Origin of the sequence: Alteromonas oceanisediminis (genome assembly GCF_018474025.1) — a bacterium.
In the GTDB taxonomy this organism is placed as follows: Bacteria; Pseudomonadota; Gammaproteobacteria; order Enterobacterales; family Alteromonadaceae; genus Alteromonas_E; species Alteromonas_E oceanisediminis.
The window spans coordinates 403,700-461,370 of record NZ_JAHCTA010000001.1 but is presented as its reverse complement, the minus strand read 5'-3'; the positions used below and the strand labels follow the sequence as shown (position 1 = coordinate 461,370).

Sequence of the window (57,671 nt, the reverse complement as noted above, 5' to 3'; positions counted from 1 at the left end):
AAAAGAGTTTGATAAAGACATCTTGGGTAATGTCTTCGGCTAGATGGGTATCACCAAGTAACCGATAAGCACTATGGAATACCTGTTTCCCATAGCGCTCAGCGAGTTTGGCGATCTCTGCCTGTTGATGTAATTGCGACAATGTAGCTCTCCCGTTTTGCGTTCATAAGACTAACGCTGTGAGTGAGCTTTTTATTACAAAAATTTTTCGAAGGTCAACGCGCTCTGGTTTATTGCGGGTTGCTGAGTTCGCCCACAACCACTTGCAATGTCATGCGTTGATTATCACCGCGCATCACTTCTAGGGTCATGATTGTACCCGGTGGTGTTTCGGCGATGAGATCGAGCGCTTTCGGCGCGCTTTCAACGGGTTCGCCATCAATCGCCACCAGTAAGTCATTGACCTGCAAGCCACCGGTATCGGCAGGGCTACCAGGTTGCACGCCAGTCACAACAATACCGCTGCGATTGTAGAACTCGCTGCCATTAAAGCCCAATTGGCCGCGAGTGACTTTGCCGGTGGCAATAATCTGGTTCATAACGCGAATAGCCAGTTCATAAGGTATGGCAAAGTTTACGCCGTCGACAGCTCGCACTCGCCGGCGGTTGTCGCGAACTAAAAAACTCGCGTTGGTGATACCAATTAAATAGCCATCGCTGTCGACCAAAGCGCCGCCAGAATTGCCTTGGTTGAGTACGGCATCCGTTTGCACAAAGTCAACAAAGTTGGCTAAACCATTACGTCCGGTCTTACTGACAATACCGTGAGTAATGGTCTGACCCAAATCGTAGGGATTACCGATGGCCATCACTAAATCGCCCACGCGTGTTTGTGTATCTTCCAGTTGCGGCATAACGTGCAAATTATCCGCATTGACCTTAAGTACTGCCAAATCGGTGAACACATCAAAACCGACCATTTGAGCTTCTAAAAAGCGGCCATCCTGCAACTGTACATTGATACTATCGGCGTCGTTAACCACGTGATAACAGGTTAAAATGTACCCTGTTTCCGTCATGACCACACCCGAGCCCAAACTGGTTCGTTCACGCGACCGGGCGGGATTAAACAGGCTGCTCGTATTTTCAATACTGACGCTGTAGATATTCACTACAGCAGGCGCCGACACACTCAGAGCATCGTAGTAACTCAGGCGGTTAATAGCACTGCGTGGAGAATTGTCGAAGAAATGTTTGCCAAATCCATTGCCTACGCGCAAGTCGGGAACGAACAACAAAATCAGTGCTGCCACGATGCAGCCAAGCAGCACGGAGCGAAACACAAAAGATACAATCTGTTTGATTGACATGAAGGCAGTTAAACTCTCTTATCGTTATTAACCTTTGCTGCCGTACCGTGAAGAATACGCATTTTCCCATTCGGACCTGTTGCTCGTTGCCATGGTCCCGCGCCAAGTGTGCGCAGCCAAACGCGTGCTGCCAAGCGTAAAGCGAGGTCTAACGGGCTGTCGGTAGAATAGCAATTAACCGCTGCTAATTATAGTCAGTTCAGGGGCATCTGCCTGATAATTCACTAAATTTAACGAGAATAGCGCCGTCATAAAAAAAGGCAGCCGAAGCTGCCTTAGTGCATTGAGGTGGGAACCCTGTTAACGGATCACGAGATAAAGGGTCGAATTACCGCGCTTAACATTGAGTGCAATCACTCCTTTGGCGTCTGAAATCACGTTACCAAATTCTGTGACGGTGGTTACACGCTGTCGGTTAACACCCACGATAACGTCATCTTTTTGCAAACCAATCCGAGCAGCCGGGCTGCGTGGGGCCAATTCTGTCACCTCAATCCCACGGTTACCTGCATTATCCTGACCATTGGACAGAGTTGCACCTTCCAAGGCAGGATGGATATCTTTCGCACTTGCCACGCTGGCTTCAGCATCACCCAGTGTGACCATTTTCTTAATCTCTTCGCCTTTGCGAATAATCGTCAATTCAATTTCAGTGCCTGCGCCCAAGCTTGCCACTTTGGCTCGCAGCTCCTCAAAGCTGTTCAACGAACGACCATTTAACGCCACGATAATGTCGCCAGGTTGCAAATCGGCCTTTTCGGCAGCTGAGTCGGGAGTGACTTCGTTGATAAATGCACCCTTATTGACGTTAGACTCCATGGCTTCAGCCAGTCCTGCGTCAATATTGCTGCCAAGGATACCCAACAGACCGCGACGGACTTCGCCGAATTCAACGATCTGATCCACTAAACTTTTCATCATATTACTCGGAATAGCAAAGCCGATACCTACATTGCCACCGCCTGGTCCGAAAATCGCGGTATTGATACCAATGAGCTCACCGTGGAGATTGACCAAAGCGCCACCCGAATTACCACGGTTGATCGCAGCATCGGTTTGAATAAAGTCTTCATAGCCACCAATGTTAAGGCCGGACCGACCTAATGCGCTAACAATCCCCGATGTAACGGTTTGGCTCAGGCCAAATGGATTACCAATGGCAACAGTGAAGTCACCAACTCGCAGTTCATCTGAATTAGCTAGAGGCAAGGCCGATAAGTTCTCACCGTCGATTTGCAGCAAGGCAATATCGCTTTGCGGATCAGAGCCGAGTTTCTTCGCTTCGAATTCTCGACCATCGGTTAACTTCACCATCACCTTATCGGCGTTATCTACCACATGGTTGTTAGTCACAACATAGCCTTTGTCAGCGTCAATGATGACACCAGAGCCTAAACCGCGGAACGGGCGCTCTTGCACCTGCTCATTCGGGGCACCAAAGAAGTAACGAAACATTTCAGGAATTTCCTGACGCGAAGTTTGTGTGCCCTCAACGGCGATACTCACCACCGCAGGCGTCGCTTTCTCCAGCATAGGTGCCAGCGAAGGTACTTCACTTTTTTTATCACTATTGAAAAAAGGTAGCGCTGAGAACGCGGGCGAACTCACTGCCACCGCAGCCATGGATACACTCAAAACTGCAAGTAGATACCGTAATTGTTTACTCATTTAGGTGTAGACTCCTATTCATTCACTACGCAAAAACTGACTGTTTTACAGGGAAATAGTTCAGCTTAGGATTTCGTTCGTTCGGCAGAACGGTCTTTCGTGTCGACGAACAACCCAGAGCCTGAATTTGCAAAATCTCGTGGCTGTTGTTCTGAGCTTTCCTGCTTTTGCTGCTTGGTTTTATACGCGTTACGCAGCATCGCCGTGGTTTGCTCACCAAAGAAAGACAGTTTTTCCTCGTCTTCCTGCGGCTCTTTTGTTTGCAGATGTGATTCGTAATCCTCAATTTGGTTACGTAATGCGCTTAATTGGTGCTCCAAGCCTTCAATAGTTTGCTTGGTTTGAAACACATGATGTTCGGCCTGCTGCGTCATCACAGCTTTGACATTCTGTGCGGCGGTTTTCTGTGCTGCATTTTGGCCGTCACGGCGGGCATGCATAAATTGCGCGCTGAAAAAGCCAATAATCAGGCCTACCACTACAAGCCCAATGGCGATGAGTATGTCCATAAAGTCTCCACGACGGTTTTTATCTAATTAAAGTTTATATCAAATGCGCAGGGTCTGTTGATTTTTGTTCTGCGGCACAAACCATCATCGCATTTGCGCGTATTCCTGAGTATCATAACGAATCACTTCGCCCCCTGATGTGGGGCGATTACGCGTATTTTCAAGTTCGCATTTTGAAAACTGAGGAATTCTTACAGCGTATGACGCCTCTCGAAAAATATCAGCAAGACTTAACTCAACCCGACTTTCAGTATGACGCTGCACAGGAAAAGGCGGTGCTGGAGCTTCAGCGTTTATACGATGAATTAACTCAGCCAAATAGAAAAATCACGTGGCGCATTAAGCTGAAATCGAAATTTGGTTTGGGCATGACAAAGCCCTCCATTCAAGGCTTGTATTTCTGGGGAGGCGTGGGGCGCGGAAAAACGTATTTGGTTGATACGTTTTACGAGTGCTTACCTTTTGATGATAAATTGCGTGTCCACTTTCACCGATTTATGCACCGTGTACATCAAGAACTCAAGCAGCTTTCGGGTCAATCAGATCCGCTGAAAACCATTGCTGAAAAGTTGGCCAAAGAAACGCGGGTTATCTGTTTCGACGAGTTTTTCGTTTCTGATATTACCGATGCCATGATTTTGGGTACGTTGTTTGAGAACTTGTTTGCGCACGGCATTGTGCTGGTAGCAACGTCCAATATCATACCTGATGAGCTGTATCGAAACGGTCTACAACGGGCACGCTTTCTGCCCGCTATCGAACTGATCAACCAAAACACACGCGTTGTGAACGTCGACAGCGGTGTTGACTATCGTTTGCGCACGTTGGAGCAGGCCGAAATTTATCATCATCCGTTGGATGCCGAGGCAAACGAAAATTTACACAAGTATTTCAGTCAGCTAGCGCCAGAGGCAGGCCGAAACGACTGTAATATCATGATTGCAGGCCGAAAAATCCCCGTGATCCACGAAGCTGATGGTGTGGTTATGTTAGAATTCAAGGCGCTGTGCGACGGGCCACGTAGCCAATCAGACTACATTGAAATAAGCCGTATTTATCATTCTGTGCTAGTCGCTAATGTCAAACAGATGGGCCAGGAGAACGATGATATTGCTCGGCGATTTATCGCTATGGTTGATGAATTTTACGAACGTCATGTGAAATTAATCATCTCTGCTGAGGTTGCCATGGAGGCACTGTATACTCAAGGTCGCTTAGCCTTTGAGTTTAAACGTTGCTTAAGCCGGTTACAGGAAATGCAGTCACGCGAATACCTGGCTAAGCAGCATTTAGCATAGCGGCTATTCAGCGCCTGTTAAACTGGGTAGAATTAACTTATTAAATAGTAGGGATTGCAGTCCCTGCTGGTTTCGATGCGTATTGCGTTGTGGCCGTTTCACAATAACCATAAGAGATTACGATGGGAAGAGCATTTGAAGTAAGAAAAAACGCCATGGCCAAAACGGCTGGCGTAAAGACAAAAGTGTATTCAAAGTACGGTAAAGAGATTTACGTCTGTGCTAAAAATGGTGGCCCGGATCCGGATGCCAATCTGTCGCTTCGCCGCTTGATGGACAAAGCTAAAAAAGATCAGGTGCCCGGCCATGTGATTGAAAAAGCGATCGACAAAGCGGTCGGTGGTGCTGGCGAAGATTTCGTGCCGATGCGCTATGAAGGGTTTGGCCCGGGTAACTGCATGGTGATCGTAGATTGCTTGTCAGACAATGCTAACCGCACCATCACTGACGTAAGAAACTGTTTTACCAAAACAAAATCGAATTTAGGCGCGCAGGGCGCAGTATCACATATGTTCGATCACCAAGCGATTTTTCAGTTTGCCGGTGATGATGAAGATGCGATCCTTGAAGTGTTGATGGAGGCTGATGTTGATGTGACTGATGTGGAATGCGAAGACGGCATGATCAGTGTGTTCGCCCCACACACTGAATTTTATCAGGTGAAAACCGCCTTAACGGAAGCTTACCCAGATATAAATTTCGACACTGAAGAAATGTCATTTGTACCGCAGACTCACGTTGAGATCAGCGAAGACGACAAGCCGATGTTTGAGAAATTTATGACTATGCTCGAAGATTGCGACGACGTACAAGACGTTTATCACAACGCGATTGTGCCTGAATAGACATTCACACGCTCCACAATGCCCTCGGTTCTTGAGGGCATTTTTGTCTTTAGAATCGGTACATCGGCGTATAGTCGCCTAGACATGAGGATGTGTGCGTTCACTCTCAACGAACGCCTCAAGCGCTGCGCCCGGATCTTCCTCACCGGCAACTGAAAAGTCGGCCGCATCAGCGGATTGACTGTCGGTGCCATAATCTCGCATGATTTTGCTATTCTGCCACCGTTTATCGGCATCCTTCGTCAGTTTTACGGCTGTCATTAAAAAGCCATCGTCGGGTAAGGTTGGCATCGCTGTCAGGTCAATCGACACGTGGCTGTTAACAGCCCTGTAAGTCATTGATGACGTCAAGAAACGCACAGCGCTTTCCATCAGTGCGAGCGTTATCCACTCTCCAGCACAGCGGTGATGTTTGTCGTAGAAGCCTCCGCCTTGTGGGATCAATGCAAAAGCATCATTTTCTCTTTTCGCAAAGCGCTCTGGATTAAATTCATCGGCTTGACGCCACATACCGGGAGCCCGGTTAGTGCCATAAAGATCCAATAACACTCGGGTGCCTTGCTCAAATCGGTATCCTTGCCAAGTGAAGTCTCGTGCAACCTTGGCCGCCGCAAACGGAAAATAAGGATAGTAACGTCTTACTTCCTGCACAAAATGATGAATGTCGTCATCACTACCGTTGGCCAACGTGCTGTGATATTCCGGGTGCTTGTGCAGGGCAAAGGCACAAAAACACACGTAACGACCAATGGCTACGATAGGCCGGATGATATTTAACAGGTCAACCGCCGCCGCTTTGGCATCAATAAGGCTGCCGTTCGGTGATCGATAATGCGCAAACACATGCAGAGCGCAGTGTTTATCGCTATTCGTAGCATTGTCTCTGGAGTCTTGTATTAATTTCTGCGCCCAACGCTCGGCACGCTGTCTGGCAATGATCCCTTTTACATGCGAGGGGCCGATGGAGGCTGGCGATTCGATCATCGCCACCATGTTCTCCGTTTGTTTGTGCGCGTTCACTGTGGACAGGTCAATCCCGCTCCATTGAGCGGCAGCTAAAAAGCAAATGTGATTGACTTCATTGTATAGGCTCACCGATTCTTGCTGTGGCCATTGTTTGGCATTTTCAATCCAGTGGGCTTGAAAAATATCAGTTAAATCAGCAATGCGCTCAGAGGACATCAACGACATAAACATGGCTTTGCGATGCTGATGCGCCTGGCCGTCTAAACCTTGTACGCCTTCTTTCCCGGTTAACGTGCGTTGCAACCGACTGGGCGCAGCGCCGTGCCGAATAAATTTGTCGTTATCATAAAATATCTCAGCGGCCTCTCGCCCGCGAAGGCATATTGTCTTTTTAAGCAATAGCCTGGTCTGAAAAACATCTGAGCCTAACCGCTTACATTGATGACTGATAAATTCATTGCCTTCACGCAGCAGCGATAACGTTTGGTCAAACCAATGGGCTTTGGGGATTGCAGTCATAGTGTAGATTCCTATCCGATTCATTGCCCACGAAGCAGCGTAAAGCATGGGCATTGCTGATAGAAAACTCACATGCATAAAGCTCACCGAAACCGATAAGCTGTTGATTACGCGCAGTTGGTTGGGAGATTTGTTGCTTTGAGCTGTAAAAATGCGTGCCAGTTTTCTCATTTTTACACCCTTCAATGCGCACTGGTCTATAGTGAATAACGAACCTCGAACGCTGCAATTGATGCAGCATAAATACTAAATTTCAATTCAAAGGAATAAAGCAAATGTCTTATGTCGATGGGTTTGTTGCTGCGGTGCCAAAAGCGAATAAGCAGCAGTATTTACAGCATGCGAAAGTCGCTGCTGTCGTTTTTCGTGAGCATGGGGCTTCCCGTGTCGTTGAGTGTTGGGAAGATGATGTGCCGGAAGGTGAAGTCACGTCATTTCCAAAAGCGGTTTTGAAACAGGATGATGAGTCCATTGTGTTTTCATGGGTAGAATGGCCGTCAAAAGCGATCCGTGATGTTGGCATGCAGAAAGTGTTTGAAGATGAACGAATGACGTCAGGCCACAATCCGATGCCTTTCGATGGCAAGCGTCTCATTTACGGTGGGTTTAACCTTATTCAGGAGGCATAGCGACGATGTCACTGATCTCGCGACTATTGATTGTCAGACGCGGATGATGCGCGTAAACTCGCTACCGAGCCAGCCAGACAATCGCCGTCTTATTTCGGTAAGAGGGAGGAAAGTCCGGGCTCCACAGGGCAGGGTGCCAGATAACGTCTGGGCGGCGTGAGCCGACGACAAGTGCAGCAGAGAGAAGACCGCCTAAGTGCAATGTATTGCACCGGTAAGGGTGAAAGGGTGCGGTAAGAGCGCACCGCGCCGCTGGTAACAGTGTGTGGCAAGGTAAACTCCACCCGGAGCAAGACCAAATAGGATCCCATTTTGCGGCCCGCATCGGGATCGGGTAGGTTGCTTGAGCCAATGAGTGATTATTGGCCTAGAGGAATGATTGTCGCGCTAGCAATAGCGAACAGAACCCGGCTTATCGGCTGGCTCGTCAATTTTAGGTTAACCCATTAAATTCAGTGGGTTAGCTTTTCTTCGCGCCAAAGTTGTTAGTTGTGTGTAGCAAATGGCACACAAAATTGCACACAAAAACAAAGTTCCCTATACAATCCTTCGAGGAAGCGTCTACTATTTTAATGCTCGCACAAATGCAGGCTTCATAAGAGTCACTTTGGAAACGAGTAGATTCGAAGATGCATTAGCAGTAATTTCAGAAGTTATTAGGGAAAGCTCAAGGATTGGAGGAATTAGATTAATGAGTAAGTCAGAGCTAACTGAACTAGTAGATAAAACCAAAGAACGTATTCTTAATATTGCAAAAGCAGTCTTGGATTTAGATAGCAAAGAACACGAAAAGTCTGTAAGCGATTATAGGAAGTATCATAACGCCCAAGTGTCAAAGCACCATAGTTACTCGCATGTGCCTCCTGAGTATTATTCCAGCGAAAAAGTTCACCAACCTGTGAGTGTTCAAAGTTATGAAGATTTTATGTTTAATAAAATGTTTGCAAATGAATACCGTGGCGCTCGCAAAAGTCTTTGATAGTCAGTCCACTTTTTTGTTGCTTGTCAAAAATGCGGAGCCATTCGGCTTTGGTTCGGCGTTTCTTTTTCATAAGGACCTCGTGTTAATAATTGAGGCATTATATTGGCGGTTTGGACTTAGCTTGGGAATATGTGGTTTACTAGACGCTTACGCTTCAACTTTAAACTCTTGGGTATGTCGTTCGCCTTTGCTCATAAACACCTATTTCTTGAAGTTACATTGTAACTGCATTAGTGTCTAGTAAAGTCTGGGAAGTCCAGAGTGAGCCTTTTGCGGTAGTGCCCTTTATCACTCCAATAGTGCCAATTTCAAACGTTGCAGTTTCTATCAACTGACGTTTTACGGCTTCGGTTGCATATACTGGCGATGATGAACACCCGCACTCGCTATTTTTCACAGTAAGGTAAAATTCATCCGAAAAGGCCAAATGGATATTATTTTATCCATCATTGAGTGAAGTGTTGAAAAAATTACTCTATATAACCTTTCTAAACTGTTATTTTTGAGTCTAAACACCAATATAAAAACGGCACTGTTTTTCCGTAGACATGACCAAGAAGCACCACAAAGATTTAGTAAAAGCCATAGGCGAGTGTTGAGCAAACAGGCATTAGCGTTACAAAAAAATTAAACCAAGGCGTTATCGCGATTGTGCATAAGATAAAGCCTGGCCATGGAGTTAAAAGAAGTGACGGTAGTAATTTATACCGCACTCTTTTCTACTTTAATGAAGTAATAAGTTCAAACAAATGCAAATTTTAGTGGTCTGTTTGAACGCCTTTTGTTTCTCTGATTCGTTTTCCAAATAAAGAGATAGTTTCTAGTGTTGCTTTTCTTGCGCTGTCTACCGCAAATGAATGTTGTTGGAAGCTATGCACAAGATCTGGATACAACATATAGTCTACGTCTACTCCGGCCTCTCTCAATTGTTTAGCATAAAGAGAAGCCTGGTCACGCAAAATATCAAAACCACCAACGCTGATTATCGCGGGCGGCATTTTCGCCTTGTCTTTAAACAGTATTGGAGAGGCTAAAACATCTTTTCTCAGCGTCTTGTCTGGGTAGTATTCAGCAAGTACTACATCTGCAAACGGCCTGTCCAACCCAAATCCGGTTGCAAAAAGATCGCCCGATTCATAAAAATCTTCACTCCTATGTATATCCACAGAAGGGTAGTATAACAGCATAAAATCAGGTCGTTTAAGTCCGTTTTGAATCGAGTAAACGGCAATTGACGCTGCAAGATTTCCACCAGCACTGTCACCACCAACGGCAATTTTATTAGGATATACGCCAATTTTATTCGCATGTTCCACTACAAACTCGTACGCTAAATATGCGTCTTTATGTGCTGCTGGATAACTAAATTGAGGCGCCAATCGATAGCTTGCTGCCGCTACCACCACGTTTGCATTATTGGCTAGCAGTTTGTAAAAAGGGTGATGAGAATCGAGGCTCCCAAACAACCACCCTCCGCCGTGGAAGTAAAGAATTATAGGAATCGGGGAATCTTTAGAATAAGAATCCGGGTAGTAAAAACGTATCGTTGTAATAGCTCCGTCTTTTTCTACGGTTTGCTCAGTGATCTTTTTCATTGGCTTACTTTCAAGTGTTCTTCCTGCCCAATTTGCGTCGACGCCGGCTCGAAGGGCGTTAGCTGACTCGGGATTTGAAAGCAAAGATCCGTAATCTGTTACTTCATCACCTCTTGAGTATTTTTCTAAGTGAAATTGAAGTTTAGGGTGCAGTAATGCCCCATCTACCATATCAGGACTAGCTGACAGCTGCGAAGCAAAATAGCTGTTAGACTGTTCCTTCATTTTTTCATAGTAGTCTAAATCTTCACCTTCAAATTGTTTGGTCTTCACTGTAACAGGCATTGCACTGAATTCTGGCATTGATGACGCGTAGGAGTGCGCTATAAATAAAACGCTTATAAAAGAAGCTAAAAGCCCCCGACAAATTTTTAATAATTTCAATGTTCTAACCTTTGGTTGATGAATCGGTGTTCGTCTATAATAGTATTTTTACTGATAATAATGCAATTTTAAGTTTTGTATCTTAACATATAATTTACTTAAGAGACTTACATTATCTTAATCAATCATTTGCTCTTCGCAAAAGTTTCAGGGTAGCGGTCGCAAGATTGTTCAAATCCCATGTAAATAATAAAATATTTACGAACAAACACCTAAGCTAAATGTCATGTTCACTATTAATTTAAATGTCAAATTATAAATATATGTTACATATTAAAGGTTGACTTAATTTAGTCATAATGTATTTTTAATGTAAATAATACGTTTAATAAACTAACATAATACATTTAGTGGGACTCTGTGATGAAACAAGCAAACACACTCAAGAAATTTACATTTAATCCAATCGCCTACGCATGTCTTTTAACTATTTCTGCGTTTTCCGTTCACGGGCAAGAGCAGGCTGAAGAAAGCGACGACACGAAAGAAGTAGAAGTAATAAAAGTTACAGTAGGGCGGTTACCAACTGAGCTTTCTTCTGTGCCTCATTCAGTTACTATTATTAGCAGTCAAGAACTCTCTGAACAATCTAGAGTAACGACAGATCTCGGTTCAATGTTAGCAAACACGGTTCCGGGCCTTGGTGTTAGCTCAAATTCTAATTCTAATTTTACACAGACGCTTAGAGGAAGGAAGCCTGCTGTTCTAATCGACGGTGTTTTAATTGGTACGCCTCTTCGCGATGGTGGGCGTGAACTTCGAACAATATCTCCATCTGCAATAGGTTCAATCGAAGTCATTAGAGGCTCATCGTCTGTTTATGGAAACGGCGGGGCGGGAGGCATCATTAACTACATAACAAAAGAACCGGTACTCGGCAGTTTTGAAGGTTATGTAAGCATTGGTATCGGTGGATCACTCACAGAGTTTGAAGATTCAGAAAGCTTTTTGAGCGAATTTATGGTCTCAGGTAAGCCCGGTAATTTTGATTATATTGTTTCAGGTACCTATGAAGACATTGGTTTAATGTATGACCCAGACGGTGAACTTATTCCACCCGACCCATTTTTCCAAGGCGGGTTAGCAGACACCACTAATGAAAGCATATTCGCAAAAATTGGGTATGATTTTGATGATAATAACCGTTTAACTGTGAGCGGTTTGAGCTTTGTAAGTGAGCAAGGCCTAAACTATGCCTTAGATTTCTTCAACCCGGGTGATAGAACACAAAATGAGTTTCAAAGCGCAATCAGCATAGATGAGTTTTTTGACCAGCTATCATCCGTAGGTTTAGACAACGGTTTTGGTACTCCCTTTGACAGTAGAAGACTTCCTGTTATCACTGACAATCAAGTCTTTGTAGCAAAATATGTTTCCTCAGAATTGTTTGCAGAGACTGACTTAACCGTTACTGCATTTTATCAAGATGTACAAAATAGATTCAGTTGGTTCGAAGGATTTCCAGCAGCTGATCCTGCTAATCCCGACCCTTTTATCAGTACGCCCGGAGCGAACAGCGAAATTACCTCTTCTAAAAAAGGACTTAGAGTAGATTTTATCACGCCAATCTATGAACTCTTAGATGGTGGCAAGGTTTTATGGGGCCTGGACTATGGCGTAGATGAGTCTGCGCAACCGCTTGCTGATGGACGTGTTTTTGCACCCGATATGGAGCTAACAAGCACTGCTATTTTTGCGCAATTAGAACTTGATGTTGCCGAAAACTTCACACTAAGAACCGGCTTTAGATATGAAGATGTAACGGTGGATGTTGCTGATTTTACTACCTTATTCTTGTCGCAAGATATAACGGGCGGGGAACTGGAATATAGCGAACCTCTATTCAATATAGGGGGTGTTTACAATCTCACGAGTAACCTAGATATATTCGGCGGGTTTTCGCAAGGTTTCATTGTAACCGACATCGGACGACTCATTCGAGTGGCTGATTTTGAAGGGATATTCGACCTTGCAACTTTGAACCCAGAGCCGCAAGTGATCGACAACTATGAATTAGGTATAAGGGGAACTTGGAACGACTTTGCATTTACCTTTGCTGGCTACCAGAGTAACTCTGAAGAGGGAACCACATTAGATTCACTTACCCTTGAGGTAGCAAGAGCACCTGAAGAAGTGTGGGGGTATGAGGCAACTATCGAATATGATCTTAGCAAGACGGCAAGCGTCGGGGCTTCCTATACATTTGTCAACGGTCATGCAGACTTTGATGATAACGGAAGTTTTGAAACGCCGCTTAATTCAGCTCGAATAAATCCTCCAAAAGCGACGGCTTTTATGAAATGGTCAGCACTTGATGATTGGCAGATGCAACTTCAGTTCTTGTACTCTGAAGCTGATGATAGATTTGCTTCAACGCCACTTGACCAGCGAGGTTTTGCTGAGACACCGCTAGATTCATTTCTTTTGGTTGATTTTTCTGTTTCAGTGCCGCTTTACGGCGGTTTTATCAGCCTGGGTATTAATAATCTCCTAAACGAAAAATACGCACCTTTAGATGCTCAATACGTAACTGATTTTAATCCAGAAACCCCCGATAATGAATACGCGGCTGGAACAGGACGCTCGTTCATACTTCGATACAGCTATTACATCGATTAATTCAAATAACACTTAAAAGCCATGTTCATAACATGGCTTTTTTGGAGCATCCTATGTCGAATTCATTGTGGTTCATGCTTATTGTAGTGCTAATCTTTCTGTTAGCTTTTACCGTTTCAAATTCTAACCCTTCTACGACGCTAAAGCATACTGATACTGCAGCAGACCAATACGTTAATACCAAAGATATTAATGGCATAAAAATTTTTTACAGAGAAGCAGGCAGTCGCGAAAACCCTACAATTGTGCTCCTTCATGGCTATCCGACATCTTCAATAATGTATGATAACTTAATACAATTGTTAAGCCCGCACTATCACATTATCGCACCAGATTATCCTGGATTTGGTGAAAGTGATGTCCCCTCTAGAGAAGCCTTTACCTACTCTTTTGACAACTTTGCAACGCTTATTGAAGAGCTGTTACAACAGCTAAAACTGAAAAAATACAGCCTTTATATGCAAGACTATGGCGCACCTATTGGATTTCGCATTGCGTCAAACAATCCGCAAAATATTGACGCATTGATAGTGCAAAATGGCAATATATATGAGCAGGGCTTAGATCCTGAAAAATGGTCAAGAATGCAACGTCTGTGGAAAGAGAGAAACACTGAAACGGAAGGGCTCTTTTTAAATCGCTCATTTACACTTGAGGCAATGAAGTGGCAGTACACTCATGGAACACGATCCCCCGAATTCATAAACTCGAGACGATGGGAACACGATTTTGCAAAAATCTCGAGAGATGGTCAGGCTGATATTCAATTGGATTTATTTTTTGATTATCAACACAATGTAGCCTTGTACCCACGTTGGCAACAATATTTAAAGGAGTATCAACCACCAGTACTCGTGGTGTGGGGCAAAAATGATTTACTATTTGAGGTGTCCGGCGCTTTAGGATTTTTAGACGATGTTCATACCTTGGAAGTACATCTGTTAAACACTGGTCACTTTGCGCTAGAAGAAGATAGCGATGTAATCGCCGATCTCACCCATCGATTTCTATCTCGATATACTTATTGAACTAGGGTGAATATACCAAAGTCTCTTTACATTTCTGCAGTGAGCTTCTTATTGTAACCACGCTTTACATTCTGTAGTGGTCAACAAAATCCGGACACCTTTTTAGCTAATTTCTCAGCCCTAGCAGGCGCTAGCCCATCGTTAAATTGATGTGGTCTTTCCCAGTTGTAATAGTTCATCAGGTAATATCCCACATCTCGTTTTGCTTCGTTGAGTGAACGGTAGCCTTGTGTCGGCATCCATTCAGATTTATAACTTCTAAACACACGCTCCATCGGGCTGTGATCCCAGCAATTTCCTCTTCGGCTCATGCTTTGTGTCATACGATAACGCCATCTTTAACATATTCATTTCGTGATAGAAACGATGACTTGAAATTTATTGATCAACTCAATGCTCAACCAGTGGCGATTCAAGAAGCAATAGCACCGGCAGTGATTGGTTTACAAGCGAGCGCTTTTGCAGAATGGGAAATAATTACAGCTGGTTTGAGATACGATATAAGTTCTCGTGCAGCTTTTAAAGCGGAATGGTCCAAGTTTACTAACGAGTTGGATGCTGAGACAGATGCCAATATATATCGACTGGCAATTCATTATATTTTCTAACCTTTTTAATCTAATCTCAATGATCGATTAAAAAAACTCCATGGGGAAACGCGATAGCTTTCCCACTTTTTATGAATAGCCATATAGCTTGCACTAATGGTTGAGTGCAAAACCAACGATAGATATGTAAAGCCTAATTTGATTTGCTGTGTATTTCTGCAATTTAACCCAGAGAATCATTTTGAATTCGCTTATTGAGGGTGCTTTTTTACGCCCCAAAGCCTAGGTATTCCCAAAGCCCATGGCTCATATCCTTCGACAGTTTTGCCAACAGCATCAATTCTAGGAAAATCAGACAGTCCGACTGTAGGTGTCCAATCGAGCATCTTTTGGTGTAACTGATCGAAGAGCGCTTGTCTCAGCTCACTATCGCGTTCAATTACAGCCCTTGTTACTAAAGACTCAGCCTCCATGTCTTCCCACATATACCAAGCATGATCGCCCTTTTGACCCACCATAGCGCTGTACATTAGCGCAGGGTCCGTCCTCACAGAGAATGAAATTAGTGTTAGCGAATAATCATTTTGTGCATATTTTGCGCGATGTTCGGCCCATGTCTCATATTCAACGGCACTATTGATGCCAACTGCTTGCAGCATTTCTGCAACGAGTTCTGCTGCTCTGCTAAATACTGGATATGGTGCTTTGCTCGCGAGTATTGGGATATATTCACCCGCGTATCCGGCTTTGCTTAATAGGTGCTTTGACTTTTCTACGTCATATTCAGTGCCGCGCTGTTGTACCAAGCTAAAATATGGCGAACTTTTGGCTACTGCTGAATGGTTGACTTTAGCAAAACTACCAACAGATTCTTTGATAATTTTTTGTTTATCGAGTGCATATGCAATGGCTTGACGCATCTCGACTTTATCTAATATCGTGTTGGAACGACTTTGCACAATCAGCTGCAGAAATGAGGGAACGGTAGTTTTACGTAAAACAGTGTTTTGGTGATTGATAACATCCGTTTCTGTCAAAATATCGATATCTGGCACTAAATCCAGCTCGCCTTTACTCAACTTGGCGAGTGCTTCGGTTTTTGATGTTTGTACAAAAAACTCGATTTTTTCTAGCAAAACCTCTTTGTTTCCAACCAATCCATTTCGCATTCCTGCTTGTCCACGATAGTGCTCGTTCTTAGAGAGAACAATAGATTTCCCTTTTGACCAACTTTCAAGTTGAAATGGGCCTGTGGCAATGGGGCTTTTCCATTTACCATCTTTACCCAACGAATCAGGATGTATTATCGGATAAATACAATGTTCGTTAGCTAAGTGATGAAGAAACATTCCAGAGGGGCTTTGCAATCTGACCTCTAATTCAAATGGTGATAATACTGAAATATCCACAATGTAGGCGGGGCGAATATATTCTTCAAAGCCGCCATTTAACTGATCTCTGCAATGGGCTCCCCAATCTCGTTCTACACTCAAAAAACGCTCAAAATTCCATTTTACAATCTCTGCGTTTAAGGATTCGCCGTTGTGGAACATCGCATCTTGGCGTAACGTAAATCGATACGTTTTACCGTCGTCCGAGACATCCCAGTGCTTCGCAAGTAAAGGCGCTAGCTCCATATTCTCATCGTATGCGACAAGCCCTTCGTATATCTGATGCAGTACCATGATGTTAGCGTTATCGTGTTTGTCGGTATATTCAGTGCTTGCAATGTCGCGATCAATACCTACTCTCAGAATATTATCGGACGCTGCAACAAAACAAGAAAATAGCGTACCTGCAACAATTACCCAGCGTAAAAATTTCATTATCTACCATCCCAAAAAAATTGACCTAAACTATGTGCTGATTTCATTGCAGCGTCCTCTGCGTCGTCCATAACACCAGAATATTCAAGGTAATTATGTAGCAAGCTGGGATAGTGGCCGTGAGTAACGCTTATATTATGTTGTTTTAAGTGATTAACTAAGGCAAAACCATGATCTCGCAGAATATCAAAACCTGCAGTCCCAACGTATGTGGGAGGAAAATGCTTGGCTTGAGGATGTACTAAAACATCGATGAAAGGATTGTCTTCTGGTATGCCATCAGGAAACATGTATTCCATAGTTGTATCAACAATCCATGGATCGAGGCCATAGCCATTTTTAAATATTATTTCAGAGTCGTATTTGCCGGTACCGATTACGTCAACATGGGGATAATAAAGTAGCTGATAATCAGGCACTCGTTTATCATTTTCTAAAGCCTTTAAACTAATCGTTAAGCTTAAAAAAGCACCAGCGCTGTCTCCTCCTACTGCAATTCGACCTGCATCACCTCCAAATGAGCTAAGGTTGTCAACAACCCAATCATAAATATATGTCGCATCGTTTACAGGTGCTGGGAAATGATATTCTGGCGCTAATCGATAATTCGCTGAAACAACAATAACATTGGCTTCATTCGCAATTAGACGAACGGCTCGGTCGAGGGCGTCTATTGACCCAAAGATGTATGAACCTCCGTGAAAGTAAACGAGAACAGGTAGCGGCTTATCTTTCTCGGTTAGAGGGGTATATATCCGTATTTGTAGTTTTCCTTCGGGTGTTTCAATCCATTTATCTTGAGTGCTTTTCATTGCTTTAGATATTTTACCCCTCGCAGGCCAGTTGATATCAGTGCGTTGGCGAAACAGCTCTCTACCTTGCTCCGATCTAAGCATTTTTTCATAGCCTTTGTTCTGTTCGGGATTTGTGTATTTTTCTAACAGGTATTGCATCTTAGGGTGCAGTGTTTGCCCGTCTATTACCCGCTGTGGCGAATTTAGGCGTTCGATGAAAAATGCATTTGACTGAGAAAGATATTCAAAACTTGCATGATTATCGCCTTCTGCAAGCGCTTTCGCTGTTTGTTTTACTTCATTTGTTTCAGCCTCAACCGTTTGGTTTTGCCTGAGGTTCGCCAGCGTTTCTGCACTATAAGATTGAAGAGTAATAGAAAAAACGAGAAGAAATAGGTGAATATGATGTGACCTAGCGTTTTGCTGCATAAGAATGTCCTTTATATAGTTGTCTTGTATTTTTTACAAGAATAATACAAACTGTAATTTGGCAAAGTGAAACAGTCAAGGAGTTTCCATGAAGCACTTAATGAGGGTGAAGCATGCGAGTAATAAAAATGAAGCCTTAGACAATGGGCGTAGAGATGCCCTCGGAACGCTTATCAAGGGAAGCATTTTTGCTAGTTTTGTGAGTAGTCCTTTGGCATTTACAGTTGAGCGCCCATACCCTTACCCGCCCGCGGTGAAATTTGAACATGGTGTTGCCAGTGGTGACCCCAGTGAAGATGGAATTGTTATTTGGACACGAGTCAGTCCAATTAATGAAAAAGAAGCAACTTCGAGGAATATCGATGTGAGTTGGCAGCTGTCGATAGACAGACAGTTTGAAAATCCAGTTTCACAGGGGATTTATCGCACATCCAAAGCCAATGACTTTTGTGTCAAAGTATTGGTTGAAAAATTGGAAGCCGGTCAAACGTATTTTTATAAATTTCAGGTCGGTGCGGTTGAATCACCGATTGGCACAACGAAGACGTTGCCCACAGGTAGCCTTGAAAAATTAAGGGTCGCTGTCGTATCGTGTGCCAATTTCCCATTTGGATATTTTAATGTCTATGACCATATTTCTAGGCGCCTAGACATCGATTTTGTTTTGCATTTAGGCGACTACCTGTATGAATACGGCACAGCGGAAGGCGAACTTGGCGCAAAAGAAGGAAATCGCTTAAATCGTCCTCATATACCAGCAAATGAGACGATCACACTATCGGACTACCGGCAGAGGCACTCGCAATATAAAAAGGAATTGGCTTCTCAAGCTGTTCATGCCGCCCATCCATTTATTCTCATTTGGGATGACCATGAATTTGCCAATAATGCATATAAAGATGGCGCACAAAATCACAGTCCAGAAACGGAAGGTGACTGGAAAAAACGAAAAGAATCTGCTCTTAAAGCTTATTTTGAATGGATGCCCCGTAGAGAACCTAAACATAACAACGATAGCGTCAAAGCATGGAAGACATATGAATTTGGCGATTTAGCAAGCTTCATTTGTTTAGAAACGCGACTTGCTGTAAGAGATAATGAGGTCCTTTATCAAGACGGTTTTAGCGATAGAGAATCATTTTTTCAGAACACGCTTGGAGATGAGTCAAGACAGTACATTGGTCCAAAACAGCAAGACTTTGTGGCTGATGCGCTATTGAAATCAAGACAAAGGGATAAACCATGGCAAATCCTCGTCAATCAATGCACCATGGCACGCTTACACATGCCTGATTTGAGCCCTTACCTTTCCGAATCAATAATTGACGAACTTGAAATAGCCTTACATCCAGCACCAAGAGAGCACATTGTTCAATATTTATCAATGACGAAGTTCGATCTTCCGTTTAATCTTGATGCTTGGGATGGATATCCACACGAACGAGAATTACTTTATAATGCCATTCAAAAGACTGACGCAAAGGTTTTAGTCCTCACCGGCGACACGCACGCGTTTATGACAAATACCTTGTATGATAATAAGGGACAAAGGCGAGGCATTGAGCTTGGTACGAGTAGTATCACGTCTGAAAGTTACATTATGGAGATTTTCAAAGCAGTCGGCATCGATTTCCCAACGATGGCGACGGAAATCAACCGAGAAATAGATTATTACAATGCCTTTGCCCGCGGATATATTGACTTGACACTGTCTAAGGAAAAAGCCATAGCGAATTATATTTCGGTCAGCACAATTGAAGATGAGGAATATCAAACGAATTCAGAGAGAAAATTGCGCATTCGCGACTCGCTCGAAGGACTTGTCTATGAGGTAATGTAGATAAATTAACGCTCAAAGTTGGTTAGTTGACAATATAAGCCGTTATTTCCATTCCAATAAAAACAAGACCTCATTAATCAATTCAGGAACTCTAAAAGGTAAGATGAGTATTAGAAGCTATAGGACAAATTTAACCGAAGCCTGTTTTCATAATTAATCAATGGCATACCTGGCATTGCGTCGAGTACTTTAAAGCGATACGCCGTGAAGTCGAATAGCAAGCTTGGTGCAAGAATCCATTGAAATACTAAACTATGGTTCTTGTAGTTCGTCGCGATCGGGATATTATCATTAGAAAATGCTGCTAGCACTGCATCCTGCTCTAATGCTGATACAGAGTAGAGCAGCGACCAAGCCTGAGTGTTATCTATCTGGCCCAAATATAGCTCTACGCGCCAGCCTGAGTCACCTTGAATATTTGCATCAATATTTTTCACCAAATGCAGACGCAGGCCTGCTTGATTGAAGTACTCCATTGATGTGTAAGCTACATCCATGTAAACATCAATGACGTCAAAATTACTTAAATAACTACCATCAGGCTTTAAGGCATTTGTTCTAAAATCACCCTCGTCAGCTGAGTCTAGAAATGTGAGCGCATAGTTATAACGTGATAGATGACTTATCAAGGAAAGGTTTTCGGAGTTATATTCCGCGCCAATTTGAAGCCCATTCATTGAACTATCGCTGCCGCGTGCATTTTCATCAATTAAAAAATGTGTCGCATTAAGATATATATGCCAATCTGTATTTATGGCTTGCCGGTATTGTCCACCAAGCCCCTGCAGAGGAATATCGCCATCCCAAATCATATCTGTACCGCTAAAAATTTGCGGAAACTTACCAAAAAATAAACTAGTCGGCCCTAATGCATATTGACCATAGAGCTGGTCGATGCCCAAATCTAAATCGTCGTCAAACGAACCTAAGGTGATATCACTAGTGTTTGGGTCATCCCGGTCTCCACCCACCAAACGAGCACCAATAGTTAACTGATTAAAAGGGGTGATAGTCGCGCCTAATCGTCCTCTTATTACTCCTCTTTCTCTGGCAGATTCGCCAGGCAATGGCGAGTTATATTCATAGCGAATGCGAGCATCACCAAAAACACTAGGATCTAAGGCTTCTAATTTTGCCACTATTGAAGACTCGCTGTTAGACGGCGCTTCTGTTTCTGATGAGCGTTTATGCTCATTAGAAACAGCGTCATTTTGGTTGCCGATGACAGTAGCTTCAATAGACGTATCACTTTTTTGTATCTTTGCAATCGCTGCTTCTAAAGTCGCTATTTTTTTATTTAACGCCTCTTGTTGTGCTTTAAGTGCTTGAAGCTGCTCTATTATATTGGCTTGCTCATTTGTCTTACCCACATTAAAAACCATAAGCAAGCCCAAACACATCCCTATTCTCGCTCCAATTTTCACAAAGACTATCGCTCCCTATTCAATTTTTAGTGCTTGTGCGAAAAAGATATTATCGTTCACTTAATACTCCAGTAACTCGATATAGTATTTCGTCAGCGGTTTTGACATTGTCCACGTCACTTCAATGCCTTTTTGAATGAAAAACACATCGCCTTTGGAGAAGGTATAAATGTCATCTGTGGAATGTAAGTTAAGCTCACCATCAACGATCCAGCATATCTCGCTCACAGGATATGCATCAAATTTTACTTGGCCCGCTTCTGACCGCCATACGCCGAGGCTCACTGCGCTTGACTCAAGATCCAGTATGCTAAGCGCTGATTCCTGTGGATCGCCGCTAATAACCTGTTCTGGAAAAGACAGTCCTATCGGTTTCATTTTATTTACAAAAAGGTTTGAATAATCTAATTTTTCAATTTTATTGAGCATGCTTATTCCTTAGGTATTTTGTCAATCGTTTGCTGGAAAACCAAATGCAGGCCCAGTCTCTTGAGCATTATCCGACCAGCGCTGAGTGATAGTTTTGCGTCGTGTATAGAATTTAACGCCGTCTGGACCGTAAGCGTGTAAATCACCAAACAGCGAATTTTTCCAGCCTCCAAAACTGTGATAAGCCACTGGTACCGGAATGGGTACATTGACGCCAACCATTCCAACCTCTATATGCTCCTTAAATCGCTGAGCAGCAAAGCCGTTAGTAGTAAATATCGCAACCCCGTTACCGTATTGATTTGCATTTATCAGATCTACAGCCTGCTTCAAATTATCTACTCTCAACACACATAAAACAGGTCCAAAAATTTCTTCTTGGTAGCATTTCATCTCTTTATTTACATGATCAATCAATGTTGCTCCCATAAAAAAGCCCTTTGCTTCTCCGGCAATTTTTGGGTATCGACCGTCAACAACAAGGCTCGCGCCTTGACGCTCTGCCTCTTCGACATGCGCCTGCACTGCTTGCAGATGTTGCTTCGTTATCAATGGACCAAAATCGTTGCTGTTTTCCGATGAAGGCCCTACTTTAAGATGCGCGATTTTTGCTTTACACGCTTTCACAAAGTCATCTGCTGTCTTTTTACCTACACATACTGCAACAGATATTGCCATGCAGCGCTCCCCAGAAGAGCCAAAGGCGGCACCGATTATTTGATCGCTTACAAAGTTTACATTCGCATCAGGCATAATCACCGCATGATTTTTAGCACCGCCAAGCGCTTGACATCGCTTGCCGTTGGCTGTGGCCGTTTTGTAGATTGATTTAGCAACAGGTGTCGAGCCGACGAAACTGACTGCCTTGATTGCCGGATGATGCAGAATTGCATCTACGGTTTCACGTCCTCCGTGAATGACATTGAATACGCCGTCTGGAAGGCCAGCTTGTTTTAGCAATTTTGCTAAAAATATAGCTGCTGACGGGACTTTCTCAGACGGCTTTAAGATAAAACAATTCCCACAAACAATGGCTAATGGAAACATCCACAAAGGCACCATTGCAGGAAAATTAAAAGGCGTAATACCGGCTACAACGCCTAACGGGTGAGGTTCGGTAAATACATCAATGCCACTACCTACCTGTCGATTATGCTCACCTTTCAAAGCCAAAGGCGCACTACAAGCAAACTCAATGTTTTCAATGCCGCGTTTGACCTCACCTAGGGCATCATGCGCAATTTTCCCATGCTCTTGTCCAATCAGTTGGCATAAGTAGTCGATATTCTCTTCAACCAGCGATTTAAATGTAAACATGATGGCCGCTCTTTTACCGAGAGAGACTTTCTTCCATTTTTCAAACGCTTGTTCTGCCATCGACACACATAGGTCTACCTGTGTTGCAGAGGCATGCACAACGCGTGCGGTTGATGCACCAATTGACGGGTTAAAAACGTCGCTGTGATTAAAATTGCTGTTTCTATCTACGTCGCTTGCCATCAATTCGTCGCCGTTAACAAAATGCGGTATAGTGTCCATTTTATTTTACCTATTGTATTTGTTTGATTGTGTCGGACAGAGCATTTGCAAGGGAATCAATTTCTGCTCGTGTCGTGATAAAAGGCAGGCCAATCTGAATGGTGTCGTTGGCGTACCGAACATAAAAACCTTTTTCCAGCATCGACATGCCAATATCAAAGGTTCTCGCCATTGGATGGCTAGCTCTGTGCTCAATTGTCAAACCAGCGGCAAAGCCCAAATTACGGATGTCAGTTACGAAAGGGAGCCCTTTCAGACTATGAATAGCGTTTTCAAAGTAAGCAGCATGATCATTGACGCGTGGAATTAGGTTTTCCTTTTCCAATACCTCAAAATTTGCTAATGCCGCTGCGCAAGCGACAGGATGTGCAGAGAAGGTATAGCCGTGTGGAAGTTCAACGGCAAATTCGGGCCCAGCATTTTCCATGAAAGCTTCATAAATATGCTCTTTTACCACTACCCCACCCATTGGAATGGCACCATTTGTCAATTGTTTGGCAATGGTGATGATATCGGGACAGACATCAAAATATTCTGCACCGGTCTTTTTGCCTAAACGGCCAAATGCACATATCACTTCATCAAAAATCACTAAAATATTGTGTTTTCTCGCAATATCTACAAGTCTCTTCAAATAGCCTACAGGTGGCGGCAACACGCCAGCAGAGCCTGACATAGGCTCTACAATCAATGCTGCTATATTTTCTGCGCCATAAAACAAGAGTTTTTGCTCCAGTTCTTCTGCGATGTGCGCCCCCTGTTCAGGGAGGCCTTTAGAAAACTCATTCCCAGAAATCTGTGTCTGCGACAAGTGAATTGCGCTAACTCCCTCGCCAAACATGGAGCGATTTGCCGGAATACCGCCAACGCCTATGCCCCCAAAATTGACGCCGTGATAGCCTTTTACTCTGCCAATAAAACCAGTTTTTGAAGACATGCCTTTTTTGCGCCAATATGCGCGCGCAATTTTCATCGCGGTATCGGCAGATTCGGAGCCGGAACCTGTGAAAAAAACACGCGTAAATCCCTCAGGCATATAGGCCAGCACTTTCTCAGCTAGTTGAAATGACTTTTCGTGACCGAATTGAAAAGCTGGACTGTAGTCAAGCGTTTTGATCTGCTTGTACACAGCTTGATTGATTTCATCGACGTTGTGACCTAGGCCACAAGTCCACAAACCTGACAAGGCGTCAAATATCTTGTTTCCCTTATCATCGTAATAATACGCCCCTTTTGCTTTGGAAAAAATGCGAGGTGATTTATTAAATTGACGATTGCCTGAAAAGGGCATCCAGTGCGCTTCAAGCTGTGATTGGCTGATGATGCTCATGCGTTCTCCAATAAGAAAATACATGTTGATTATCCAGTAAGCATTAACTTTAATAAATATATTAATATACAGGTTTACTTTGAGATAAATGAAAGTAAAGTTGGGACCTGTTTGGCGCTAGAAAAGTTTAAAAGGATCGCGCATATGGCGAAAAGCAAAGCATTTTTAGGTCAATTTTCAGATGCAGACTTGCGTTTGTTAAAAATTTTTAAAATAGTGGCAGATGCAAAAGGACTAAGTGCGGCAGAAGCAAAACTAAACATCAGTTGTTCAACTATTTCAAAATACATTGGTGATTTAGAACAACGACTTAATCTTGTGCTTTGTGTGAGAGGTAGAGGTGGCTTTAGACTGACTGATGAGGGTGTCTCAGTTTATCAGGCGATCACCAAATTGAACGGCGCTATCGACAACTTCAAATTGAGCATCAATGAATTACATGAGTCGATTTCCGGTACGATAAGAGTGGGCCTTTTCGATAAGATCCTTTCAAATCCAAATGCGAACCTGATTGAGGCACTTGAGCGCTTCACTACGCTAGCCCCTGAGGTAAAACTAGAATTGATGGTTGAGCCCTTAAACAGTATTGAGACAAACATAGTCAATGAGCACTTACATCTTGGGATCGTGCCGACAATAAAGCAAGTTTCTGGCATAGAGTACTGTCCGCTCTTTGATGAGCATATGTCCTTGTATAGAAGTCCAAATTTACATTTAGAAGGGACTGACGAGCAGGCTTTAATGGCAATACCCTATGTAGGTTTAGGTTACTACTCGCCGAATATGGCGATTAGCCAAACTTTAAATTTGATATCTTCGGCTGTAGCTAGCGATCAAGAAGCAGTAGCTATAATGATTTTGACTGGGAAATACATTGGATTTTTACCGGACCACTATGCGGCGAATTTCGTTGCTGAAAAAAAGTTAATAAAGATAGAAAATCAACGATTTACTTATGATTGCTCATTTAAGCTCATTCACAAAAATTCTAAGAAACTTAATCGCCCAGCGTCAATTCTTAAAAAATGTCTTATTGATAGTCACTAAGCGAGTTATTTGTACCAGTCCCAATCATCATCGCCTACGTATTCGGTAACCTGTTTAGTTTCTAGAAAGTTTTCCAGCCCGTTTTCGGCTAGTTCGCGTCCAATACCGCTGCGTTTCACTCCTCCCCACGGTGCCTCTGTAAAGGTTGGTTGTGAGCAATTTATCCAAACAATTCCGCTCTCAATCTGTCCCGCCACACGTTGGCATAAATCAGGGTCTTGGCTCAATACTGCAGCACCTAGACCAAACTCTGAATCATTCGCAATACGCACAGCTTCTTCTTCTGTCGAAAAAGTGCATGCAGTAAGCACCGGTCCAAAAATTTCTTTTGTCCACGCGCATGATGATCGTTTCTCATCAACTAAAAGTGTCGGCTCAAAAAAGTAACCTTTTTCCAGATGCTTGGGTCTCTTCCCACCGAATATTAATGTAGCGCCTTGATCTATTGCCTCCCTTACCATCGCAGTCACCTTTTTGTATTGAACTTTTGAAACAAGCGGACCGAGTTTTACGCTTTTGTGCATGCCATCGCCTATTGCTATACTATTTGCTCGCACTGCAAGCTTGTCAAACAAGCGCTCTTTTATTCGCTCGTGCACGATTAATCTCGATGTAGCACTACACACCTCACCCTTATTCCAAAAAATGCCAAACATTATCCATTCGACTGCTTTGTCTACATCAACGTCGTCAAAAATCAGAATAGGGGACTTGCCACCTAATTCTAAGGCGACATTTTTGATATCAACGGCTGCACTTTTCATTACGGTTGCGCCAGTGGCATCGCTACCGGTAAATGCAATTTTTCTAATTTTTTTTGCTTCTACCAGCGCTTGGCCTGCGGTATGTCCAAAACCAGTGATTAAATTGACAACACCGCTAGGCACACCCGCGTCCTTAATTATGTTACAAAGCTCAATTGCAGTTAAAGGCGTAAATTCGGAAGGTTTTAGTACCATAGTGCATCCGGCTGCCAATGCCGGTGCTACTTTCCATGCGGCCATGAGCAAGGGGAAATTCCACGGAATAATAAGGGCGCAAACGCCAATAGGTTCATAAAATAATCTGCATTTAAAATTAATATCTGGTAACGTTACAGACTTGCCCTGTCGATCATCTAATCCTCTCGCTAATTTTGCATAATATCGAAAGCAGCCAGCTGCATCTTCTATGTCCCAAACAGATTCGGCCAATGGCTTACCGTTGCTTTTGGTCTCTAACTCACTAAGCATTGTGATATTGGCTTCGATGCCATTAGCGATAGCTTCCAATATTTCGGCTCGTTCATTTGCGTTAGTGTGATACCAATCCGATTTCAACGCTTTATCGGCGCTATCTACCGCTTTATTCACATCTTCCTTAGTAGCACTAGAAACATGAGCAATTGTCTGCTCGGTAACCGGATTTACTACTGAGATAAAGTCTCCATCGGATGCGCAACACCATTTATTATCTATAAATAGTGTGGCAGTTGTCTGTTCAGTCATTGCTAAGTCCTTATGGCCTTAATAAGCACACTGTGGTGTTGGTTCACTTGATGAAAAACAGTTTCTTCATCGTCGAATTCTAAGGTTTCACAAAAATTGAGAGCCTTCGGTGTTTTATTGCTTATTCGACGGGTTGTCAGTTTATATTCTTGAGTAATGTGGCACTTCTCTAAATAGGGTGACGCTTCTATTAGTCTTCGTGTGTAGGGATGATGAGCATTTTCAAAAATATCTGTCGTCGCGCCTTTCTCGACAATGACCCCGTGTTCCATCACAACGACTGTATCGGCAAGTTGCTGCACGACCGCTAAATCGTGTGATATGAACAACATTGAAAATTGACGTTCTTGCTGCAGACGATTCAACAACTTCAATACTTTTGATTGGACAGTCAAATCTAATGCAGAAACAGGCTCATCTGCTACCACGAGTTTGGGGTTTGAAATAAGTGCCCTCGCGATGCAAACCCGTTGCCGTTGCCCACCAGAGAGTTCATGAGGGTAGCGTTTAAGAAACTCTCTCGGTAGATCAACCTCTTCAAGCATATCGCCAGCCATTTTTCTTCGAGTTTCATACGATAAATCAGCTTGCAAAATACCTTCATATAGTATTTCTTCAAGCTTCATCTTGGGGTTTAATGAAGAATAAGGGTCTTGGAAAATCAACTGTACAATATCTGGGTGCAAGTTGCGTTTTGCTGAAGAAGTTTCATACAAACGATGTCCATCAAGCTCAACGCTTCCGCTTGTCGGTTGGCATAACCCAACGACCGTGCGACCGAGTGTACTTTTACCAGAACCAGATTCCCCGACTAAAGCCGTTACGTTGCCGGGTAAAATGCTTAAATTCGCTGATTTCACAGCCCTGAATATTTTGCTTTCTTGCCAAGGGAAAAATGCCTTGCTTTTGAAGCTCACAGACACATCATTAATCTGCACAACAGGTGCACTCTCACTTACGTTTAAAGGCTTCGGTTTATATATCGGCAATGCTTCTAACAGCTTCGTTGTATATGGATGCTTTGGCTTGGCAAACACTTTTGAACATTTCCCTTTTTCAACCACTTTTCCTTTTTCAATGACCACAACTTCATTTGCATAATCAGCGACAACGCTAAGATCGTGAGTAATGAGCAATACAGATGCATTAATCTCGCTTGTTAATTCGACTAACATTTGCATCACGCTATTTTGCACCGATGCGTCTAAGGCAGTTGTTGGCTCATCAGCAATAACGAGCTTCGGCTTTAACAACATGACAGAGGCAATCATGATGCGTTGTCGCAATCCACCTGAAAGTTCATGTGCATACTGAGTAAGTCTTTTCTCTGGCTCTGGTATGCCCACTTTGACAAGCATTGTTTTAGCACGCTGCAATGCTTCAGATTTTGTCAGTTTAGTATGAAGTAAAAGACCTTCAATCATCTGTTCACCAACGCGCATCGACGGATTTAATGACACCATCGGCTCTTGCAAGATCAGACCAATCTCACGCCCGCGGTATTCACGTATCTGTGCTAATGACAACTCATTGAGCTCGATGCCATTCATCACAATGCTGCCGTTGATAAGTTGGCAATCATCAGGCTGAAGTCTGATGATTGACTTGGCAAGCAAGGTTTTGCCGGAACCAGATTCACCGATCAGTGCAACTATTTCACCCTTTTTTATGTGAAATTCGGCCTTTTCAACAACGAGATTTGTGTTTTCTAGCGCTGAAAAGCCTAAGCTAAGCTCAAAAATAGATAATACCACCTCTGACTTTGTCATAATTTAAACCTTGGGATCTAAAACATCGCGTAAGGCATCACCCAACATGCTGATACCTAATAACGTAAGAGAGATAACCACCCCTGGCACGATGCTCAGCCATGGAGCAACACCGAGATATTGACGGCTATCTGCTAGCAAGCCTCCCCAAGTGGCAGCCGGAGGAGCTACGCCTAAACCTAAAAAGCTGAGCGCACTTTCAATTAATAAAACAGTGGCAAACATGGATGTTGCTAATACAATCATTGGGCTTAAGGTATTGGGCAAAATATGCTTGCCTAAAATTGTAAAAGTGGGCTGACCAAGCACAAGACAGGCCTCAACGTATTCTTTTTCACGGATGCTTAATACGGCTGATCGCATTACTCTAGCCGCAGTGGGAATATAGGCGATAGCCAAGGCAATAATGATTGAGGGAAGAGAAGGGCCCGCCACCGAAAGAAACAATAACACCAACAAAAGGGGAGGAAATGCCATAACAGCATCGAGTACCATTACGACTAATCGATCGAATATACCTGACTTATAACCTGCCATCGCGCCTATCGCACCGCCAATGATGATAGCTATCAATGTAGTAGATGCACAAACGATAAAACTGACGCTACTTGCTGCAAGCAGTCTGCTGAGTAAGTCACGACCATATTGGTCTGTGCCGAGCAAAAATTCGGGATTTGGCGCGCTTAACCGGCTGTCCAAATGCATAAAAAGGGGATCATAGGGCGTGTATATTAACGAAATGAGCGTCATTAATAACCAAATACTACAAAGCACAGAGCCTATGGCCAAATTCAATTTCTTCATGCTATAACTTAACTCGCGGATCAAAGAAAGGATAAAGTAAATCGACAAGTAAATTTACTAACACAAAAACACCACCCATCAATAATGTTGATGCTTGTATTACCGGATAGTCCCGACTGTATAAGCTATCGACCATTAGGCGACCAATGCCTGGAAGCGTAAATAGCGTTTCAATAACCGCCGCGCCGCCGAGCAGTGAACCGATGACCATACCAATTATCGTCAAGGTGGGGGCAAAGGCATTTTTAAAGATATGTCGCTTAAGAATTTGAATTTCTGAGAGGCCTTTTGCACGAGCGTTGAGCACGAATTCCGTATTTAGGATATCAATCGATGTTGAGCGCATCATTCTGGTGAACTGACCAATTACCACAAGCGCGAGCGATACGACAGGTAATATGAGATACCTGATTGCCTCCTGCACGTTGTCAGAAAGCGCGACATAACCAATTGTGGGTAGCCACCTTAATTCAACGCCGAACACTAAGACCAGCATGAGTGCTATCCAAAAACTTGGAATACTAAGCAAGAAAATTGATAGCATCATGATGCTGTGGTCAGTAAAGGTGTTGTGCTTTAGCGCGGCATATAGACCGCTCGGTATGGCGATAATTATTGCGATGCCAACGGCCACCATAACAAGTTGAAAGGTCACAAAAAAGCGATCAAAAATTAGTTCTGAAACCGACTGACCGGTGATGATAGAATTGCCAAACTCAAAGCTCAACATATCGCTGAGCCAGATGAGATATTGCATAACTATCGGCTTATCCAGGCCTAATTGAGCACGCATTTGTTCGAGCGATCGTGCGTCTTGCATATCTCCAAGCATCAATGCTGCTGGGTCACCCGGTAAAATTCGCACCATAATGAATACGATTAGGCTTGCTATAAGAAGCGTCGGAATCGCCAAGAACACGCGCTTTAAAATATAATTGAACATTATTGACGCCTTCCCTCTTCTTTCTTAACACCCCAAAATCGAGGCGTTTGAAGTGTATAAGGTGCGTAGTCAATTAAGCTTGGTGTCGTGACATCAATGATGTATTGGTTATGTAAATTGATAAGCGGTATGTCCTGTATCATTAACTTGTGCACTTCACAAAACGTTTCTTTTCTCTGTTCAGCACTGATTTCTCTCATTGATTGATTAAGAAGACCGCGTGCTTTATCATTTTCCCATTGATAGTAGGGATGTTGCGACTTATCGCCTAAAATCGCTTCGTATGCTAACAATGGGTCGGTACGACCGCTATAGCCAAACACCATGAGCTGAAAATTGCCAGTGAGGTATAAATCTACTTGTGTTGACCACTCTACCACTTCCAGTTCTACGTTGAACCCTGCTTGCGTCAGCATAAAATGAATAAGTAAGGCATTATCGTACATATGGTTGTAGCGTTTGTTTGTGATGAGTGATATTGCTTGCCCGACGTAACGGCTTTGTTGAAGAAATTGTTTAGCTTTGCTTTTATCAAATGTATAGCCGGCGGTATGGCAATCTGAATAGTATCGAGATTGTGTGCTTACTACTGAAGGATTTTGTTTAGAAATACCGCCAGATACGCTTTGTGCAATTGAATTAATGTCGAGTGCGGAGGCAATCGCCTGTCGTAAGGCAAGGTCGCTAAGAAGCGGATCCTTAGTTTGAAACAATAGCGTATTCCAATCAAAACTTTGCTGCTTATGAACTTCAAGATTCGTTTCATTTATAACGTCATACAAGCTGGTAGCATCTAGACGTCCTGCCATATCAATTTGGCCTGACAAAAGACCTGCGATACTGGATGAAATATCTGGAATTATCTGCCATTTTATCTTATCTACTAGGGCTCTTTTAGCGCCCCCCAAGCCATCTTTCTGAGCACCAGAAGAGCGGTATTGTGTAAAGGCCTCCAGCGATACGAATTCGCCCTTTTGCCATTGTGACAATGCATAAGGGCCTGTTCCAATTGGTTCAATAAAGTTCCCGTCTTGATCAAAAGAATCAGGGTGCACGATGTAGCCCCCACATTGAACATTAGCCAGCTTATCCAAAAAAGAGGCATCGGGTGTATTGAGGGTCATAACGAAGGTTTTATCGTCGGGAGCCTCAAGTTCAATGATTTCCAAGCCCCTACTTCCGTCATACCATGAGCGACAAAGCCATGTTCCATCTGGATCTAAAATTCGCTCGTAATGCTTTTTTACCACCTCTGAATTAAGTGGCTTATCATTGTGGAAAACGACTTTTTCACGCAGCGTAAACTCATATGTCAAGCCGTTTTCACTGATATTGACAGATTCCGCTAAGAGGGGAATAACGCCGCCTTTTTCATCATAAGTGACAAGACCTTCGTAGATGTGCAAAAACAAATCATCAGTAAACACATCTCTTGAAATACCCGGTTCAAATCCTCGAACGTCATTGCGCAACGCTACAACAATTTGACTGTTGCCATCTCTAGGCTTTATGGATTCATTTTCGGAAGAACAAGCCGATAAAGATAATAGAACAAATACTACAATGACTCTCACCAGCAACCTCTACTTCTTGTCAAAGCGAAAAATTTGATACTCATCGTTTTCAAAAGGAGATGCCAGCAAATGCATCTCGCCCTTCGTAACATCCATTATAACGGTCGCTAGCGTGGCGGACGAAGAGCCCCCCGGACCATCAATCGGATCACGACAAACAGCATATGGCGCACAGTATTTGTCGGCAAATGCCTCTTTAAAATCGTCAATGCAAATGTCACCTTTACGAGATTCGAGCAAACGACGCACTCTTATATCTCTATAGAGGGTATCTGGCGTCACCTCAATGGCTTTATCAATCTCGTTAACTTGCGCTGCAGGTGAAAGAAAGTGGTTAGAGTGCACTAATAGGCCGTCTTCCGGTCGCATGGTATAAATTCGACGAGGCGTTGTTTCAAAATCGATTGCCTCACCTTTTCCATCAGAAATCATGACGTTGATTGAAAATGAGCGATTGGAGGTGATGACGGCATTCATCGCATCGTAAAAGTTTGACGACATTAGAATTTGTCTGCGAATAAATGGTGCGGGTATTCCATCGACCCCAAAATCATTATCAGTTTTAAGAAAGTTTCCAGTGACGGCTATGCCATCAGAATTCATACCACATCTTGCAAGGGTCCCTGCTTCTACTAAGGTGATGAGGTCTGGCCCGTAAGCTTGTTCTATTTGTAAAACCAGCGTAAAGGCCGCACACTCAGCAATCCAATCCCAGTTTTGCCCGTGAATGACTGTACCTGTTTGAGTATTTTGCGCCAGCGCGATAGCGCCAGTGCAGCCTTCTCCGCTAATTTCTTGCCCCTCACTTGAACTAATTTGCTTGTCGCTTGCGCCATATAACAACTCAGTACGTGCATTTAACGCAACAATTTCGCCAATTTTCGCCCCGCTTCCCTCAGAAATACCTTTCAGTTCTTCGAGCATATCAGGGTTGTATGCTTCTACTTTCTTCGCGAACTTCTCACCAAGCTCTATCACCGTGCTCCAATTAAGTCCTTGCTTCAGAAAGCTAGGGCGGTAAGTTTCAATGGCGAGTTTAATTTCAGGGCTTGCTTGCTGTCCGTAACTGATTCCTCGTTCGAACGGTGAACCGCTTATTCGGATATGTTTAAACAGTTTTGACATGGGCTACCCTTTTAAAGACTTAAGAGTGTTTGCGAAAAATCGCTTTACATCATCGAGCACGGCCCACCCGTCATGAGCGATGCCCGGCACCAAACAAAATTCGCAGTGAATAGAGTGCTTTTCAAAAGATGCTTTCAGCGCGTTTAACCTTTCGATTCTAGTAGCGCCAGCATCATTTGCGCCCGTCATCCACCAAGAAGAATCTTCAGGTATCGTAATCTCCCAAGTTTGTTTATCTTGGTCTCCTACCACCATCTGGACCTTGACCTGTTTGAGTTGTTCCCAATCAATCGATATACCAAATTGTGCTTCGATATCTTTTACACCTGTCCACCAATTAAGAGAAGTATCAAGCAGGGTGACTACGCCAGGCGCTCCTATCGAAATAGCATGCAAGCGATGAGGATGTAAATAGAAAAAACGGTGCGTAAAATGCCCGCCGCCAGAAAATCCATGTAGAAAAAACTTTTCAGACGCTAATCGATACTTTGCATTGACCTCATTCACCATTTCTAAAAGTAAGTTATCAAAACGAAAATCACCTTGCTTTATTAATTTATAATTATCCAGTTCCCCTGGGCCACAAAGCCCTACTGGGAACAGAGGCGCTAATACGATACAATCGTAGCTATTCGCAAAATCAACGAAAGAATCTCGATATTTAGACGCACCTCTTTCAGTGCCGTGTATTAAAACTATCAGTTCATAGCGCTTATCGCTTTCCTCTTCGTACGTCTCTGGTACGAACAAACAATAGCTAACTCGCTTGTCATGCTGTAGCGCGAAAAAAGGAGTTGTTCCCCAATCGTAGTAACTTAATTTTTTTCCGTGGCCTTCACGCTTCATTCTTTTCTCCAATACTTCACAATTAAAATATACCTTCTGCCCAAGCGCTAACGGTAGGCTTTCTTGATATCCAAGGGGAGGCTGACTCAAGTTGTATAGCGAGTTGCAACAAGGTTACTTCATCGCCAAATCTGCCAATGAATTGGCTGCCTATTGGTAAGCCAGAAGAGGACATGCCCAGTGGAACAGTCATTGCCGGATGGCCAATAATGTTCGCGATAGGCGTAAAAGGGATGAAATCAAAAAATCTTTTCAAATAGCGGTCTGGGTCAGGATCATCCGTATAAATAAAGCCATTTTTAACTGAGGGTGAAGCAAGCGTGGGGGTTAACAGCACATCATACATTTGCCAAAAACTCGCTAATTCTCTAGATAATTGCGTAAATGACTCTAAGACCCCTAGAAATTCAACCGCACCTAAAGACTTACCTCGCATTGCCAATTCAAAGGTCGAATTTTCAATAAGGTCTTTATTGATAGGGCGTTTAAAATGAGATGCCAAATCATCGATACCATAGGCAAGATGTATCTGAAGAAGTTTTGTAAGATTAAGACGCATTGCTTCGCCGTCAAATTTGGGACTACATTCTTCGACATTGTGGCCAAGTTCCTCACATAGTTTCGCTGTTTCATGGATTGCGCTAATACATTCTGGGTCTATATTTGCCTCATAAGGCGGTTGAGCAGAAAACGCGATTCTTAGGGGCTTTGGCGGCCTTGATGTTGCATTTAAATAACTTTCTTCTTGAGGAGGCGCGCAATAAAAGTCACCGGGTTGATACCCGGCTGTAATATCTAATAAATGAGCACTGTCCCTGACGCTTCTTGTAACTGCATGCTCTATGACCAAACCGTTCCAGTACTCACCACCGTCTGGTGCGGTAGAGACTCGTCCGCGGGTCGGTTTCAAGCCAAAAAGGCCGCAACAGGACGCTGGTATACGAATAGAACCTGCACCATCGTTTGCGTATGCGACTGGTACTATCCCAGCAGCTACTGCAGAGGAGGAGCCTCCGCTTGAACCGCCAGAGTTATAGTCAACATTCCACGGGTTTTTGCATGGGCCGTATAACTTGGCATCAGTTGTCACTGAAGCCCCAAGCTCGGGCAGATTTGCTTTACCAACCACCATCATACCAGCTTGCAAATATTTTTCGACTAGGTGAGTGTGATAACTACGAGTGAACCCTTGCCCTAACATACTACTGTGATCATTTGGCATATTTGCATAAGATAAGTACTCATCCTTGAGTACTATCGGCACACCCGAGAAACTTTCAGGAACGTTACTTTGATTGTCGCACTGTGAAACAATCTGCGATGCCTGCTCTTTCATCGGCCTTACCACGGCATTTAATTTTGGATTGAGTTTATCTATGAGGTAAAAAGTGGTTTCGCAAACGTCTTGATAACTAATCTCTTTATTCTTAATAAGCTGTGCTATGCCCAAACCATCAAAATTGGGTAAGTCAGATACAACCGCCATTTATCGACTCCTCGTTACTTTATATTTTTATATTGTATTATTTTTGTATATAATGCAATTTAATTTTTAAAGGTTTAACTTGATGTACATTCCACACTATTTTAAAAATACTAATGAACATGATGCGCTTGATTTTATTGCTCGACATCCATTTGCTGTTTTAATTAGTGCAAATAAGCAAATACATGCGACACATATTCCTTTAGTGCTTTACAAGACCGAGTCGGCATTCAAACTTTTAGGACATTTTGCAAAGCGAAATCCGCAGGCCAAAGAAGACGGAATTTCAGTAAAAGCTATCTTTTCCGGACCGGACCACTATGTGAGCGCAAGCAGTTACGAAGGTGACGACGATGTCCCAACATGGAACTATCAAGCCTGCCATGTCGATGGGACAATGACATTTGTAGATGACCTAGATGAGACTAAAGCTGTCTTAGACAAAACCATTGAAAAATTTGAATCAAAACAGCCGCGACGGTGGTCATTCAAAGATGTTTGCGAATCAAATTTACATGCGTTTCTGAAACAGATCACAGCATTTACTATCGAGATCCATTCAATCCACTTTGCAGAAAAGCTAAGCCAGGACAAAAGTTTAGAAGATTTAAAAAGTGTAATTAGTGCGATCGAACGCCTTGAAAAACACGAGAACAAATCAATGGCAAAAGTTTTGAAAACGCAATTGAGCAAACGCGCTCGTGGCAAAACCCGTCAATGAGTCAAGGAGTACTGATTTATTGCGCCATTACGATTTACATTCTTATTTGTTATTATATCCTTCAAAAATTCAAATCATATAATGTGTGAATATGGAATCTATTGAGTCACTAAACTCGCTGCAGGTCGAACTTACTCGAAAAACAATTGAATTTTTAAAATTGGATAATGTAAAAAATGGGGATCATATTACAGAGTCTTTATTGATTGATTATCTTAACGTGAGTCGAACACCCGTTAGGGCAGTACTTGGGTTTCTTGCAAAAGCCGGCGTTTTCACTTATGTTCAGAATAAGGGCTATTATTTTAATTTTGACAAATCGAAACTTGACAGCGTTGTTCAAAAACTTCCAGCCAGTGAAGAAGATAAACTATATTTCAACATAATAAGAGATTGCGGTAAGAATTTATTGCCAACCTCAGTCAATGAAACCGAACTAGTTAATCGATACGAAATAAAGCGCAGTGTACTTACCAAAACACTAAATCGGTTGAAGCAAGACGGTATCATTCACAGGGAGTCGGGGCACGGCTGGAAAATTCTTGTGAGTCCAGCGTCTGCGACGCTTAAGAGAGATTCCTACAATTTTAGACTTGCGCTTGAGCCAGCGTCATTATTAGTCGATACATTTGAAGTTGACCAAATACTACTCTCAAGAATTAAAGCGGAGCACAAATTGACCATTGATAATTCGCAGAGGAACATTGACTCAAAGCGAAGAACCTCTGTAGAAACGATGCTTAAAGTTTTTGATATGAATAGGCGATTTCACGAGCTACTTGCTGAGTTTTCTAACAATCAATTCTATATTGAATCCGTAAAGCATCAAAACCGAATTCGCCAAGTATTAGAATTTGATTACATGCAAACACATGACCACATCAGAATTATTCAATCATGTGAAGAACATCTGACAATCATTGATGCATTATCTAAGAACGACAGAGAGTGGGCATCTACACTTCTTAAACGGCATCTATCTATCGCTAAAGACCTCACTTAATAGTTGGCTTCAACACTTAACTTAACTTAACGAGCAATATAAGAATATCGACTAGTAAGTCTCCTTACTATCATTATAGGCTTGCATGGGTTAAGGCAATGACTTCGCCTATTCACTATTGCAGTTCCTTATACGTCACCTGCCGTAATTTTATAACTAAATTGACCTATCCCCGAGATTAGTACCAATTCACGGAAGAGATTTTTTATATTATGTTGCCTGTTTTGCAAACTCAACTGGCGACATAAAATTAAGCGAACTATGGGGTCGAATATTGTTGTAGTGTTCTCGCCATAGCTCTATTTCGTAACGCGCTTCGTCCAAGGTCCTGAACCAATGCTGGTTTAGGCATTCATTTCTAAATTTGCCATTTAAACTTTCAATAAATGCGTTTTGTGTTGGTTTGCCCGGCTGAATAAAACTCTGTTTTACGTCGCTTTGTTTACTCCAAAAGAACATAGCTTTACTGGTATATTCGGTGCCGTTGTCGCAAACAACTGAGTTAGGCTTGCCACGCTGCTCAATCATTTGGTCGAGAAAACGCGCTACCATCGTGCCATTAATCGAAACGGCGGTTAATTTGAATTAGTTTTAAGTCTGATTCAGTTAAGTTGACTGTTACGCTTCACCAGCACCCACAACTAAAAATCTTTCAAAGCGGTCACTCGGTAGTGACCTTTGATGACAGTGCTAAACACGGTAGAAAACGATCTACCCATACTGTCATCCCCGCAAAGAATGTAGTGGATACAACCTCTGCGGGGGATGCCTTTAACGGGGTATATCTTGGTGCGCGGCTCGAGGGGCGGACGATTGCCGATTCGGTACAGCTTGCTTCAGCCGCCGCCTCTATCGTTATTCAACATCCTGGCGCGATCATTCCGGTCGATGTCTTTACACAGGCTTTACATCAAAATTTATGAGAGATACTAAGATAATGCAATTTTCTGCGCTAATGTCTGGGCAAATTACCTAGCGCAAACTGAATAGCACTCCTAAGCTCGCCACATAACACAAGGCGAGTATCCACGATTCCAACCCCATGCCGGCCACTTTGCGTTTTGCACGCATCAATAGTGCGATGCAGTAGATAGCGGTTATGGCTATTCCAGCGCACATACAATTGAGAAACTGATTAAATAGCTACGCGACTTGTCATCAAATTTATTCTCGCGCCTATCGTCAGAACTTCGCTGTTCGTCAGGCAAGTCGACCGCGCTCCAGGTATCACGGCCTTGCATGGTTTTTAGAAGATACATTGCGATTAAATAGAGCACACCGACCACTAAGCTGCCCAATCCGATGCGTTGTGCGCCAAACATTGAAACACTCAGCCAATCTGAAAACAGGCTGGCAATTAACACAGCCGCCATCGGCACGATACAAAGAAGGCCTGCAACAGCAACATTAGGCTTGTGTGGTTTTGCGCATAAGGTGCCATCTTTTACGCACCAGTCAGCAGCACTCAGCACCGCGAGTTGCATCAACATGCCACCGAACATGTTATTGAGCGCTAGCGTTCCATTGCCACTGGATGAGGCTGTGATCGTGGTAACGAATTCAGGTAATTCCGTTGCGGTTGCCAGTAAAATTAAGCCTAAGAACGCTCGCGCAATCTGGGTTTGCTCTGCAATGGCATCAATCAGGTACGAAAGTCGCGTTCCGGCCAGCCAAACAATACCGGCAAGTGCACAAAAAATGGCTAAATTAACGCCGATTGAGAACCCGTTAAACAATGGTCTTATCCCACAAACCATAGCTGTTGTGGATAGTGCCTTTGGGGAAGCTCAATGCAATCAATGCTGCACCGCATAGCACACTGGAAATAATCGCTGCCACACTGGCATCGTATACAAATGGCGTAACAAACAATGCGGCGCCAAGCGGGATCAGTGCATATCGAACCGTACGGCCTGATTCCGCCAGCGCTGTGATCACCACGGTAATGGCCAACGCTCCGATAAGGTGATCCGCGTTTGCCATCCCCCCATCAGCGCCCAGCGTGACACGCGTAAACATCAACCAGATGCCGATTGGAATGCACACTGCGAGATTCCATGGCAAGGTCACCCCGCCACCGAGCATATCTTTGATGATAGTGCTGGCGGGACGTTCAAAATTATCCTTTTTGTTGTCCCATTGACCTTTATCAGTATCGCCCATAAAAAAGATGCGCAGCAGTGGGCGGCCTTGCTTTTTACGGCGATACAGAAATTCTGAAGTCGCAATAAGTTCGTCCAGCGAATAAGGAATCTGGATGAGCATGGCGGCCGCCGCGATAAGGCACAATGTGCACCACGTACCGAGGAGGATGGGTTGAATGATAATGAAAAATATTGAGACAGCGCCCAAGGGCACTATCATGATACCAAACAGCATGACTAGCCAAGGCATGGTGCGCCAACGTCGGACTGAACCCATTAAGCCAGTTATAATTTCAAGCGCATATGTCATGGCGCCCAAACCGGCATCCGGTACTGGCCACGCTTTAGAAAAAGCTGACGTAATAATTTCTTCTGTGCCGTTTTGCGGATCGCTGGCTGAACCACCGAAAAATGGGTCCCAGACTGCATCGATATGGCCAAGTTGATAGGCACATAGATAGCGCGAAATAAAGAATCCGACGAAAGCCAGAATGATGATTGGCATACGCTGTAACCAACCGGATGGGTTAAACTCCCACCCTGGTGGAACGGTCGGGCCTGTTTCAGCGGCAACGCAGGATACCCCTGGGGTAGGCCTGGAACACACCGCAAAACCGATGACCAACATCCCCACCAGCGTGTCATTCAAATAGGCGGCAGCGGTTGGCGCCCAAAACACTAATGGGGCGGCCAGTAGCCACAAACCCATAGCGCCGGTTGCCCAGCGCGCCCAACTATGTCGCCACGACAACGCGATATAACTGAACAGCAGGACTGCAACACCCGAGCCGATGTTGCTCCATTGCATGGCCTGCGATTCATACCCCATAAGGAAAGGAGCGCATAGCAGCCATAATCCCAAGCCCATATTGATAAAGTGCGCCCACAAAAACTGACGGTGTTGTTGACGAAAGATTTTTTCATGCTTTTTGCGCAGCTCGTGAGGTTGTTCATTCTTTTCTGCGGCGGTTTGTATCCAGTCGGGGCGGGTGATCCCGTTAACCTGATACCAGTGAGAGGGATCCGCTTTTAGGGCGGCAATGATGTCTGCTAGCTTATCGTAGATGGAATATTTTGGTGCCCATGACAGCTCGGCTTTTGCCTTGCTAATATCAAGATGATAGTGCTGAGAAGCCAGATCGATCATGAACGGTCTAATAAAGGGTTTTTCACCGTAATCAATCGCGTCCGGTATAATGGGCTCTGACTTTTCCTGCACCCAAGCTCCGGCTTTTGCAAGCTGTTCTGGCACGGTGAAGGTATCCCACGTCTGCTCGCCGAAAACTAATTGCCCGATACGGTTTTGTAAGGCTCGGTAGCCCATAACGCTTTCTTCACCCGCCAGAATTTCATGTTGTTGTGGGAGCTCGTTGCGCTTGTCTAATGCCTGTGTAAACAAGTCCAGCATGTCGTCCCGGTGGATGAAAGCCTGCCCGGCCATCAGATCGCCCGCGTAAACGTGGCTTTTAAAGTCTTTTTCATAGATACGAGCTATCTGGTAAGACAGCGTGGGTACAGCACTTTCATCATCGTACAGACCCGCTAAACGTATAATACTATAGGGTATGTCTTTGCAGTGCGCTTTGACGGCTTCCTCCGCCTTCGCTTTTGACTCAGGATAAGCCCACTGAGGATCGATAGGCGTCGATTCATCAATCTTGATACCGGGCTCTGCCGCTTGATGCACTAGCATGGTTGAAGCGTAAATAAACCGGTCGACATGAAACGATTGCAAGGCGTCTAGCAGAGCCGCCGTTCCCTGAACATTTAACTGGTCATATAGTGGGTGTGACTTACCGGTAAAATCAAAATAGGCAGCTAAATTAAATACAGCAGCGATCTGTTCTCCGTGTTTTTCGCGTATTTTATGCAATATCAATTCAATAGAAGCCAATGAAGTGAGATCGCATTCGTAGCTATCATCGGCATCCTCACAAGCTTCAACATCTAAACCGATGGTGGTGTAATTGGGGGATAGCGCCTGACAAAGGTTAGCGCCTATGTTACCGGATGCGCCAGTGACAATAACAATGGGGTTGGTTGCTTCTTCACTTCCCGAACTTGACTGACTCGCACTATTATTCATCAGCGTCTCCCTTGAACCGGATGAGTCTATCGCCGCGTTATCTAAAAGCGCAGAAGATGCAGATAATTTGCCAGTCAGGTGATTGCGAGTCTGTATGTATCAACACAAATAAAAACAATGGTTTAGCGCAGTCCATGAATACTCGGACGGTCAAGTCTTGCTCGCTAACTACACATTATTGCGTAAAATTTTCGGCATCGTATTGCGTAGTTACACGGTAGTGAAAATCCGTCAAGGACAGTGAGGTGAGCCATTTTTGATGATCTCACACGCCATATCCGTAAGCTTTGCAGAATACGCATTGCGCTTGCGATGCTCTGGCGACCAACCGGCCAAAAATCGCTCAAAATCAGCGACTGCAAAACAATATAAGCGACGCCATTCAGCTTCTAACGCATTCATTTGATGCGGTGAGAATGGTTTTGTATTCAGTGTGCTGTCAGTCAACGCGGAACGCAATGCTGTAAAGTACTCGTCAATCAGCGCTGGCGCGTGTTGATAAAGCTGGCGGGCATCAAAACAACTTCCCAAAAAATACATGACGTCTTTAACGCCACAGCCGCTCCCCACGTACTGAAAGTCAACGGCGGCGATATCGGCTTCTTCGCGGTGATGAGGTGATTTACTCACAAAACAAAAATTAGCTAATTTTGCGTCGCCGTGTAGTAACGTTTGAAACCGGGCGCCGTTCAACACCGAGTCAATTGCTCGCGCATGCTGCTTAAGTTTGCTGTCTGGCATAGCGCGCCATTCTTCCTGCCGTGTGGCGAAATGCCAATAAGTGCCGACTGGCCACAACCTTTTGGTGGGTGTGCGCATGTATCGTGCGTGAAAGCCAGCGAGCCAATGAATGCCTTTCGACGCTAACTGTTTATCAGCGCTCTGGTGTCTGCCATCAAAACCTGCTGCATCTAAATCCTCCATCACTACCCAACGGCTATCGCCACTCTCCCCGCTGCTGTAATAGCGCGGCGTTCGGCATGTAGCGTCAGTTAGCTGGGAGAAATCACGATAAAAAATTTGTTCATTACTATAAGACGCCAGCTTCCGTTGATGCGACACAGCGCTTTGCCAGCCACGAGGATGTGATGGGGTCTGCGGCGGGGTTACAGACTTCACAATTACTGTGTCGTTGGTGTTTTTAAACGCGTAGCGAGCAATTTCACCGTAACCGCTCCACAACAATTGGATAGTCTGGATCTTTTCCACTGAAGAACCACCCCGCATTGCGGTTAAATGCTGGTGTATTTCATCCGTCAATTTTTATAAGTTCCTTTGCCAGTTGGCGTTATATCTTCTTAAGTATTTGTCTACATAGTCTATGTGTAGCCTGATACCGCATAAATCAACAGCCGAGTGGACAACCGCTTGCGTATTGTCCCCAACCTGCATACTCTTTGCTGAGCAACAGAATAAGGCTTCTAACATGTCCAATACGTCACCGTTCCCGCATTTACTCGCCCCGCTTGATCTAGGATTTACCACACTTAAGAATCGTACACTGATGGGCTCAATGCATCTGGGTCTTGAAGAAGAGAAGGGAGGGTTTGATAAACTGGCGGCGTTTTACGCAGAGCGCGCGCGGGGTGGCGTCGGCCTAATCGTTACTGGCGGCATTAGCCCTAACATTGCAGGCTGGGTTGCCCCGTTTGCGGGGCGAATGAGCAGCAAGCGGCATGCGAAAAAACATCGCGTGATCACCGATGCTGTGCACCAAAACGGCGGCAAAATTTGTATGCAGATTTTGCACTCCGGGCGCTACGGTTATCATCCATTTGCAGTCTCGGCATCGGCGGTCAAAGCACCTATTTCGCCCTTTAAACCCAGAGCATTATCGTCGCGAGGCGTGTGGAGCACTATTAAAGACTACGCTGACTGCGCAGGGTATGCGCAAATGGCGGGCTATGATGGCGTAGAAATTATGGGCTCAGAAGGGTATTTAATTAACCAGTTTTTCTGTGAACGCACTAATCATCGCGAAGACGAATGGGGCGGAAGCCTTGAGAATCGCGCGCGGTTGGCCATAGAAGTGGTTAAGCAAGTGCGAGAGAAAGTGGGTGAACAGTTTATCATTATCTACCGCTTATCCATGCTTGATCTGGTTGAGGGTGGCGCACCGTGGGAAGACGTTGTTTATCTGGCGAAGCAGATTGAAGCGGCGGGGGCAACGCTGATCAATACCGGTATCGGTTGGCATGAAGCGCGTGTACCCACCATTGTTACCTCTGTGCCGCGTGCTGCATTTACCTGGATAACTCAGCGCATGAAATCGGAAGTGTCTATACCGCTGATCACCACTAATCGTATTAATATGCCCGAAGTTGCCGAGTCAGTTTTGGCGCAAGGTCATGCGGATATGGTCTCAATGGCTCGGCCTTTTTTAGCCGATGCTGAGTTTGTTAATAAGGCGATGCGGAACGAATCTGATCTGATTAACACCTGTATTGCGTGCAATCAGGCCTGTCTGGATCATGCGTTTGAACAGAAAAGAGCAAGTTGTTTGGTGAACCCGCAAGCCTGCTATGAGACCGAGCTGATCTTTAAGTCGGTTGCTAGCCCAAAGAAATTGGCGGTCGTCGGCGCCGGTCCGGCAGGCTTAGCATTCTCCACTTACGCCGCGCAGCGTGGGCATGACGTGCATTTATTCGAACAAAGCGGTGAAATCGGTGGGCAATTTAACTACGCCAAGCAAATTCCCGGTAAAGAAGAGTTTTACGAAACGTTGCGATACTACGCTCGCCAGCTTGAAGTAACCGGTGTCACACTGCACTTAAATACACGAGCAGATGCCGACCTGTTGAGAGCGCAAGGCTTTACGGAAGTGATCATGGCCACGGGCATTAAACCTCGCACGCCTTCGATCCCCGGTATTGAGCATCCGAAAGTGATGGGCTATTTAGATGTCTTGCGCGACCATAAACCCGTCGGACAACGCGTCGCTGTGATCGGTGCGGGCGGGATTGGATTTGACGTCTCTGAGTATTTGGTCGAGCAGGCACACTTAACCACAGATGTTGATCAATGGCTGTCGCATTGGGGCGTTGATAAAACGTTTTCTAAACCAGGCGCTCTCACCGAAAAAGCGCCGGTTGAGCCCGCGCGGGAAGTGTTTCTACTGCAACGCAAAACCACTAAAGTGGGTAAGGGCCTGGGTAAAACGTCAGGATGGGTACACCGAGCGTCTCTGGTGAACCACCAAGTGCAGATGATCGCTGGCGTCACCTATGAAAAAATTGATGATGAGGGCTTGCACATTGTCATTGATGATAAGCCAAAAGTGCTCGCAGTCGATCATGTGATTATCTGCGCGGGCCAAGATCCGCTTACCGAGTTGAAAGACGAGTTGTTACAAGTGCAGATGACGGTACATGTGATCGGTGGCGCTGATGTGGCCGCTGAGTTGGATGCAAAGCGCGCGATTAGGCAGGGGGCCGAGCTGGCCGCTGAAATCTAATGCCGGTGTGGCTACCTTCCATTATTGATGTCGAGGCCAGCGGTTTCGGCGCGAACAGTTATCCGATTGAAATCGGTGTTGTTCGTTCCGATGGCGCTCGATATTGCAAACTGATCAAACCGTTATCGGATTGGCTGCATTGGGACAAAGAGGCCGAAGCACTGCATGGCATCCGTCGGGAAGTGTTGCTCACGCACGGATTAGATGCCGTTGAAGTCTGCCACGAACTGAATCAATTTTTGCACAACGAACAACTTTATAGCGACGCCTAGGTGGTCGATTCCCCTTGGTTAACACGCTTGTTTGCGCACTCAGGATGCGCAATGCGTTTTCGGATCAGCCCGCTGGAGGCCATTCTCAAAGAAGCACAGTTAATGATGTGGGACGATACCAAACAAGCGGTCGCCCAGCAGCATGGCGGGGCTCGCCATCGCGCCAGTGTCGATGCGATGATTATCCAGCAAACGTATGCAAAAGTGATGGAGCGCTCGGCATAAGGCGTTTAATTAGCCGAATGCCGGTTAAATAATGCCAAGCTCAATACTTTTAAGTACCGCACGAGTGCGGTCTCTCACGCCCAGCTTGTTCAAAATGCTTGAGACCTGATTTTTGATGGTGCCCTCTGATTTGAACATCGCCTCTGCCATTTCGCGATTACTGCAACCGGCCGCCATTAAGCGCAGAAGTTCCTGTTCCTTAGGACTGAGTGGCTCCGGTAATAGAGACGCGTCAAAGGTATTCTTCTTGCTCGCTAGCCCCGTTAAAAGCCTTTCCGTGATCGCCGGTTGAATGAGTCTTCCTCCATTGGCAACCGTGGTAATTGCCTCGGTTAAGGTTTCCAGCGACACGTCCTTTAACAGATATCCATTTGCGCCACTTTGAATGGCTTCGAGTACCAGCGAGTGCTCGTCAAACGTGGTTAGCATCAGTACCGGTATGTCGATGCCCTGCGCGCGCAATTCTTGCAGCGCTGAGATGCCGTCTTTCCGCGGCATTCGAATATCCAGTAATACAACATCGAATTGCGCAGCCCGTTCACGCAGTATGTCGAGCGCGTGTTCGCCATCGCTACACTCTTCAATCGAGTGGATTGTTGGCGACAGACTGAGCAGACTTTTTATACCGCTCCGCACCAACATTTGGTCATCAACGAGTAAGATGCGATACATCATAATGTGCCAGATGACGCTGTTAGCGGCAGCTCTATCAGGGTTGTGAATCCGTGCAGTGTTTTGCGTGCATCGATGTGACCTTTTTGAGCATAAACTCTCTCTCGCATCCCCGTGATCCCGTTTCCAGCCTGAAAATGCTCAGTCGTGTGCACCCCATTGTCATGCAAGGTGAGTCGCAGGCAGTCAGCAGAATCAGTGTCTAGTGCAACGGTAAGTTTGCTTGCATTGCTGTGCTTCAAGGTATTCGTAATCGTTTCTTGTACACAACGTAAAATGGTCTCTGCGGTGCTGACGTGCTGAATTTCCAGATTATCATCAATAGTGAGGTCAACCTTCAGTTGCGGCGTTGCTGCAGCAATTGCCTTTAAAGCGTGTTCAACATCAATGCTGGATTTTTCTCGGATTTCGGAAACCGCCTCTCGCACATCACTGAGGAGCAGCTTTGCCAATTGATGGCACTCGTCAATCTGTGTTTTGGCATCACCGTCAGAAATTCGGCTTGCCACTTGCAGTTTTATGGCCAGCGCGGTGAGGTGATGCCCCAGCAAATCATGGATGTCACGAGCGATGCGTATGCGTTCAGACTGTTGAGTCGCTGCGGTAAGCAGCGACTGGGTTGCCACTAATTCTTGATGAGCCTCGCTCAATGATTCTTTGGCTTCTCGTTCTTTCAGCGTGGTATTAATCATCACGAGTGCAAACACATTGAATGTCCAAAATAGGGCAGCACTGAGCCATGCGCCTTGCATTTGCCAGTGAAACGTAAAGATAAGTGCCATGGGCAGGGCAAAGAATGGCGAGAGAAACAAGGCAACACGAAATGGCAGAATAAACGGCAGTAATGTGCAAGTCAGCACTGCCAGTATCGCACTGAACGTAAACGGAACCAGCCAATAGATACCCAGAATAACCAAGACCTGCAGCAGGATTAATCCAATTCTGGTCGGGTTGTCACGCGAGAACGCTAATTTTCGGCTGGCGGCAAGCCAAAGCACGATGTAAGTCACATATAAGAACGCGACAAGCGCAACGATTGCCGATGAAAAACGGTCATTTTGCAGCATTAGCACCAGCGCACTGACCGTCACGAATAGCCACGTCATCACTGCAGTGAGTGACTCAACATCAAAAGGAAGTCGCAATTTCACTGACCAAAATCCTTACCAATGACAGTTACCTTAAAAGCCGACACAAATTGAACATGAACGCTCGGCAGCATAAAAAGCGGTGGTTCTAAACACGCTCTAGTATGCCTTTGTCGCAGAAGCTCGCCAATAGGTAAAAAGTCACATTTCAAACTGATGACTTTCGGCACTCATCAGCACGCCCATGGGCGGTTATGCTGCTGCTCATTCATTGGATATTCACCCACAAGCGGTGACAGGAGCTCTATCATGGCAACATTCCACTCTTTACTATTTGCGCTGCATATTGTTGTGGGAAGTGCAGCATTAGTCTTATTCTGGATCCCTATGCTGAGTAAGAAAGGTCAGCTTAATCATGTAACTTTCGGTCACTACTATAAAAATACGATGTACGCTGTTGCTGGGACTGGTGCGATGATGGCAATCATTGTATTGCTTATGCCCTACGCGATACATGGTCAGGCAATTATGGCATCGCCTGACCCTGCCGCCGCGCTTGAATATACTCAGACCATGTATGGCTTTCTGTTGTATCTCAGCCTGGTTAGCTACACCTCAACCCGGCACGGTGCCGCGGTGTTGGTCGCTCGAAACAATCGCGCGCTTTTACGTCGGTTTCAGTACCAGGCGCCTTTATGGCTTCTGCTGGCCGGTGGCGTAATATGTCTGTTTCATGGTGCAATCACTGGCGGTATGTTGCATATTGTCTTTGGCTTACTGGGCGTTTCCATCGCACTGAGCATGTTGCGCTATGTGCTGCGAAAATCGATCAAGCAAAATCAGTGGATTATTGAGCACATCGGCGCCATGATTGGCTCAGCTATCGGTGCATACACCGCATTCATTGCCTTTGGTGGCAGAACCGTATTCAGTGAGCTGGGCGCATGGCAGATTGCTTTCTGGATTGCGCCGGGTGTTGCCGGTGGGATCGCGACCAGCATAATTTCATCGAGGTATGCAAAAAAACTTGGGTTGCATCAGTCATAAATCACCTCACTAACCTGTGTGGTAGTACAGGTGTTCGGTTAGGCAAAGTAGGCTAGACTAAAGCCTGATGATGTAAGCTAGACGAACGTCACGGACTGTCAGTGCGGTTGATCTCAGCTGATTCTTGCAGGCTTTAATGACTCTACTTCAAAGGTGCATCGAATGAAAACCGCCTATCTCGTTGGTAAATTTCCTCAGGTTGAGCATCTGCCGCCGGAGAAACAGCGCGCCGCAATTGCGTTAGCGCGCAATTATGGGTTTTCAAAACTCACCTTTCATCAATACCTTTTGCGTTACGTGGCCTTGCCTGTCGGGGCGGGACTATGCATTGCAATGCTGCCTTGGCTGTTCATGCCATTTAATGGCTGGGTTTGTTTAGGGGTAACCCTGTTTGCGGGGGTAGCGGCCTATTGGTTCGAGCGGTATTTGCACCGAGAAATGATTAAAACGGGGTTAGACATGTACTGTACTAACCGCGTTCGTTTGGTCGCGCTGATGGAAAAAGATTACCGACGCCCGTGGCGTCGGCGTTAGCGATTAAGCTCCTGCCGCAGCTTTAAGTGCTTCGGCGCGGTCGGTTTTTTCCCATGGAAACTCTTCACGACCGAAATGACCGTACGCAGCCGTTGGCTGGTAAATCGGGCGCTCCAAATCAAGCATTTTGATCAGACCGTAAGGGCGCAAGTCGAAATGCTCTCTGACCAAGGCGGTTAATGCTGAGTCTGAGATGACTCCCGTGCCAAAAGTTTCAATACGGATAGATGTGGGGTGCGCGACACCAATCGCGTAAGACACCTGAATTTCGCAGCGTTTTGCCAAACCTGCTGCGACTATATTTTTTGCCACATAGCGACCCGCGTAAGCGGCGGAGCGATCGACCTTACTGGGATCTTTGCCCGAGAATGCTCCTCCACCGTGGCGCGCCATACCGCCATAGGTATCTACAATGATTTTACGACCGGTTAAACCGCAATCGCCCATCGGACCGCCGATCACGAAGCGTCCGGTCGGGTTGATATGAAACTGCGTGTCTTTCGTCAACCACTCAGCAGGCAGTACCGGTTTGATGATGGTTTCCATCACCGCTTCGCGCAGTGCTTCGGTGCTCACTGAATCACAATGCTGTGTGGATAAAACCACGGCATCAATGCCTACCGGGCGATCATTTTCATACACAAAGGTCACTTGTGACTTTGCATCAGGTCTAAGCCATTCCAATGCACCAGAGCGACGTACTTCTGCCTGCTTCTGCACTAGCCTATGTGAATAGGTGATAGGCGCCGGCATTAACACGTCTGTTTCATCCGTCGCATAGCCAAACATCAACCCTTGGTCGCCAGCGCCCTGTTCTTCGGGGTGTTCACGGTCGACGCCTTGATTGATATCCGGTGACTGTTTGCCGATGGCATTGAGCACAGCACAACTATCGGCATCAAAGCCCATGTCTGAGTGGGTGTAGCCAATGTTCCTGACGGTAGAGCGGGTGAGTTCTTCAATATCAACCCACGCGCTGGTGGTCACTTCACCACCGACCAGCACCATGCCGGTTTTCACGAAGGTTTCGCACGCGACGCGCGCGTGTGGGTCTTGTGTTAAGATCGCGTCCAATACCGCATCAGATATCTGGTCAGCAATTTTATCTGGATGGCCTTCAGAAACCGACTCAGACGTAAAAAGTTGTTTTGCCATAGGGCGACTCCATTGGTGTACGGTTTTATCACCGCGTACTGCCTTTATCGTTAGTCTACCGCGAATACTTTAAATTACCAGTCTTTACATCTAGACGTCTAAAAGTCTATTTGTTAACTTTGCTTGACACTTAAACCGGAAATACATGTAAAACCCGTTGAACTGACGCGGGCTCTGAGTGAGAATACCCGTCCTCGCAGCGTGTTGATTTAAGCGGTTACTAACGCTTACATGCAGAAAAAGATCATTTAGGAGAACTCATGTCAAACAACCCATCTCGTCGCGAACTCGCGAACGCCATCCGAGCGTTAAGCATGGATGCGGTACAAAAAGCGAAATCCGGCCATCCCGGCGCACCGATGGGCATGGCAGACATTGCTCAGGTTTTGTGGGGAGATGTGCTGAAACACAACCCGACCAACCCTGATTGGGCAAACCGTGATCGCTTCGTGTTATCTAATGGGCATGGCTCCATGTTGATCTATTCGTTGCTACATTTAACTGGCTACGATTTGTCCATTGATGATCTCAAACAGTTCAGACAGTTGCACTCTAAAACCCCAGGGCATCCTGAATATGGTTATGCGCCTGGCGTTGAAACGACAACGGGCCCACTGGGGCAGGGCATCACCAATGCCGTGGGTATGGCGATTGCTGAAAAATCGCTGGCTGCCCAATTCAATCGTGACCAATATCCGATTGTTGATCATTACACCTACGCTTTTTTAGGTGACGGCTGTTTGATGGAAGGGATTTCTCATGAGGCGTGTTCGCTGGCAGGCACATTAGGTCTGGGCAAGTTAATCGCGTTTTGGGATGACAACGGTATTTCGATCGATGGTGAAGTTGAAGGCTGGTTTACCGATGACACAGCGGCACGCTTCAAAGCCTACGGTTGGCAGGTGATTGATGGTGTTGATGGGCACGACTCCGAACAAGTTTCCAATGCGATTGAAAAAGCCCGCGCAAACAAAGCTCAGCCAACCCTGATTTGTTGTAAAACGGTGATTGGGTTTGGCTCACCCAATAAACAAGGCACTGAATCTTGTCACGGTGCGCCCTTGGGTGACGACGAAATTACCGCTACGCGCGAGGCTCTCGGCTGGCAGCATGACGCATTTGATATTCCAGAATCGATTTATGCAGGGTGGAGTGCGCTGGAAAAGGGGCAGGTTAATGAAGCGGAATGGAACGCGTTGTTTGATGCCTATGCGAAAGAGCATCCTGAATTAGCCAGCGAATTTACGCGCCGCCAGCGCAATGAGTTACCGGCTGATTGGGCTGAAAAGTCGAACGCGTATATTGCTCAGTTACAAGCCAACCCTGAGAACGTCGCAACGCGTAAAGCCTCACAGAATGCGCTGAATGCCTACGGTCCGTTGTTACCCGAGTTTTTGGGCGGTTCGGCAGATTTGGCTGGCTCAAACCTTACGCTATGGTCGGGCAGTCAGCCGTTGACCGCCAAGGATGCCTCTGGCAACTACATTTATTACGGCGTGCGCGAATTCGCAATGTCGGCGATCATGAACGGTATCGCGTTGCACGGTGGGTTTAAAGCCTACGGTGCTACCTTCCTGATGTTTATGGAATACGCGCGCAATGCAGTGCGTATGGCTGCGATCATGAAGCTTCCTTGCGTGTTTGTGTATACGCATGATTCGATTGGTTTGGGTGAAGACGGCCCAACCCATCAGCCTGTTGAGCAATTGGTTGCGCTGCGCGCAACGCCTAATCTCGACAACTGGCGTCCGTGCGATCAGGTCGAGTCAGCCGTTGCGTGGAAGGCAGCCATTGAACGCACTGACGGGCCAAGCACCTTGATCTTTACCCGTCAAGGGTTGCCGCAGCAAACGCGTGACCAACAACAAGTAGACAATATTGCGCGCGGTGCTTATGTGCTAAAAGACACCAAGGCAACGCCCGATTTGATTTTGATCGCCACCGGTTCGGAAGTCGAATTGGCGATGCAGGCAGCAGACACGCTCGATAAGCAGGGCCATCAGGTTCGCGTCGTTTCGATGCCGTGTATGGATGTGTTCGAACAGCAAACCGCTGAGTACCGCGAATCAGTTCTGCCACGAGCCGTCACTAAGCGTGTCGCGGTGGAGGCGTTGAGCAAAGATACCTGGTATAAGTACGTTGGGCTTGACGGTGCCATTGTTGGCATGGATACCTTTGGCGAGTCAGCGCCAGCAGGCGACTTGTTCAAGCATTTCAACATCACTGCTGAAGCAGTGGTTGACGCTGCATTGTCGCTGTAGCGAATGCCTGCACTGCGTGTTGCTATCAACGGCTTTGGCCGAGTAGGTCGGAACGTGTTGCGCGCCCTGTATGAAACAGGGCGTAACAACGATATTCACATTGTTGCGATCAACGAACTCGCGGATCCTGAGGGCATTGCGCACTTACTGAAATACGACACGGCGCATGGCCGTTTTCATCTTCCTGTAAAACGCGACAACGGCGATTTACTGGTTGCTGATGATCGCATTCGTTTATTGCATGAAGCAGACCCAAGCCAGCTACCGTGGGATGAGCTAGACGTGGACATTGTGCTGGAGTGCTCTGGCGCGTTTATCAGCCGCAATGACATTGCTCAGCACTTGCACGCTGGCGCCGGCAAAGTCTTATTGTCGCAACCGGGCGAGCCCGACATGGATGCGACCATTATCTTTGGCGTTAACGATCACGAGTTGTTGCCAGATCACAAATTGGTGTCAAACGGCAGTTGTACCACCAACTGTATCGTGCCGGTCATCAGAACTCTTGATGCGGCGTTTTCAGTGGAAAGCGGCACCATAACCACTATTCATTCATCGATGCATGATCAACAAGTGATTGATGCATACCACCCTGACTTGCGCCGAACCCGCGCAGCAAGCCAATCCATTATTCCCGTTGACACGCGTTTAGCGGTGGGTATTGAGCGTATTTTGCCGCACTTCGCTGGAAAGTTTGAGGCGATAGCGGTGCGTGTTCCAACCATCAATGTGACCGCCATGGACTTAAGTGTCACGGTGGAAAAAAGTGTTAACATAGCGCAAGTCAATCAAGCGATACAGGCAGCGTGCCAAGGGCGTTTAACGACGATTCTCAGTTATACAGAAGAGCCGCTGGTGTCGGTCGACTTCAATCACGACCCGCATTCGTGCATTGTCGACGGCACGCAAACCCGAGTCAGTCACAAACACCTTGTTAAGATGCTCGTGTGGTGCGACAACGAATGGGGTTTCGCCAATCGAATGATCGATACGGCACTTGCCATGCATCAAACCAATTTTCATTAGGGAGCTACGTAATGACGTCCATCACACACTCAATCAAAACACTGGCTGACTTTGATGTAAGCAATAAACGCGTTTTGATCCGTCAAGACCTCAATGTGCCCGTGAAAGACGGCAAAGTAACCTCTGATGCGCGTATTAAAGCATCTATACCTACACTGAAGCAGGCATTGAGTGCCGGTGCCGCAGTGATGGTTATGTCGCACCTGGGTCGCCCAACAGAAGGGCAGGTTGAAGCGGCGTATTCACTTCAACCTGTGGTCGATTATTTAAGCGAAGCCTTAGAGGCTCCGGTGTTGTTAGCAAAAGACTATTTAAACGGCGTAGACGCGCCTGTCGGCAGTGTTACCGTGCTGGAAAACGTGCGATTTAACATCGGTGAGAAGAACGATGACGATGCGCTAGCCAAACAGTACGCCGCATTGTGCGATTTGTTTGTGATGGACGCGTTTGGCACCGCTCATCGCGCTCAGGCTTCTACCCACGGCGTTGCGAAGTTTGCCAAAGACGCCTGTGCAGGGCCATTATTGGCGGGTGAATTAGATGCCTTAGGTAAGGCGCTAGATAACCCAGCACGCCCTTTAGTCGCTATTGTGGGCGGTTCAAAGGTATCGACCAAACTGACGGTATTGGAGTCGTTATCCACCAAAGTTGATCAGCTTATTGTTGGTGGCGGCATTGCCAATACCTTTATTGCTGCGCAAGGCCATGATGTCGGGAAATCGCTGGTTGAAATGGATTTGGTACCAGAAGCGAAGCGTTTGATTGAGCAGGCTCAGGCGCAAGGGGGAGATATCCCTGTGCCGACAGATGTGGTCACCGGTACGGAATTTTCTGAGCAAGCCTCAGCGACTACGAAAGGCGTTGAAGACGTCACCGCCGACGACATGATTTTTGATATTGGCCCGGATTCAGCGGCGCATTTGGTGAAGGTGCTGGAACAGGCGGGTACCATTGTATGGAATGGCCCTGTGGGCGTGTTTGAGTTTGACCAGTTTGGCGCAGGTACGCAGGCAATTGCTCAGGCAATCGCCAACAGCAATGCATTTTCGATTGCTGGTGGTGGCGATACGCTAGCGGCAGTCGACAAGTACGGTATAGCTGATAAAGTATCGTATATTTCCACGGGTGGTGGTGCATTTTTAGAGTTTTTGGAGGGCAAGACTTTGCCCGCCGTTGCCATATTGGCAAGCAAGTACGCATAATAACAATAACATCTTATTACCCTACGTGCCCCTCAGGGCAAAATAAAAGGAGTCGCGAAAATGGCATCTAACGCCCAATTGGCAATGCTAGACAAGATCAGAAATAACACCGGTTTCATTGCTGCTTTGGATCAGAGCGGCGGTAGCACGCCCAAAGCGCTTAAACTTTATGGTGTGGATGAATCGGCTTACGCCAACGATGATGAAATGTTCGCCGCTGTGCATGCAATGCGCACTCGGATTGTCACGGCGCAGGCATTTAATGGTCATCGCGTGCTGGGTGCAATTTTGTTCGAGAACACCTTGGACAGAGAAATTGCAGGCAAATCCTCTGCACGCTATCTTTGGGAAGAAAAGCAGGTAGTGCCATTTTTAAAAGTGGACAAGGGGTTGGCTGACGAACAGCATGGTGCTCAGATGATGAAGCCAATGCCCGGTTTGGATGCGCTGCTGGCAAAAGCCAATGCGCAAGACGTATTTGGAACCAAAATGCGTTCTGTGGTGAAAATGGCAAATCATGACGGTATTAAAGCCGTGGTAGAGCAACAGTTTGACGTTGGTAAGCAAATTATCGCGGCGGGTCTAGTGCCCATCATCGAGCCGGAAGTTGACATTCACAGCCCGCAGAAAGCCGAGGCTGAGGCTCTGTTAAAGCTCGAAATTCTGACTCAACTGAACCTGTTAGACGCTGATCAACAGGTTATGCTCAAATTAACATTGCCCGAACAAGCAAACTTTTATCGTGAATTGATTGAGCATCCGAATGTGCTGAAAGTGGTTGCATTGTCAGGCGGCTATTCGCGCGATGATGCGAATCAGAAGCTCAGCGAAAACCACGGTATGATCGCCAGCTTTTCGCGAGCGTTGACTGAGGGGGTTTCTGCACAGCAATCCGACGAACAGTTTAACGCCACGCTTGATGCCACGATTGAAAGCATCTACCAAGCGTCGCGCACGTAAGTACTTACTCGCCGCTACACCCTCTTGTAGCGGCGAGTAACAATACCCATAAGTGCTTAGCTGAGCCTAAATTCGCCGACCTCAATGTCAATCGTTTGAAATACCATTCCAGTAAATTTATCGGCTGCCATTAGTCTTAATCGGCCTTGCGAGATAAATGCCTATAGCAGCACAATGGCATACGCGCTAACGGAACGAAAACTCGATATCGAGCGCCTTGAGGTAGTGACTTTCCTGCAGTAAATCGGCTTCAAATATCGGTTTGTTGTCTAACCATTGTGGCTCGAAGGTGAGGTGAACATGGTTCTCCGTTACCGCTAAGTCAAAAGCAGATAAAAAACCAACTTGGCGTTTTAAGTTTAATAATGCGGCAAGGCGCAATAGCACGATGAGCTTATACACTGTGTCTGTTGCATATTGGTCAAATTCAGGAATATCGTCGCGGCGGATCTTTTTACGTTGATACCGTACTAACGTGGACAATAGCAACTGCTGTTCCTGATTAAACCCTGGCATATCAACATTTTGCAATATGTAAGCGCCGTGACGTTGTAGGCGACGGGAGTTAATTTGCAGGCCCACTTCATGTAGCAATGCTGCCCAACTCAGCATACTTCGCGCCTCAGTGGCATCGAGCTGCCAGGCATCATTACAGGCGTCAAACAACGTAAGTGCAGTGGTATGTACCAAGGTGGCCTGTTCGGTGTCAACATCGTAGCGGGTCGCGAGACTTTGCGCAGTGCGCCCACGAATATCAGCATGTACCAAAGCATCACTCATTTGATACAGCACGCCCTCACGCAACGCGGCTGGGGAAAACTGCATAGAGGTCACATTAAGGCTTTTGAACGCGCCAATGAGTATTGCCAAACCGGCAGCGAGTACGGGGCGACGATCTTCACTGAGGTCTGGAAAATCCAATGCATCAGTATGTTTGGCATCGATGCACTTTTTCATCAAATCTTTCAGCTGTTTCAGCGTTACTGGTGCGTCTTTTTCAGCATTTTCCTGACATAAAGCGATGATGGTTTTGATCGTACCCGACGTACCGATACAATCCTGCCAGCCGAGCCGAATGTATTTGTCTTCGATGAGCTCTAACGCCTGTTGGGCGGCGGTAATGGCTTTATTGAACGCTTTTGCCTTTAACTCGCCCTGAGGAAAAAAGCGCGTGGTATAACTGACGCAACCCATTTGCACACTGCGGCACAGCTTCGCCTGAAAGCCTTCGCCAATAATAAACTCCGTTGAGCCACCACCAATGTCAATCACCAAGCGTTGCCCATCAGAATGCGACGTATGCGCAACCCCACTGTAAATCAGCCGTGCTTCTTCTGTACCGGAAATAACCTCAACGGGGTAGGGTAAAATCTGTCGTGAGCGGGCAATGAACTTACTCGCGTTATTCGCTTTACGCAGTGTGTGCGTTGCCACAATTCGCACCGAATCTGGTTCGAAACCTTTCAGGCTTTCGGCGATAATTGCCATGGTATCCAAACCGCGCTGGATGGCTTCTTCGCTTAACTTGTTGCCCACTAAACCTTCCGCGAGGCGCACTTTTTGTTTGACGCGATGCACAATTTGCACCGAGCCAGCAACAATGCGTGCTACCACCAAATGAAAGCTGTTTGAGCCAATATCCAACGCGGCCACTTTTTTCACATCGCGGGTTTCAATATCGCTTAACACGGTATCACTGGGGGTCATATTTCTCTTCTTTTTTGAGCAGGTAATCGTACAACTCGACTTGCGAACGGAGTTTTTTACGATTACCGCGTTTTACGTAGCGATTTTGTTGTAATGCATCAATTTCGCGCGCTTTGAGAGTATCCTGGAATTGGATCTCGAGCATATCGACAATTTCTTTGATCAGCGTCTGGTCGTATATCGGGCAACCCACTTCGATACGATTATCCATATTGCGTGTCATCCAATCGGCTGACGAAATAAATACCTTTTTATCGCCGCCATTTTCAAACACCATCACACGAGGGTGCTCCAAGAAGCGGTCCACTACGCTGATGATATGAATATTCTCGCTCAAGCCTTTCACCCCTGGAATGAGTGAGCACATGCCTCTAACAATGCCGCGAATTTTGACACCAGCCTGACCGGCTCGATACAGATCATCAATCAGCTCTTTATCGACGAGATTGTTGATTTTAAAGGTTATCTCTCCGCGTGAACCTTGATTGAGGTGCTGAATTTCCGAGCGAATAAGCGACTGGA

At 45.5% G+C, this 57,671-nt stretch carries 49 protein-coding genes, 1 other RNA gene and 3 pseudogenes (2 of these 53 running past the window's edge); 22 read left to right on the top strand and 31 right to left on the bottom strand.

What is annotated here, in order from left to right:
• The 4 genes from KIU71_RS02125 to KIU71_RS02110 all read right to left on the bottom strand — a co-directional run.
• Positions 1-142, bottom strand: partial view of an RNA polymerase sigma factor gene (locus KIU71_RS02125; RefSeq protein ID WP_214129506.1) — the start only. Its footprint begins 401 nt before the window's first position; 142 of the gene's 543 nt are visible here — the first part of the coding sequence; its start codon is at positions 140-142; its stop codon lies beyond the left edge, outside the window.
• An 88-nt stretch (positions 143-230) separates the two neighbouring features.
• Positions 231-1,310 carry a trypsin-like peptidase domain-containing protein gene (locus KIU71_RS02120; RefSeq protein WP_214129505.1) on the bottom strand — a complete coding sequence of 360 codons (1,080 nt, stop codon included), beginning with the start codon at positions 1,308-1,310 and terminating at the stop codon, positions 231-233.
• A gap of 300 nt (positions 1,311-1,610) precedes the next feature.
• On the bottom strand, positions 1,611-2,978 hold the full coding sequence (locus KIU71_RS02115) for a DegQ family serine endoprotease (RefSeq protein WP_214129504.1): 1,368 nt from the start codon (positions 2,976-2,978) through the stop codon (positions 1,611-1,613).
• 65 nt (positions 2,979-3,043) lie between these two features.
• Positions 3,044-3,487 carry a ZapG family protein gene (locus KIU71_RS02110; RefSeq protein WP_214129503.1) on the bottom strand — a complete coding sequence of 148 codons (444 nt, stop codon included), beginning with the start codon at positions 3,485-3,487 and terminating at the stop codon, positions 3,044-3,046.
• Between the two features lie 200 nt (positions 3,488-3,687).
• Between KIU71_RS02110 and zapE the strand changes: the two genes are divergently transcribed.
• Both zapE and KIU71_RS02100 read left to right on the top strand, forming a co-directional pair.
• Positions 3,688-4,785, top strand: coding sequence for a cell division protein ZapE (zapE, locus tag KIU71_RS02105; RefSeq protein ID WP_214129502.1), 1,098 nt, complete (start codon positions 3,688-3,690; stop codon positions 4,783-4,785).
• 122 nt (positions 4,786-4,907) lie between these two features.
• On the top strand, positions 4,908-5,630 hold the full coding sequence (locus tag KIU71_RS02100) for a YebC/PmpR family DNA-binding transcriptional regulator (protein ID WP_214129501.1): 723 nt from the start codon (positions 4,908-4,910) through the stop codon (positions 5,628-5,630).
• A gap of 78 nt (positions 5,631-5,708) precedes the next feature.
• Here the strand turns inward: KIU71_RS02100 and KIU71_RS02095 are convergent, their stop codons facing one another.
• Positions 5,709-7,115 carry a cytochrome P450 gene (locus KIU71_RS02095; protein ID WP_214129500.1) on the bottom strand — a complete coding sequence of 469 codons (1,407 nt, stop codon included), beginning with the start codon at positions 7,113-7,115 and terminating at the stop codon, positions 5,709-5,711.
• A gap of 275 nt (positions 7,116-7,390) precedes the next feature.
• Between KIU71_RS02095 and KIU71_RS02090 the strand changes: the two genes are divergently transcribed.
• From KIU71_RS02090 to KIU71_RS02080, 3 genes are all read left to right on the top strand, one after another.
• A complete protein-coding gene (locus KIU71_RS02090) occupies positions 7,391-7,744 on the top strand; it encodes a DUF1428 domain-containing protein (protein ID WP_214129499.1) in 354 nt (117 codons plus the stop codon).
• Between the two features lie 65 nt (positions 7,745-7,809).
• Positions 7,810-8,175, top strand: an RNA gene (rnpB, locus tag KIU71_RS02085) — RNase P RNA component class A.
• Positions 8,176-8,435: 260 nt separating this feature from the next.
• Positions 8,436-8,723, top strand: a complete 288-nt coding sequence (locus KIU71_RS02080; RefSeq protein ID WP_214129498.1) for a hypothetical protein — start codon at positions 8,436-8,438, stop codon at positions 8,721-8,723.
• On the opposite strand, the gene tnpA is transcribed toward KIU71_RS02080, so the two are convergent.
• Complete coding sequence (gene tnpA, locus KIU71_RS18090; RefSeq protein ID WP_390881758.1) at positions 8,674-8,796, bottom strand: IS66 family insertion sequence element accessory protein TnpA; 123 nt, start codon at positions 8,794-8,796, stop codon at positions 8,674-8,676. The two genes, KIU71_RS02080 and tnpA, sit on opposite strands and share 50 nt — an antisense overlap.
• A gap of 688 nt (positions 8,797-9,484) precedes the next feature.
• On the bottom strand, positions 9,485-10,705 hold the full coding sequence (locus KIU71_RS02075; RefSeq protein ID WP_214129497.1) for an alpha/beta hydrolase: 1,221 nt from the start codon (positions 10,703-10,705) through the stop codon (positions 9,485-9,487).
• Positions 10,706-11,068: 363 nt separating this feature from the next.
• On the opposite strand from KIU71_RS02075, the gene KIU71_RS02070 reads away from it, so the two are divergent.
• Together KIU71_RS02070 and KIU71_RS02065 are read left to right on the top strand one after the other, a co-directional pair.
• On the top strand, positions 11,069-13,324 hold the full coding sequence (locus KIU71_RS02070; protein ID WP_214129496.1) for a TonB-dependent receptor: 2,256 nt from the start codon (positions 11,069-11,071) through the stop codon (positions 13,322-13,324).
• Positions 13,325-13,377: 53 nt separating this feature from the next.
• Positions 13,378-14,352, top strand: a complete 975-nt coding sequence (locus KIU71_RS02065) for an alpha/beta fold hydrolase (protein WP_214129495.1) — start codon at positions 13,378-13,380, stop codon at positions 14,350-14,352.
• Positions 14,353-14,432: 80 nt separating this feature from the next.
• Here KIU71_RS02065 and KIU71_RS02060 read toward each other — a convergent pair.
• Positions 14,433-14,687 (bottom strand): annotated as a pseudogene (locus KIU71_RS02060) (integrase core domain-containing protein); the annotation flags it as partial.
• A gap of 36 nt (positions 14,688-14,723) precedes the next feature.
• On the opposite strand from KIU71_RS02060, the gene KIU71_RS02055 reads away from it, so the two are divergent.
• The gene (locus KIU71_RS02055) at positions 14,724-14,960 is read left to right on the top strand and encodes a hypothetical protein (protein ID WP_214129494.1); all 237 of its coding nucleotides are present in this window, start codon (positions 14,724-14,726) and stop codon (positions 14,958-14,960) included.
• Between the two features lie 191 nt (positions 14,961-15,151).
• Here the strand turns inward: KIU71_RS02055 and KIU71_RS02050 are convergent, their stop codons facing one another.
• Together KIU71_RS02050 and KIU71_RS02045 are read right to left on the bottom strand one after the other, a co-directional pair.
• Positions 15,152-16,726, bottom strand: a complete 1,575-nt coding sequence (locus tag KIU71_RS02050) for an ABC transporter substrate-binding protein (protein ID WP_214129493.1) — start codon at positions 16,724-16,726, stop codon at positions 15,152-15,154.
• Positions 16,726-17,949 carry an alpha/beta hydrolase gene (locus KIU71_RS02045; RefSeq protein WP_214129492.1) on the bottom strand — a complete coding sequence of 408 codons (1,224 nt, stop codon included), beginning with the start codon at positions 17,947-17,949 and terminating at the stop codon, positions 16,726-16,728. The genes KIU71_RS02050 and KIU71_RS02045 overlap by 1 nt, the downstream gene beginning before the upstream one ends.
• 88 nt (positions 17,950-18,037) lie before the next feature.
• On the opposite strand from KIU71_RS02045, the gene KIU71_RS02040 reads away from it, so the two are divergent.
• Complete coding sequence (locus KIU71_RS02040) at positions 18,038-19,789, top strand: alkaline phosphatase D family protein (RefSeq protein WP_214129491.1); 1,752 nt, start codon at positions 18,038-18,040, stop codon at positions 19,787-19,789.
• Positions 19,790-19,899: 110 nt separating this feature from the next.
• On the opposite strand, the gene KIU71_RS02035 is transcribed toward KIU71_RS02040, so the two are convergent.
• The 4 genes from KIU71_RS02035 to KIU71_RS02020 are packed head-to-tail and all read right to left on the bottom strand — an operon-like array spanning position 19,900 to position 24,511.
• Positions 19,900-21,213: a putative porin gene (locus tag KIU71_RS02035; RefSeq protein ID WP_214129490.1), complete on the bottom strand. Its 1,314-nt coding sequence runs from the start codon at positions 21,211-21,213 to the stop codon at positions 19,900-19,902.
• 60 nt (positions 21,214-21,273) lie between these two features.
• Positions 21,274-21,642, bottom strand: coding sequence for a cupin domain-containing protein (locus tag KIU71_RS02030; protein WP_214129489.1), 369 nt, complete (start codon positions 21,640-21,642; stop codon positions 21,274-21,276).
• A 21-nt stretch (positions 21,643-21,663) separates the two neighbouring features.
• On the bottom strand, positions 21,664-23,181 hold the full coding sequence (locus KIU71_RS02025) for a CoA-acylating methylmalonate-semialdehyde dehydrogenase (protein WP_214129488.1): 1,518 nt from the start codon (positions 23,179-23,181) through the stop codon (positions 21,664-21,666).
• Positions 23,182-23,191: 10 nt separating this feature from the next.
• The gene (locus KIU71_RS02020) at positions 23,192-24,511 is read right to left on the bottom strand and encodes an aminotransferase class III-fold pyridoxal phosphate-dependent enzyme (RefSeq protein ID WP_214129487.1); all 1,320 of its coding nucleotides are present in this window, start codon (positions 24,509-24,511) and stop codon (positions 23,192-23,194) included.
• Between the two features lie 144 nt (positions 24,512-24,655).
• Between KIU71_RS02020 and KIU71_RS02015 the strand changes: the two genes are divergently transcribed.
• On the top strand, positions 24,656-25,558 hold the full coding sequence (locus tag KIU71_RS02015) for a LysR family transcriptional regulator (RefSeq protein WP_214129486.1): 903 nt from the start codon (positions 24,656-24,658) through the stop codon (positions 25,556-25,558).
• Positions 25,559-25,563: 5 nt separating this feature from the next.
• On the opposite strand, the gene KIU71_RS02010 is transcribed toward KIU71_RS02015, so the two are convergent.
• Genes KIU71_RS02010 through KIU71_RS01975 form a run of 8 tightly spaced genes read right to left on the bottom strand, consistent with a single transcriptional unit; the run spans position 25,564 to position 35,592 of the window.
• Positions 25,564-27,045: an aldehyde dehydrogenase family protein gene (locus KIU71_RS02010; RefSeq protein WP_214129485.1), complete on the bottom strand. Its 1,482-nt coding sequence runs from the start codon at positions 27,043-27,045 to the stop codon at positions 25,564-25,566.
• Positions 27,046-27,047: 2 nt separating this feature from the next.
• Positions 27,048-28,814 (bottom strand): dipeptide ABC transporter ATP-binding protein, encoded by a 1,767-nt coding sequence (locus KIU71_RS02005; protein WP_214129484.1) that lies wholly within the window; start codon positions 28,812-28,814, stop codon positions 27,048-27,050.
• 3 nt (positions 28,815-28,817) lie between these two features.
• On the bottom strand, positions 28,818-29,618 hold the full coding sequence (locus tag KIU71_RS02000; RefSeq protein WP_214129483.1) for an ABC transporter permease: 801 nt from the start codon (positions 29,616-29,618) through the stop codon (positions 28,818-28,820).
• 1 nt (position 29,619) lies between these two features.
• The gene (locus KIU71_RS01995; protein ID WP_214129482.1) at positions 29,620-30,561 is read right to left on the bottom strand and encodes an ABC transporter permease; all 942 of its coding nucleotides are present in this window, start codon (positions 30,559-30,561) and stop codon (positions 29,620-29,622) included.
• Positions 30,561-32,135: an ABC transporter substrate-binding protein gene (locus tag KIU71_RS01990; protein ID WP_214129481.1), complete on the bottom strand. Its 1,575-nt coding sequence runs from the start codon at positions 32,133-32,135 to the stop codon at positions 30,561-30,563. Before KIU71_RS01990 ends, KIU71_RS01995 begins: the two co-directional genes overlap by 1 nt.
• 9 nt (positions 32,136-32,144) lie before the next feature.
• Positions 32,145-33,260, bottom strand: coding sequence for a C45 family autoproteolytic acyltransferase/hydolase (locus tag KIU71_RS01985; RefSeq protein WP_214129480.1), 1,116 nt, complete (start codon positions 33,258-33,260; stop codon positions 32,145-32,147).
• A gap of 3 nt (positions 33,261-33,263) precedes the next feature.
• Entirely contained in the window at positions 33,264-34,106 is an 843-nt protein-coding gene (locus KIU71_RS01980) for a hypothetical protein (protein WP_214129479.1), read from the bottom strand.
• Between the two features lie 22 nt (positions 34,107-34,128).
• On the bottom strand, positions 34,129-35,592 hold the full coding sequence (locus tag KIU71_RS01975; RefSeq protein ID WP_214129478.1) for an amidase: 1,464 nt from the start codon (positions 35,590-35,592) through the stop codon (positions 34,129-34,131).
• An 82-nt stretch (positions 35,593-35,674) separates the two neighbouring features.
• Here KIU71_RS01975 and KIU71_RS01970 point away from each other — a divergent pair, with 82 nt between their 5' ends.
• The gene (locus KIU71_RS01970) at positions 35,675-36,313 is read left to right on the top strand and encodes an FMN-binding negative transcriptional regulator (protein ID WP_214129477.1); all 639 of its coding nucleotides are present in this window, start codon (positions 35,675-35,677) and stop codon (positions 36,311-36,313) included.
• A 91-nt stretch (positions 36,314-36,404) separates the two neighbouring features.
• Positions 36,405-37,316, top strand: a complete 912-nt coding sequence (locus KIU71_RS01965; RefSeq protein WP_214129476.1) for a GntR family transcriptional regulator — start codon at positions 36,405-36,407, stop codon at positions 37,314-37,316.
• A 210-nt stretch (positions 37,317-37,526) separates the two neighbouring features.
• On the opposite strand, the pseudogene KIU71_RS01960 reads toward KIU71_RS01965, so the two are convergent.
• Positions 37,527-37,898: pseudogene (locus tag KIU71_RS01960) on the bottom strand (integrase core domain-containing protein); the annotation flags it as partial.
• Positions 37,899-38,008: 110 nt separating this feature from the next.
• Between KIU71_RS01960 and KIU71_RS17750 the strand changes: the two are divergent.
• Positions 38,009-38,239, top strand: a pseudogene (locus tag KIU71_RS17750) (PfkB family carbohydrate kinase); the annotation flags it as partial.
• Between the two features lie 180 nt (positions 38,240-38,419).
• Here KIU71_RS17750 and KIU71_RS01950 read toward each other — a convergent pair.
• The 3 genes from KIU71_RS01950 to KIU71_RS01940 all read right to left on the bottom strand — a co-directional run bounded on the left by KIU71_RS01950 (position 38,420) and on the right by KIU71_RS01940 (position 42,806).
• Entirely contained in the window at positions 38,420-39,052 is a 633-nt protein-coding gene (locus KIU71_RS01950) for a hypothetical protein (protein WP_214129475.1), read from the bottom strand.
• On the bottom strand, positions 39,045-41,546 hold the full coding sequence (locus KIU71_RS01945; RefSeq protein ID WP_214129474.1) for a vitamin K epoxide reductase family protein: 2,502 nt from the start codon (positions 41,544-41,546) through the stop codon (positions 39,045-39,047). Before KIU71_RS01945 ends, KIU71_RS01950 begins: the two co-directional genes overlap by 8 nt.
• Before the next feature lie 231 nt (positions 41,547-41,777).
• The gene (locus KIU71_RS01940; RefSeq protein WP_250207180.1) at positions 41,778-42,806 is read right to left on the bottom strand and encodes an ecdysteroid 22-kinase family protein; all 1,029 of its coding nucleotides are present in this window, start codon (positions 42,804-42,806) and stop codon (positions 41,778-41,780) included.
• A 166-nt stretch (positions 42,807-42,972) separates the two neighbouring features.
• Between KIU71_RS01940 and KIU71_RS01935 the strand changes: the two genes are divergently transcribed.
• From KIU71_RS01935 to KIU71_RS17990, 3 genes are read left to right on the top strand one after another with little or no spacing between them, the layout of a single operon-like run.
• Complete coding sequence (locus KIU71_RS01935; RefSeq protein WP_214129473.1) at positions 42,973-45,000, top strand: NADPH-dependent 2,4-dienoyl-CoA reductase; 2,028 nt, start codon at positions 42,973-42,975, stop codon at positions 44,998-45,000.
• The gene (locus tag KIU71_RS17995) at positions 45,000-45,272 is read left to right on the top strand and encodes a hypothetical protein (RefSeq protein WP_315853224.1); all 273 of its coding nucleotides are present in this window, start codon (positions 45,000-45,002) and stop codon (positions 45,270-45,272) included. Before KIU71_RS01935 ends, KIU71_RS17995 begins: the two co-directional genes overlap by 1 nt.
• Before the next feature lie 51 nt (positions 45,273-45,323).
• Positions 45,324-45,497, top strand: coding sequence for a hypothetical protein (locus KIU71_RS17990; protein ID WP_315853223.1), 174 nt, complete (start codon positions 45,324-45,326; stop codon positions 45,495-45,497).
• A gap of 24 nt (positions 45,498-45,521) precedes the next feature.
• Here KIU71_RS17990 and KIU71_RS01925 read toward each other — a convergent pair whose 3' ends face one another.
• Entirely contained in the window at positions 45,522-46,169 is a 648-nt protein-coding gene (locus KIU71_RS01925) for a response regulator transcription factor (protein WP_214129713.1), read from the bottom strand.
• The gene (locus KIU71_RS01920) at positions 46,169-47,320 is read right to left on the bottom strand and encodes a sensor histidine kinase (RefSeq protein WP_214129472.1); all 1,152 of its coding nucleotides are present in this window, start codon (positions 47,318-47,320) and stop codon (positions 46,169-46,171) included. The genes KIU71_RS01925 and KIU71_RS01920 overlap by 1 nt, the downstream gene beginning before the upstream one ends.
• Positions 47,321-47,566: 246 nt before the next feature.
• Here KIU71_RS01920 and KIU71_RS01915 point away from each other — a divergent pair, with 246 nt between their 5' ends.
• Positions 47,567-48,304: a hypothetical protein gene (locus tag KIU71_RS01915; RefSeq protein ID WP_214129471.1), complete on the top strand. Its 738-nt coding sequence runs from the start codon at positions 47,567-47,569 to the stop codon at positions 48,302-48,304.
• A 162-nt stretch (positions 48,305-48,466) separates the two neighbouring features.
• Positions 48,467-48,838: a hypothetical protein gene (locus KIU71_RS01910; RefSeq protein ID WP_214129470.1), complete on the top strand. Its 372-nt coding sequence runs from the start codon at positions 48,467-48,469 to the stop codon at positions 48,836-48,838.
• 3 nt (positions 48,839-48,841) lie between these two features.
• On the opposite strand, the gene metK is transcribed toward KIU71_RS01910, so the two are convergent.
• A complete protein-coding gene (gene metK, locus KIU71_RS01905; protein ID WP_214129469.1) occupies positions 48,842-49,993 on the bottom strand; it encodes a methionine adenosyltransferase in 1,152 nt (383 codons plus the stop codon).
• Between the two features lie 260 nt (positions 49,994-50,253).
• Here metK and tkt point away from each other — a divergent pair, with 260 nt between their 5' ends.
• Genes tkt through KIU71_RS01885 form a run of 4 tightly spaced genes read left to right on the top strand, consistent with a single transcriptional unit; the run spans position 50,254 to position 55,442 of the window.
• Positions 50,254-52,254 carry a transketolase gene (gene tkt, locus KIU71_RS01900; RefSeq protein ID WP_214129468.1) on the top strand — a complete coding sequence of 667 codons (2,001 nt, stop codon included), beginning with the start codon at positions 50,254-50,256 and terminating at the stop codon, positions 52,252-52,254.
• 3 nt (positions 52,255-52,257) lie between these two features.
• A complete protein-coding gene (gene epd, locus KIU71_RS01895; RefSeq protein WP_214129467.1) occupies positions 52,258-53,280 on the top strand; it encodes an erythrose-4-phosphate dehydrogenase in 1,023 nt (340 codons plus the stop codon).
• Positions 53,281-53,291: 11 nt separating this feature from the next.
• On the top strand, positions 53,292-54,482 hold the full coding sequence (locus KIU71_RS01890; protein WP_214129466.1) for a phosphoglycerate kinase: 1,191 nt from the start codon (positions 53,292-53,294) through the stop codon (positions 54,480-54,482).
• A 60-nt stretch (positions 54,483-54,542) separates the two neighbouring features.
• Positions 54,543-55,442, top strand: coding sequence for a fructose bisphosphate aldolase (locus KIU71_RS01885; protein WP_214129465.1), 900 nt, complete (start codon positions 54,543-54,545; stop codon positions 55,440-55,442).
• Positions 55,443-55,628: 186 nt separating this feature from the next.
• Here the strand turns inward: KIU71_RS01885 and ppx are convergent, their stop codons facing one another.
• Positions 55,629-57,149, bottom strand: a complete 1,521-nt coding sequence (gene ppx / locus KIU71_RS01880) for an exopolyphosphatase (protein WP_214129464.1) — start codon at positions 57,147-57,149, stop codon at positions 55,629-55,631.
• On the bottom strand, positions 57,136-57,671 hold the 3' end of the coding sequence (gene ppk1 / locus KIU71_RS01875) for a polyphosphate kinase 1 (protein ID WP_214129463.1). 1,546 nt of this gene lie beyond the right edge of the window; 536 of the gene's 2,082 nt are visible here — the last part of the coding sequence; its start codon lies off the right edge, out of view — the gene reads right to left on this strand; the stop codon is at positions 57,136-57,138. The genes ppx and ppk1 overlap by 14 nt, the downstream gene beginning before the upstream one ends.

Coding starts and splice junctions, on each gene's coding strand:
- KIU71_RS02020 (WP_214129487.1), bottom strand. CDS start 24,511: ATGAGCATCATCAGCCAATCACAGCTTGAAGCGCACTGGATGCCCTTT.
- metK (WP_214129469.1), bottom strand. CDS start 49,993: ATGGCAAAACAACTTTTTACGTCTGAGTCGGTTTCTGAAGGCCATCCA.
- epd (WP_214129467.1), top strand. CDS start 52,258: ATGCCTGCACTGCGTGTTGCTATCAACGGCTTTGGCCGAGTAGGTCGG.
- KIU71_RS01965 (WP_214129476.1), top strand. CDS start 36,405: ATGGAATCTATTGAGTCACTAAACTCGCTGCAGGTCGAACTTACTCGA.
- KIU71_RS02070 (WP_214129496.1), top strand. CDS start 11,069: ATGAAACAAGCAAACACACTCAAGAAATTTACATTTAATCCAATCGCC.
- KIU71_RS02030 (WP_214129489.1), bottom strand. CDS start 21,642: ATGCTCAATAAAATTGAAAAATTAGATTATTCAAACCTTTTTGTAAAT.
- KIU71_RS01935 (WP_214129473.1), top strand. CDS start 42,973: ATGTCCAATACGTCACCGTTCCCGCATTTACTCGCCCCGCTTGATCTA.
- KIU71_RS02050 (WP_214129493.1), bottom strand. CDS start 16,726: ATGAAATTTTTACGCTGGGTAATTGTTGCAGGTACGCTATTTTCTTGT.
- KIU71_RS02120 (WP_214129505.1), bottom strand. CDS start 1,310: ATGTCAATCAAACAGATTGTATCTTTTGTGTTTCGCTCCGTGCTGCTT.
- KIU71_RS02080 (WP_214129498.1), top strand. CDS start 8,436: ATGAGTAAGTCAGAGCTAACTGAACTAGTAGATAAAACCAAAGAACGT.
- KIU71_RS01975 (WP_214129478.1), bottom strand. CDS start 35,592: ATGGCGGTTGTATCTGACTTACCCAATTTTGATGGTTTGGGCATAGCA.
- KIU71_RS02010 (WP_214129485.1), bottom strand. CDS start 27,045: ATGACTGAACAGACAACTGCCACACTATTTATAGATAATAAATGGTGT.
- KIU71_RS01915 (WP_214129471.1), top strand. CDS start 47,567: ATGGCAACATTCCACTCTTTACTATTTGCGCTGCATATTGTTGTGGGA.
- KIU71_RS02000 (WP_214129483.1), bottom strand. CDS start 29,618: ATGAAGAAATTGAATTTGGCCATAGGCTCTGTGCTTTGTAGTATTTGG.
- KIU71_RS02115 (WP_214129504.1), bottom strand. CDS start 2,978: ATGAGTAAACAATTACGGTATCTACTTGCAGTTTTGAGTGTATCCATG.
- KIU71_RS02110 (WP_214129503.1), bottom strand. CDS start 3,487: ATGGACATACTCATCGCCATTGGGCTTGTAGTGGTAGGCCTGATTATT.
- KIU71_RS01890 (WP_214129466.1), top strand. CDS start 53,292: ATGACGTCCATCACACACTCAATCAAAACACTGGCTGACTTTGATGTA.
- KIU71_RS02045 (WP_214129492.1), bottom strand. CDS start 17,949: ATGCAGCAAAACGCTAGGTCACATCATATTCACCTATTTCTTCTCGTT.
- KIU71_RS02005 (WP_214129484.1), bottom strand. CDS start 28,814: ATGACAAAGTCAGAGGTGGTATTATCTATTTTTGAGCTTAGCTTAGGC.
- KIU71_RS01945 (WP_214129474.1), bottom strand. CDS start 41,546: ATGAATAATAGTGCGAGTCAGTCAAGTTCGGGAAGTGAAGAAGCAACC.
- KIU71_RS02065 (WP_214129495.1), top strand. CDS start 13,378: ATGTCGAATTCATTGTGGTTCATGCTTATTGTAGTGCTAATCTTTCTG.
- tnpA (WP_390881758.1), bottom strand. CDS start 8,796: ATGAAAAAGAAACGCCGAACCAAAGCCGAATGGCTCCGCATTTTTGAC.
- KIU71_RS02095 (WP_214129500.1), bottom strand. CDS start 7,115: ATGACTGCAATCCCCAAAGCCCATTGGTTTGACCAAACGTTATCGCTG.
- KIU71_RS02040 (WP_214129491.1), top strand. CDS start 18,038: ATGAAGCACTTAATGAGGGTGAAGCATGCGAGTAATAAAAATGAAGCC.
- tkt (WP_214129468.1), top strand. CDS start 50,254: ATGTCAAACAACCCATCTCGTCGCGAACTCGCGAACGCCATCCGAGCG.
- KIU71_RS01985 (WP_214129480.1), bottom strand. CDS start 33,260: ATGTCAAAACTGTTTAAACATATCCGAATAAGCGGTTCACCGTTCGAA.
- KIU71_RS01970 (WP_214129477.1), top strand. CDS start 35,675: ATGTACATTCCACACTATTTTAAAAATACTAATGAACATGATGCGCTT.
- KIU71_RS02015 (WP_214129486.1), top strand. CDS start 24,656: ATGGCGAAAAGCAAAGCATTTTTAGGTCAATTTTCAGATGCAGACTTG.
- KIU71_RS02025 (WP_214129488.1), bottom strand. CDS start 23,181: ATGGACACTATACCGCATTTTGTTAACGGCGACGAATTGATGGCAAGC.
- KIU71_RS17995 (WP_315853224.1), top strand. CDS start 45,000: ATGCCGGTGTGGCTACCTTCCATTATTGATGTCGAGGCCAGCGGTTTC.
- KIU71_RS01995 (WP_214129482.1), bottom strand. CDS start 30,561: ATGTTCAATTATATTTTAAAGCGCGTGTTCTTGGCGATTCCGACGCTT.
- KIU71_RS02090 (WP_214129499.1), top strand. CDS start 7,391: ATGTCTTATGTCGATGGGTTTGTTGCTGCGGTGCCAAAAGCGAATAAG.
- KIU71_RS01980 (WP_214129479.1), bottom strand. CDS start 34,106: ATGAAGCGTGAAGGCCACGGAAAAAAATTAAGTTACTACGATTGGGGA.
- KIU71_RS17990 (WP_315853223.1), top strand. CDS start 45,324: ATGCGTTTTCGGATCAGCCCGCTGGAGGCCATTCTCAAAGAAGCACAG.
- KIU71_RS01925 (WP_214129713.1), bottom strand. CDS start 46,169: ATGTATCGCATCTTACTCGTTGATGACCAAATGTTGGTGCGGAGCGGT.
- KIU71_RS01910 (WP_214129470.1), top strand. CDS start 48,467: ATGAAAACCGCCTATCTCGTTGGTAAATTTCCTCAGGTTGAGCATCTG.
- zapE (WP_214129502.1), top strand. CDS start 3,688: ATGACGCCTCTCGAAAAATATCAGCAAGACTTAACTCAACCCGACTTT.
- KIU71_RS02100 (WP_214129501.1), top strand. CDS start 4,908: ATGGGAAGAGCATTTGAAGTAAGAAAAAACGCCATGGCCAAAACGGCT.
- ppx (WP_214129464.1), bottom strand. CDS start 57,149: ATGACCCCCAGTGATACCGTGTTAAGCGATATTGAAACCCGCGATGTG.
- KIU71_RS01885 (WP_214129465.1), top strand. CDS start 54,543: ATGGCATCTAACGCCCAATTGGCAATGCTAGACAAGATCAGAAATAAC.